At 67.7% G+C, this 54782-nt stretch carries 60 protein-coding genes (1 of these 60 running past the window's edge); 28 read left to right on the top strand and 32 right to left on the bottom strand.

All coding sequences use genetic code 11. The features are described from left to right. Nucleotides 1–133: 133 nt before the first annotated feature. A complete protein-coding gene (locus ACTIEW_RS04405; protein ID WP_439476703.1) occupies nucleotides 134–397 on the bottom strand; it encodes a hypothetical protein in 264 nt (87 codons plus the stop codon). Nucleotides 398–525: 128 nt separating this feature from the next. On the opposite strand from ACTIEW_RS04405, the gene ACTIEW_RS04410 reads away from it, so the two are divergent. Then, nucleotides 526–1014: a hypothetical protein gene (locus ACTIEW_RS04410; protein ID WP_439476704.1), complete on the top strand. Its 489-nt coding sequence runs from the start codon at nucleotides 526–528 to the stop codon at nucleotides 1012–1014. Here the strand turns inward: ACTIEW_RS04410 and ychF are convergent. The 8 genes from ychF to ACTIEW_RS04450 all read right to left on the bottom strand — a co-directional run bounded on the left by ychF (nucleotide 1011) and on the right by ACTIEW_RS04450 (nucleotide 7014). Continuing rightward, nucleotides 1011–2105, bottom strand: coding sequence for a redox-regulated ATPase YchF (gene ychF, locus ACTIEW_RS04415; protein ID WP_439476705.1), 1095 nt, complete (start codon nucleotides 2103–2105; stop codon nucleotides 1011–1013). The genes ACTIEW_RS04410 and ychF overlap by 4 nt on opposite strands. 67 nt (nucleotides 2106–2172) lie before the next feature. Beyond that, complete coding sequence (locus ACTIEW_RS04420) at nucleotides 2173–2655, bottom strand: copper chaperone PCu(A)C (RefSeq protein WP_439476706.1); 483 nt, start codon at nucleotides 2653–2655, stop codon at nucleotides 2173–2175. A 73-nt stretch (nucleotides 2656–2728) separates the two neighbouring features. Next, complete coding sequence (pth, locus tag ACTIEW_RS04425) at nucleotides 2729–3370, bottom strand: aminoacyl-tRNA hydrolase (RefSeq protein ID WP_439476707.1); 642 nt, start codon at nucleotides 3368–3370, stop codon at nucleotides 2729–2731. Nucleotides 3371–3375: 5 nt separating this feature from the next. Beyond that, nucleotides 3376–3699, bottom strand: a complete 324-nt coding sequence (locus ACTIEW_RS04430) for a type II toxin-antitoxin system PemK/MazF family toxin (RefSeq protein WP_439476708.1) — start codon at nucleotides 3697–3699, stop codon at nucleotides 3376–3378. After that, a complete protein-coding gene (locus tag ACTIEW_RS04435; RefSeq protein WP_439476709.1) occupies nucleotides 3696–3956 on the bottom strand; it encodes an antitoxin MazE-like protein in 261 nt (86 codons plus the stop codon). Before ACTIEW_RS04435 ends, ACTIEW_RS04430 begins: the two co-directional genes overlap by 4 nt. 81 nt (nucleotides 3957–4037) lie before the next feature. Next, nucleotides 4038–4733, bottom strand: a complete 696-nt coding sequence (locus ACTIEW_RS04440) for a 50S ribosomal protein L25/general stress protein Ctc (RefSeq protein ID WP_439476710.1) — start codon at nucleotides 4731–4733, stop codon at nucleotides 4038–4040. A gap of 154 nt (nucleotides 4734–4887) precedes the next feature. Next, nucleotides 4888–5994: a hypothetical protein gene (locus ACTIEW_RS04445; RefSeq protein ID WP_439476711.1), complete on the bottom strand. Its 1107-nt coding sequence runs from the start codon at nucleotides 5992–5994 to the stop codon at nucleotides 4888–4890. A gap of 84 nt (nucleotides 5995–6078) precedes the next feature. Further along, on the bottom strand, nucleotides 6079–7014 hold the full coding sequence (locus tag ACTIEW_RS04450; RefSeq protein WP_439476712.1) for a ribose-phosphate pyrophosphokinase: 936 nt from the start codon (nucleotides 7012–7014) through the stop codon (nucleotides 6079–6081). Nucleotides 7015–7234: 220 nt separating this feature from the next. Between ACTIEW_RS04450 and ACTIEW_RS04455 the strand changes: the two genes are divergently transcribed. From ACTIEW_RS04455 to recN, 4 genes are read left to right on the top strand one after another with little or no spacing between them, the layout of a single operon-like run. After that, a complete protein-coding gene (locus ACTIEW_RS04455; protein WP_439476713.1) occupies nucleotides 7235–8080 on the top strand; it encodes an outer membrane protein assembly factor BamD in 846 nt (281 codons plus the stop codon). Between the two features lie 38 nt (nucleotides 8081–8118). Beyond that, nucleotides 8119–8403: a BrnT family toxin gene (locus ACTIEW_RS04460; protein WP_439476714.1), complete on the top strand. Its 285-nt coding sequence runs from the start codon at nucleotides 8119–8121 to the stop codon at nucleotides 8401–8403. Next, nucleotides 8366–8662, top strand: coding sequence for a BrnA antitoxin family protein (locus ACTIEW_RS04465; RefSeq protein WP_439476715.1), 297 nt, complete (start codon nucleotides 8366–8368; stop codon nucleotides 8660–8662). Before ACTIEW_RS04460 ends, ACTIEW_RS04465 begins: the two co-directional genes overlap by 38 nt. A gap of 55 nt (nucleotides 8663–8717) precedes the next feature. Continuing rightward, nucleotides 8718–10418 (top strand): DNA repair protein RecN, encoded by a 1701-nt coding sequence (gene recN / locus ACTIEW_RS04470; RefSeq protein WP_439476716.1) that lies wholly within the window; start codon nucleotides 8718–8720, stop codon nucleotides 10416–10418. An 83-nt stretch (nucleotides 10419–10501) separates the two neighbouring features. Here the strand turns inward: recN and ACTIEW_RS04475 are convergent, their stop codons facing one another. The 5 genes from ACTIEW_RS04475 to ACTIEW_RS04495 all read right to left on the bottom strand — a co-directional run bounded on the left by ACTIEW_RS04475 (nucleotide 10502) and on the right by ACTIEW_RS04495 (nucleotide 14074). Beyond that, nucleotides 10502–11305: an inositol monophosphatase family protein gene (locus ACTIEW_RS04475; protein WP_439476717.1), complete on the bottom strand. Its 804-nt coding sequence runs from the start codon at nucleotides 11303–11305 to the stop codon at nucleotides 10502–10504. Nucleotides 11306–11410: 105 nt separating this feature from the next. After that, on the bottom strand, nucleotides 11411–11977 hold the full coding sequence (gene efp, locus ACTIEW_RS04480) for an elongation factor P (protein WP_439476718.1): 567 nt from the start codon (nucleotides 11975–11977) through the stop codon (nucleotides 11411–11413). Nucleotides 11978–12081: 104 nt separating this feature from the next. Further along, nucleotides 12082–12624 (bottom strand): tryptophan-rich sensory protein, encoded by a 543-nt coding sequence (locus tag ACTIEW_RS04485; protein WP_439476719.1) that lies wholly within the window; start codon nucleotides 12622–12624, stop codon nucleotides 12082–12084. A gap of 45 nt (nucleotides 12625–12669) precedes the next feature. Then, nucleotides 12670–13605: a hypothetical protein gene (locus ACTIEW_RS04490; protein WP_439476720.1), complete on the bottom strand. Its 936-nt coding sequence runs from the start codon at nucleotides 13603–13605 to the stop codon at nucleotides 12670–12672. Between the two features lie 100 nt (nucleotides 13606–13705). Continuing rightward, nucleotides 13706–14074 (bottom strand): hypothetical protein, encoded by a 369-nt coding sequence (locus tag ACTIEW_RS04495; protein ID WP_439476721.1) that lies wholly within the window; start codon nucleotides 14072–14074, stop codon nucleotides 13706–13708. A 114-nt stretch (nucleotides 14075–14188) separates the two neighbouring features. Between ACTIEW_RS04495 and ACTIEW_RS04500 the strand changes: the two genes are divergently transcribed. Both ACTIEW_RS04500 and ACTIEW_RS04505 read left to right on the top strand, forming a co-directional pair. Beyond that, on the top strand, nucleotides 14189–14860 hold the full coding sequence (locus ACTIEW_RS04500; RefSeq protein WP_439476722.1) for a hypothetical protein: 672 nt from the start codon (nucleotides 14189–14191) through the stop codon (nucleotides 14858–14860). Between the two features lie 57 nt (nucleotides 14861–14917). After that, nucleotides 14918–15796, top strand: coding sequence for a CPBP family glutamic-type intramembrane protease (locus ACTIEW_RS04505; protein ID WP_439476723.1), 879 nt, complete (start codon nucleotides 14918–14920; stop codon nucleotides 15794–15796). Nucleotides 15797–15883: 87 nt separating this feature from the next. Here ACTIEW_RS04505 and bfr read toward each other — a convergent pair whose 3' ends face one another. Together bfr and ACTIEW_RS04515 are read right to left on the bottom strand one after the other, a co-directional pair. Continuing rightward, a complete protein-coding gene (gene bfr / locus ACTIEW_RS04510; protein ID WP_439476724.1) occupies nucleotides 15884–16384 on the bottom strand; it encodes a bacterioferritin in 501 nt (166 codons plus the stop codon). A gap of 158 nt (nucleotides 16385–16542) precedes the next feature. Further along, nucleotides 16543–16728, bottom strand: a complete 186-nt coding sequence (locus tag ACTIEW_RS04515; RefSeq protein WP_439476725.1) for a (2Fe-2S)-binding protein — start codon at nucleotides 16726–16728, stop codon at nucleotides 16543–16545. 117 nt (nucleotides 16729–16845) lie between these two features. Here ACTIEW_RS04515 and thiE point away from each other — a divergent pair, with 117 nt between their 5' ends. Both thiE and ACTIEW_RS04525 read left to right on the top strand, forming a co-directional pair. Beyond that, nucleotides 16846–17505: a thiamine phosphate synthase gene (gene thiE / locus ACTIEW_RS04520; protein WP_439476726.1), complete on the top strand. Its 660-nt coding sequence runs from the start codon at nucleotides 16846–16848 to the stop codon at nucleotides 17503–17505. A gap of 73 nt (nucleotides 17506–17578) precedes the next feature. Beyond that, nucleotides 17579–19252, top strand: a complete 1674-nt coding sequence (locus tag ACTIEW_RS04525; RefSeq protein ID WP_439476727.1) for an ATP-binding protein — start codon at nucleotides 17579–17581, stop codon at nucleotides 19250–19252. Nucleotides 19253–19451: 199 nt separating this feature from the next. On the opposite strand, the gene ACTIEW_RS04530 is transcribed toward ACTIEW_RS04525, so the two are convergent. Then, the gene (locus ACTIEW_RS04530; protein ID WP_439476728.1) at nucleotides 19452–19751 is read right to left on the bottom strand and encodes a hypothetical protein; all 300 of its coding nucleotides are present in this window, start codon (nucleotides 19749–19751) and stop codon (nucleotides 19452–19454) included. 16 nt (nucleotides 19752–19767) lie between these two features. Here ACTIEW_RS04530 and ACTIEW_RS04535 point away from each other — a divergent pair, with 16 nt between their 5' ends. Continuing rightward, nucleotides 19768–20259, top strand: a complete 492-nt coding sequence (locus tag ACTIEW_RS04535; RefSeq protein WP_439476729.1) for a hypothetical protein — start codon at nucleotides 19768–19770, stop codon at nucleotides 20257–20259. A 4-nt stretch (nucleotides 20260–20263) separates the two neighbouring features. On the opposite strand, the gene ACTIEW_RS04540 is transcribed toward ACTIEW_RS04535, so the two are convergent. The 4 genes from ACTIEW_RS04540 to ACTIEW_RS04555 all read right to left on the bottom strand — a co-directional run bounded on the left by ACTIEW_RS04540 (nucleotide 20264) and on the right by ACTIEW_RS04555 (nucleotide 23695). Further along, complete coding sequence (locus ACTIEW_RS04540) at nucleotides 20264–20698, bottom strand: YkgJ family cysteine cluster protein (protein ID WP_439476730.1); 435 nt, start codon at nucleotides 20696–20698, stop codon at nucleotides 20264–20266. Between the two features lie 478 nt (nucleotides 20699–21176). Then, nucleotides 21177–22358 (bottom strand): thiolase family protein, encoded by a 1182-nt coding sequence (locus ACTIEW_RS04545; RefSeq protein WP_439476731.1) that lies wholly within the window; start codon nucleotides 22356–22358, stop codon nucleotides 21177–21179. Between the two features lie 77 nt (nucleotides 22359–22435). Next, on the bottom strand, nucleotides 22436–23188 hold the full coding sequence (locus tag ACTIEW_RS04550) for a glutathione S-transferase family protein (RefSeq protein ID WP_439476732.1): 753 nt from the start codon (nucleotides 23186–23188) through the stop codon (nucleotides 22436–22438). Nucleotides 23189–23191: 3 nt separating this feature from the next. Next, the gene (locus tag ACTIEW_RS04555) at nucleotides 23192–23695 is read right to left on the bottom strand and encodes a winged helix-turn-helix transcriptional regulator (RefSeq protein ID WP_439476733.1); all 504 of its coding nucleotides are present in this window, start codon (nucleotides 23693–23695) and stop codon (nucleotides 23192–23194) included. Nucleotides 23696–23863: 168 nt separating this feature from the next. On the opposite strand from ACTIEW_RS04555, the gene ACTIEW_RS04560 reads away from it, so the two are divergent. Continuing rightward, nucleotides 23864–24703 carry an acyl-CoA thioesterase gene (locus ACTIEW_RS04560; RefSeq protein ID WP_439476734.1) on the top strand — a complete coding sequence of 280 codons (840 nt, stop codon included), beginning with the start codon at nucleotides 23864–23866 and terminating at the stop codon, nucleotides 24701–24703. Nucleotides 24704–24933: 230 nt separating this feature from the next. Here ACTIEW_RS04560 and ACTIEW_RS04565 read toward each other — a convergent pair whose 3' ends face one another. From ACTIEW_RS04565 to ACTIEW_RS04590, 6 genes are all read right to left on the bottom strand, one after another. Then, nucleotides 24934–25506, bottom strand: coding sequence for a hemerythrin domain-containing protein (locus ACTIEW_RS04565; RefSeq protein WP_439476735.1), 573 nt, complete (start codon nucleotides 25504–25506; stop codon nucleotides 24934–24936). Next, nucleotides 25499–26713: a tRNA 2-thiouridine(34) synthase MnmA gene (gene mnmA, locus ACTIEW_RS04570; protein WP_439476736.1), complete on the bottom strand. Its 1215-nt coding sequence runs from the start codon at nucleotides 26711–26713 to the stop codon at nucleotides 25499–25501. Before mnmA ends, ACTIEW_RS04565 begins: the two co-directional genes overlap by 8 nt. Nucleotides 26714–26819: 106 nt before the next feature. Then, complete coding sequence (sciP, locus tag ACTIEW_RS04575; protein WP_284222292.1) at nucleotides 26820–27107, bottom strand: CtrA inhibitor SciP; 288 nt, start codon at nucleotides 27105–27107, stop codon at nucleotides 26820–26822. Between the two features lie 163 nt (nucleotides 27108–27270). After that, on the bottom strand, nucleotides 27271–28725 hold the full coding sequence (flgE, locus tag ACTIEW_RS04580; RefSeq protein ID WP_439476737.1) for a flagellar hook protein FlgE: 1455 nt from the start codon (nucleotides 28723–28725) through the stop codon (nucleotides 27271–27273). A gap of 14 nt (nucleotides 28726–28739) precedes the next feature. Next, nucleotides 28740–29501, bottom strand: coding sequence for a flagellar hook assembly protein FlgD (locus tag ACTIEW_RS04585; protein WP_439476738.1), 762 nt, complete (start codon nucleotides 29499–29501; stop codon nucleotides 28740–28742). A gap of 4 nt (nucleotides 29502–29505) precedes the next feature. After that, complete coding sequence (locus ACTIEW_RS04590; protein WP_439476739.1) at nucleotides 29506–30840, bottom strand: flagellar hook-length control protein FliK; 1335 nt, start codon at nucleotides 30838–30840, stop codon at nucleotides 29506–29508. Nucleotides 30841–31247: 407 nt separating this feature from the next. Here ACTIEW_RS04590 and flgK point away from each other — a divergent pair, with 407 nt between their 5' ends. The 6 genes from flgK (at nucleotide 31248) to ACTIEW_RS04620 (ending at nucleotide 37917) form a co-directional block, all read left to right on the top strand. Further along, nucleotides 31248–33362, top strand: coding sequence for a flagellar hook-associated protein FlgK (gene flgK, locus ACTIEW_RS04595; protein WP_439476740.1), 2115 nt, complete (start codon nucleotides 31248–31250; stop codon nucleotides 33360–33362). Continuing rightward, nucleotides 33362–34291: a flagellin gene (locus tag ACTIEW_RS04600; protein ID WP_439476741.1), complete on the top strand. Its 930-nt coding sequence runs from the start codon at nucleotides 33362–33364 to the stop codon at nucleotides 34289–34291. Before flgK ends, ACTIEW_RS04600 begins: the two co-directional genes overlap by 1 nt. Before the next feature lie 148 nt (nucleotides 34292–34439). Further along, a complete protein-coding gene (locus ACTIEW_RS04605; RefSeq protein ID WP_439476742.1) occupies nucleotides 34440–35555 on the top strand; it encodes an MlaE family ABC transporter permease in 1116 nt (371 codons plus the stop codon). Beyond that, nucleotides 35552–36352: an ABC transporter ATP-binding protein gene (locus tag ACTIEW_RS04610; RefSeq protein ID WP_439476743.1), complete on the top strand. Its 801-nt coding sequence runs from the start codon at nucleotides 35552–35554 to the stop codon at nucleotides 36350–36352. The genes ACTIEW_RS04605 and ACTIEW_RS04610 overlap by 4 nt, the downstream gene beginning before the upstream one ends. A 12-nt stretch (nucleotides 36353–36364) precedes the next feature. After that, nucleotides 36365–37303, top strand: coding sequence for an MlaD family protein (locus ACTIEW_RS04615; RefSeq protein WP_439476744.1), 939 nt, complete (start codon nucleotides 36365–36367; stop codon nucleotides 37301–37303). After that, nucleotides 37300–37917: an ABC-type transport auxiliary lipoprotein family protein gene (locus ACTIEW_RS04620; protein ID WP_439476745.1), complete on the top strand. Its 618-nt coding sequence runs from the start codon at nucleotides 37300–37302 to the stop codon at nucleotides 37915–37917. Before ACTIEW_RS04615 ends, ACTIEW_RS04620 begins: the two co-directional genes overlap by 4 nt. Before the next feature lies 1 nt (nucleotide 37918). Here the strand turns inward: ACTIEW_RS04620 and ACTIEW_RS04625 are convergent, their stop codons facing one another. Continuing rightward, a complete protein-coding gene (locus ACTIEW_RS04625) occupies nucleotides 37919–38764 on the bottom strand; it encodes a hypothetical protein (RefSeq protein WP_439476746.1) in 846 nt (281 codons plus the stop codon). 188 nt (nucleotides 38765–38952) lie between these two features. On the opposite strand from ACTIEW_RS04625, the gene ACTIEW_RS04630 reads away from it, so the two are divergent. Continuing rightward, a complete protein-coding gene (locus ACTIEW_RS04630) occupies nucleotides 38953–40119 on the top strand; it encodes an FAD-dependent oxidoreductase (protein ID WP_439476747.1) in 1167 nt (388 codons plus the stop codon). Nucleotides 40120–40125: 6 nt separating this feature from the next. Here ACTIEW_RS04630 and ACTIEW_RS04635 read toward each other — a convergent pair whose 3' ends face one another. From ACTIEW_RS04635 to ACTIEW_RS04650, 4 genes are all read right to left on the bottom strand, one after another. Beyond that, on the bottom strand, nucleotides 40126–40776 hold the full coding sequence (locus ACTIEW_RS04635) for a 3-oxoacid CoA-transferase subunit B (protein WP_439476748.1): 651 nt from the start codon (nucleotides 40774–40776) through the stop codon (nucleotides 40126–40128). Continuing rightward, the gene (locus ACTIEW_RS04640) at nucleotides 40776–41480 is read right to left on the bottom strand and encodes a CoA transferase subunit A (protein ID WP_439476749.1); all 705 of its coding nucleotides are present in this window, start codon (nucleotides 41478–41480) and stop codon (nucleotides 40776–40778) included. Before ACTIEW_RS04640 ends, ACTIEW_RS04635 begins: the two co-directional genes overlap by 1 nt. A gap of 211 nt (nucleotides 41481–41691) precedes the next feature. Beyond that, on the bottom strand, nucleotides 41692–42489 hold the full coding sequence (locus tag ACTIEW_RS04645; RefSeq protein ID WP_439476750.1) for a DUF1365 domain-containing protein: 798 nt from the start codon (nucleotides 42487–42489) through the stop codon (nucleotides 41692–41694). Beyond that, complete coding sequence (locus tag ACTIEW_RS04650) at nucleotides 42486–43859, bottom strand: NAD(P)/FAD-dependent oxidoreductase (protein WP_439476751.1); 1374 nt, start codon at nucleotides 43857–43859, stop codon at nucleotides 42486–42488. Before ACTIEW_RS04650 ends, ACTIEW_RS04645 begins: the two co-directional genes overlap by 4 nt. A 116-nt stretch (nucleotides 43860–43975) precedes the next feature. On the opposite strand from ACTIEW_RS04650, the gene ACTIEW_RS04655 reads away from it, so the two are divergent. From ACTIEW_RS04655 to ACTIEW_RS04700, 10 genes are all read left to right on the top strand, one after another. Then, nucleotides 43976–45007 carry an SAM-dependent methyltransferase gene (locus ACTIEW_RS04655; protein ID WP_439476752.1) on the top strand — a complete coding sequence of 344 codons (1032 nt, stop codon included), beginning with the start codon at nucleotides 43976–43978 and terminating at the stop codon, nucleotides 45005–45007. A 12-nt stretch (nucleotides 45008–45019) separates the two neighbouring features. Next, nucleotides 45020–45433, top strand: a complete 414-nt coding sequence (locus ACTIEW_RS04660; RefSeq protein WP_439476753.1) for a DUF2177 family protein — start codon at nucleotides 45020–45022, stop codon at nucleotides 45431–45433. Nucleotides 45434–45539: 106 nt separating this feature from the next. Further along, complete coding sequence (locus ACTIEW_RS04665; protein WP_439476754.1) at nucleotides 45540–46460, top strand: SGNH/GDSL hydrolase family protein; 921 nt, start codon at nucleotides 45540–45542, stop codon at nucleotides 46458–46460. A gap of 2 nt (nucleotides 46461–46462) precedes the next feature. Continuing rightward, nucleotides 46463–47707 carry a GDSL-type esterase/lipase family protein gene (locus tag ACTIEW_RS04670; protein WP_439476755.1) on the top strand — a complete coding sequence of 415 codons (1245 nt, stop codon included), beginning with the start codon at nucleotides 46463–46465 and terminating at the stop codon, nucleotides 47705–47707. Continuing rightward, nucleotides 47708–49108: an MBOAT family O-acyltransferase gene (locus ACTIEW_RS04675; protein ID WP_439476756.1), complete on the top strand. Its 1401-nt coding sequence runs from the start codon at nucleotides 47708–47710 to the stop codon at nucleotides 49106–49108. Between the two features lie 15 nt (nucleotides 49109–49123). Then, the gene (locus ACTIEW_RS04680) at nucleotides 49124–49642 is read left to right on the top strand and encodes a hypothetical protein (RefSeq protein ID WP_439476757.1); all 519 of its coding nucleotides are present in this window, start codon (nucleotides 49124–49126) and stop codon (nucleotides 49640–49642) included. Nucleotides 49643–49697: 55 nt separating this feature from the next. Then, nucleotides 49698–51014 (top strand): tyrosinase family protein, encoded by a 1317-nt coding sequence (locus ACTIEW_RS04685; protein WP_439476758.1) that lies wholly within the window; start codon nucleotides 49698–49700, stop codon nucleotides 51012–51014. Beyond that, nucleotides 51011–51832, top strand: coding sequence for a M57 family metalloprotease (locus ACTIEW_RS04690; protein ID WP_439476759.1), 822 nt, complete (start codon nucleotides 51011–51013; stop codon nucleotides 51830–51832). The genes ACTIEW_RS04685 and ACTIEW_RS04690 overlap by 4 nt, the downstream gene beginning before the upstream one ends. A 62-nt stretch (nucleotides 51833–51894) precedes the next feature. Next, nucleotides 51895–54360, top strand: coding sequence for a S9 family peptidase (locus tag ACTIEW_RS04695; RefSeq protein ID WP_439476760.1), 2466 nt, complete (start codon nucleotides 51895–51897; stop codon nucleotides 54358–54360). Between the two features lie 193 nt (nucleotides 54361–54553). Further along, nucleotides 54554–54782 carry the start of a circularly permuted type 2 ATP-grasp protein gene (locus tag ACTIEW_RS04700; protein ID WP_439476761.1) on the top strand. Its footprint extends 1184 nt past the window's final position, so 229 of the gene's 1413 nt are visible here — the first part of the coding sequence; its start codon is at nucleotides 54554–54556; its stop codon lies off the right edge, out of view.

Below are 54782 nucleotides of genomic sequence, written 5' to 3' on the forward strand. Positions count from 1 at the left end.
GCCAACTACCTCGTCAACTCCGGATACGGTTCCGTGTGAACGAGTCCCGCTCTAGGTCGCCGACGTCTGAAACGACGAAGGCGCGCATCCCTTGCGGGGTGCGCGCCTTTTCGTTGGCCGGAATCCGCGCTGTTCAGGCGACGCCGGGCTGCAGGGCCCAGCGCATCGAGCCTTCGCCAAACGGCTTGAAGAACAGGTCGCGGTATTTCTCGAACACCTCGACGATGCGGTTGGCCAAATCCTGGGCGACAGTCTCGCCGCGCTGTCGCTTCATGGCGCAGACGCACTGGACGACATCGCGCTGGTGGGCCGAGCCCCCCATGCTCTTCAGCACCGCGGCGATATCCTGCGCCAACGGATCGATCTGCGCTCCCCACGGCATGGTGTTCTGAGCCATCCGGGACACCCCCTGTTCTCGACACAAGCGAACCGGTCGCAAAATCTCGCGGCAGATGCAAGCTTGACCGCGAATTCGTGATCGAGGGGAAAGATGGAGCCGCTTCGGCTGAACGGCGTTCCCGTTGCATGACCATAAATCGCGTTGCCGTCCTGTCCGTAGTTCTGGCGCTCGCCGCGTGCGGACAATCCGGGACCAATCCGCCGACCGATCCCGCCGCCCCGATCAATACGCCCGAGGCCGAGGCCCCGCCGCCGACCCCGCCGCCGGGCGTCGGCTCCATCATGCCGGGATCGGGCCCGCAGACCTTTGTTGGCCGCTGGGCCGCCAGCGCCGCCTGGTGCGCAAACCTGCAAGGCGCCGAGCGGCCGATCGAGATCACCACCACCCGGTTCGAGGGCTATGAGAACAGTTGCGGCATCCTGTCGATCTCCCAGGTCGCCGAGGGCTATCAGGCGTCTCTGGCCTGCGCGTCGGAAGGGCAGACCTCGAACGAACGGATCAAGATGGCGGTGCATGGCGAGGGCATGCGCCTGACCTGGCTGAACCGGAACAATGCCGTGATCACCCTGGTGCGGTGCCCGGCGCCCGCCGGAGCGCCAGCGGCTGCGCCCTAGTTGAACAAGAAATTCATGACGTCGCCGTCCTTGACGACATAGGGCTTGCCCTCGGCGCGCAGCTTGCCAGCCGCGCGGGCGCCGGCCTCGCCCTTCAACGCCACGAAGTCGTCGAAGGCGATGGTCTCGGCGCGGATGAAGCCCTTTTCAAAATCGGTGTGGATCACGCCCGCCGCCTGCGGCGCCGTGGCCCCGATCGGGATCGTCCAGGCGCGAGCCTCCTTCGGCCCGACCGTGAAATAGGACTGCAGGCCCAGCAAGGCGTAGGCCTCGCGTATCAGCCGGTTCAGGCCGGGTTCCGCCAGGCCGAGGCTCTCAAGGAACTCCGCCTGTTCGTCGGCGTCCAGAACGGCCAGTTCAGAATCGATCTTGGCCGAGATGACCACAGCCTTGGCGTTGTCCTGCGCGGCCCGTTCGGCCACCTGATCGGACAGGTCATTGCCCTTGTCGGCCGAGTTCTCGTCGACGTTGGAGACATAGAGCGCCGGCAGGGAGGTCAGCAGCTGGAGCATGTGCCAGGCCTTCTGGTCTTCCTTGTCGACCGGGACCACGCGCGCGGGCTTGCCGGCGCGCAGGGGCGTCAGGGCCATGTTGATCAGGCGCAGGGTGGTTTGGGCCTCCTTGTCGCCGCCCTTGGCCTTCTTCTCAACGGCGCCGACCCGTTTCTCGAGGCTTTCGAGGTCGGCCAGCATCAGTTCGGTCTCGATGATCTCGAGGTCACTGATCGGGTCGATGCGATTCTCGACATGGGTGATGTCGTCATCGATGAAGCAGCGGGCGACGAAGGCCACGGCGTCGCAATCGCGGATGTTGGCCAGAAACTGGTTGCCCAGGCCCTCGCCCTTCGACGCGCCGCGCACCAGGCCGGCGATGTCGACGAAGGTGATCCGCGAGGGGATGATCTCCTTCGACCCGGCGATGGCGGCCAGCACCTCGAGCCGCGGCTCGGGCACGGCCACGTCGCCGGTGTTGGGCTCGATGGTGCAGAACGGATAGTTGGCGGCTTGGGCCGCCGCCGTCTTGGTCAGGGCGTTGAACAGGGTGGACTTGCCGACATTGGGCAGGCCGACGATCGCGACTTTCAGGGCCATGGTCTTGGGGGAGTTCCTCGTGAGCGCGAGCCTTTAGCCGGTCGCGGCCGGTTTGTCAGGTCGGGCTTCAGTGGGCGGCAGGGGCGGCCGCGTGATCGTATTCGGACGCGGCGGGCTGGCCGACGGTCGCGGTCACCTCGACCGGGGCCGAAGTGGCGAAGGTCAGGGTCAGGGCGACGGTGTCGCCTGCGACCAGGGGCTCGTTGACCCCCAGCAGCATCAGGTGATTGCCGCCGGGCGCGAGCGCCACGGTCTCGCCCGCCGGGAGGGCGAGGCCCTCCCTCAGCTCGTTCATCATCATCATGCCGCTTTCGATCCGGCTCTCATGGATCTGCACCATGTTGGCGTCGGGGCTGCTGGCCGAGACCAGCCGATCGGCGGTGGCGGTGGTCAGGGTCAGGTAGCAGCCGGTCATCTGGCGCCCGACCGGCGTCGGTCGGCACACGGCGCCGGCGACCTGCACCGTGGCCGCCTCGCCGGAGCCAGATCCGCCGGGGCTGCAGGCGGCCAGCGTCAGCAGGGCGGCGGCGAGGATCGGGGCGCGGGTCATCGAGTCAGGCCTTTCAGGCGGCGGACAATATCGCCCCCGGCCTAACGGCGGGGAGGCGACAAGGGAAGAGCGGCTATTCGCCCCGGTCAGCGTCGCGGGCGGCGTTCTGGGCCGCCTGGCGGGGGCTGAATTTCGGAGCGGGAGCCAGTCGCATCACTTCAGCCTGATAACGGTCGTCATCGCCGGCGAGGGCGAAGGGCAGGGCGTCGGCGACGGCGTTGAGCATCGGCTCCAGCCAGGTCCGGTCGGCCTTGTGGAAATCGCTCAGCACATGGCCGTGCACCAGCTGCGGCTCGCCGGGGTGGCCGACTCCCATGCGGGCGCGGCGGAAGTCGGGGCCCAGTTGGCTGATCAGGCTGCGGACGCCGTTCTGGCCGGCGGCCCCGCCGCCGGTCTTCATGCGGAACCGCCCGGGGGCCAGGTCGATCTCGTCATGGAAGACGATGACCTCGGACGGCTGGACCTTGTAGAAGCGGGCCGCCTCGGCCACGGCCCGGCCGCTCTCGTTCATGAAGGTCTGGGGCTTCATCAGCAGGACGCGGACGGCGCCGTTTGCGGTCTGGACCTCGCCTTCGCGGATCACTGACTGGAATTTGGCCCGCTCGGGCCCGAACGACCAGCGGCTGGCGATTTCGTCGGCGGCCATGAAGCCGATGTTGTGGCGGTTGCCCTGATACTTGGCGCCCGGATTGCCCAGGCCAGCGATGATGATCATCGGGTTCAGTCGCCCAGGCCGAGAACAAAGTTCAAGAGCAAATTAAGCTCCGCCTGCTCCTCGGCGCCCAGCCGACCAAGCACCGGCCCGCATTTTGATCTTGGAATGGGATAGATTTTCTCGACCTGAATCAGCGACGGCTTGCGTAATCCGTTTGTGGAGGTCGGCTGAATGGATGCCCTGGAAGGTGCGACCTGCACAACATCGCTGGTCAGCAGGCAGACCAGCACCGTAGCGGAAGGCACCTCGTCGGACTGAATCACGATTGCCGGCCGAGGTTTCCCGTGGTCGCCGGAAACGGCGACGGTGATCAGATCCCCCCGGGTCAATAGGCTTCAGCCTCGTCCTCGTCGGCCAGATCTTCGACCATCATCGCCTCGACGAAGGCGATTGTTTCCCGTTCGCTCTCGCTGGCATTGATGCGCCCCCAGTCAGCGGCCATCCGTTCCCGGAACCCGGGTGCGTCCGCATCCAATGTCCAGATTCGCACTTCCTTCAGACCCGCGGCCTTCTTGCGGGCGCGGTAGGCCTTGTACTTGTCGGGCCTGGCGGCATGCACGTTCATGGTGAGAAGGTAGCGCGCCACCACTGGTTCCGCAATCCGACCAGCAAAAACCCCGCCGCGGCGAACCGGGCGGGGTGATTGTTTTCGACATGATCGAGGCGATCAGCCCTCGGCGGTGTCTTCCGCGGCGGTTTCGCCCTCTTCGCCGGAGGCCGCCTGTTCAGTCGCTTCGACTTCAGCGGTCTCGGCGGCCACTTCGGCGTCATGCGCCTCGTCGGCGGCGGCCGAGATGGCGGCCGAAGACGTCTTGATCGAGGCGATCACGAAGTCACGGTCAGTGATGGTCGGTTCGACGTCCTTCGTGCCCTTCAGGTCCGACCAGCGGATGGTGTCGCCCATCTTGTGGCCGGCCAGATCGACGATCAGGTCATCCGGGATGTGATCCGCGCGGACCTTCACCTCGACCGAGTGACGGACGACTTCCAGCGAGCCGCCTTGACGGAAGGCTTCGCACTGGTCCTGGTTGATGAAGTGGACCGCGATTTCGATCTTGATGGTCTGCTTTTCATCGACCCGCATCAGGTCGAAGTGCAGCGGACGGTCCGACACGGGGTCGAACTGAACATCGCGTGCGATGACCGGCTGGCTCTCGTCGCCGTACTTCAGCGTCACCAGGTGGCCCAGCAGCTTGCCGGTGTAGAGCGACTTGCGGAAGTCGCGCTCGTTCACCGAGATGGCCACGGGGGCCTTGTCGCCGCCGTAAAGCACGCCCGGGACCATGCCCGCACGACGCGCGGCGCGAGCGCCGCCGGTGCCAACGCCATCACGGACGTCCACGTTCAGAATGATCTCGGCCATCGCCTCGCCTCAACAACACAAACGCCGCGCTGACCAGTCAGCCCTCGCGGCGGGGTCTCCGGACCCTGAATTCAAGAGCGCGGGTCATTACACGCCAACCGGCGCGGACGCAACCGCTCCGGACGTCATTGCGACGCCGGAATGGAAACAGGCGTCAGCGCCCGCTGTTCAGGGCCGAGGTCGCAGAGATGGACGCCGCCGCCGCCGCTTCGGCGACCGGCGTCTGCACCGGGGCGGAATCAGGCGCTCCGCCGGCCACGGCCGTCGCGGTCGCCTCGATCGGAGCGGGGGTGATGTTCTGGGCCGTGCAGGTGGCCAGATCGCGCGCCACATGGCGTCCGACGCAGAACATGTCCTCATAGCTGGGTCGCGAGGCGGCCAGGCACTGGAACAGCATCAGCTTGGACATGTTGAGGCAGAATTCGCTGTTCTGCTCGACCGTCAGGGCTTCGGTATTGGCCCGGGCGTCCTCGCCGCCGGCCCCAAGCGCGGCCAGGGCGGCCAGGGCCAGCGCGCGCGCGATCGCCGGCGTATAGGGCGGCCCCGAGCGGGAGGCGTTCAGCGACAGGCCTGTGCCCGAGTTGGCGGCCGCGAACAGACGGGCCGATTCCTCGGCCGAGGGCAGCATCTGCACCGCCGACAGGGCCTTGGCGCCCTCAAGCCGCGTCACGCGGTCGGCGATATGGGCGGTCGCCCAGCGGCGGCGCGGGTCGTTGCGCGCCTGGATGGTGTAGGCGTCCTCTTCGACGGCATCGGCGATGACGAGCATGGCCGCCGAATCGCGGCCGATCGTGTCGATGATCAGGCCCGCAGCGGCGTCGGCGCCGGGCAGGGTGGCCGCATAGGCTGGATCGGCGACGATGCGGGCGATGATTTCCCGGCGGGTCGCCGGGTCGACGGCGTAGGTGCGTACGCCCTGCACGAACTCCGGTGACTGCAGCGCCAGGATCGAGCCGTAGGCGATCATGCCGCGCGACAGCTGGGCCGGTTCATAGGATGCGCCCCGGCGGATGGCGGCCTGGATCGCTTCGGCGCTGGTGAAGCCGGCCTGAATGGTCCCGGCCTCGCGCATGAAGGCGACATAGATGGCGGCGGCCTGGGCCACGCCTTCGTTCAGACTGACCGCGGGCAGCGGCGCGGGGGCCGGCGGCGGGGGCGGTGCGGGAGCGGGTTCCGGCTCCGGGGTCGCACAACTGGCCAGAACGGCGGCGACGGCGGCGGCCGCCAACGAAAGGCCGCGACGCGGAAGAGCCTGAAACATACGAAATCCCCACAAGGACGCCCGGCGCGTCGAGGCGCCGAAGTTCGAAGAGCTTATAACGCGCGGAGAACCGTTTTCCGACCGTTAATCGAACAGTTTGGATACGGATTCCTCGTTGGCGATCCGCCGGATAGCCTCTCCGATCAACGGAGCAACGGAAACAGTTCGGATTTTTCCGCAGTTCAAAACTTCGTGGGGCTGCTCGATGGAGTCCGTGATCACCAGTTCCTTCAGCGGCCCGTCGGTGATCCGCTGAACGGCCGGACCCGACAGCACGCCATGGCTGATATAGGCTGAAACCTCCGTCGCGCCCTTGTCGATCAGGGCCTGGGCGGCATTGACCAGGGTGCCGCCGGAATCGACGATGTCGTCGAACAGGATGCAGCGCCGGCCCTGGACGTCGCCGATGATGTTCATCACCTCGCTCTCGCCGGCCTTGGGCCGCCGCTTGTCGACAATGGCCAGGTCGGCGTCCAGCCGCTTGGCCAGAGACCGCGCCCGCACCACCCCGCCGACGTCGGGCGAGACGATCATCAGGTCGTCGCCGCGGCGATAATGATCCCTGATGTCCTGTGCCAGCACTGGCGTGGCCAGCAGGTTGTCGGTCGGAATGTCGAAGAAACCCTGGATCTGGCCGGCATGCAGATCCATCGTCAGAACCCGGTGCGCCCCCGCCCGGGTGATCATATTGGCCACCAGCTTGGCCGAGATGGGCGTGCGTCCACCCGTCTTCCGGTCCTGCCGGGCATAGCCGAAATAGGGCATGACCGCCGTGATCCGCCGCGCCGACGCCCGCACGAGAGCGTCGGTCATGATCAGCAGCTCCATCAGATTGTCGTTGGCCGGATAGCTGGTCGACTGGATGACGAAGACGTCCTCGCCGCGGACGTTCTCCTCGATCACGGCGAAGACCTCATTGTCCGCGAACCGTTTCACCTGGGCCTTGGTCAGGGGCATGTCGAGGTGGGCCGCGATGGCCTGGGACAGGGTCCGGTTGGAGTTGCCAGAGAGCAGCTTCATGTCCGGTCATCCTTTCGCCGTCATCGCCCGGCTGAGAATGCGTCCGCGGCGTTGGCGCGCTTCATACCAGCGGACGGCCCGGCCACAAGGCGCGGCGCGCCTTTTTGGCGCTCTTCTTCGCGGATTGGCGTGGGCAGGTTCGCTGGTGTAGAGATCGCGTCTCGTTTTTCGGGGGCGCCGACGGGTCCGCGCCCGCCGGCATTTCAAGTTGAGGTCGTCCTTGCCTGCTTCCAAATTCCGCGCCGGCCTGATCCTGGCCACCGTGGCTGTTTCGGCCCTGACGATCTCGGCCTGCGGCGCCCGCACCGAGCGTCCTCGTCTGGCCTATGAGGAGCGGCCGGTCGAGGCGCTCTACAACACCGGCTACCAGCGCCTGCAGCGCAATCGCTGGGCCGATGCGATCGACTATTTCCAGGAGGTCGAGCGCCAGCACCCGTATTCGGAATGGTCGCGCCGCGCGATCCTGATGCAGATCTACGCCTACTATCAGAACAACAACTACGCTGAGGCCATCGCGGCTTCGGACCGGTTTATCCAGCTGTTCCCGGGCAATCCGAGCGCGCCCTACGCCTTCTACATGAAGGCCCTGTGCAATTTCGAGCAGATCACCGACGTGGGCCGCGACCAGGGCTACGCCCAGGCGGCGCTGGACGGGCTCAAGGATGTGCAGCGCCGCTACCCCGGCACGTCCTACGCCATCGACGCCACGGTCAAGATCGACATGGTCAACGACCAGCTGGCCGGCAAGGAAATGGCCATCGGCCGTTACTACCAGCGCGCGGGCCAGCCGCTGGCGGCGATCAACCGCTACAAGGCGGTCATCGACAACGAAGCCTACCAGCGCACCTCGCACACGCCCGAGGCGCTGTACCGGCTGGTCGAGGTCAATCTGACGCTCGGCCTGAAGGAAGAGGCGACCCGCAACGGCGCCGTGCTGGGCTTCAACTATCCGGGCAGCCCCTGGTACGCCGAGGCCTACGCCCTGCTGTCGGAAGACGGCCGGCAACCCGAGGTGGCCCCGACCGGCCAGCGCGAAAGCTGGCTGCGCCGGATCATTCCGGGCTGAACGAGGTATTGACCCGCGACATTTATGTAGCTACATAAATGATCGTCTTCGACCCGGCCAAGGATACAGCGAACATCACCAAGCATGGCGTGTCTCTGGACCGCGCTGCCGACTTGCGGATGGACGAAGCGCTGATCGAAGTCGACGAGCGTTTCGACTACCGCGAGCCGCGCTGGATTGCTTACGGCGAACTGGATGGGCGTCTGCACGTTCTGGCGTTCACGATCCGGGACGGAACGACGCGGGTCATCAGTTTGCGTAGGGCCAATAGGCGAGAACAGCGGCATGTCAAAGACCAAGGGGGTTTCAGAAGCGCGGGCTGAGTATGTCGTCGATGACGATGATGTGCCCGAACTGACGCCCGAGCGGGCGGCGCGTCTCAAACCCGCCCGGGAGATTCTGCCGGAATCGGTGCTGGCGCAGTTCAAACGCTCGCCGGGGCGGCCGAAACTGGACTCGCCGAAGAAGCAGGTCACGCTCCGTCTGGATGCCGATGTGCTGGAATACTGGCGGGCGCAGGGCCGGGGATGGCAGTCAAGGCTCAATGACGCCTTGCGGCGCGAATCTGGGCTGACTCGCTGACTGCCCTGATCCGAGTCCGCGCTAGACTGTTCGCAATGCCGAATCGCGCCCCCACATGCTGACCGCCCTTTCGATCCGGGACATCGTGCTGGTTGACGCCCTCGACCTCGAGGTCGAGGGCGGCCTGACCGTGCTGACCGGCGAGACCGGGGCCGGCAAGTCGATCATTCTCGACGCCCTCGGGCTGGCGCTGGGCGCGCGCGCCGACGCCGGTCTGGTGCGGGCCGGGGCCAAGCAGGCCTCGGCCACCGCCGTCTTCACCGCCCCCGACGATCCGGCCCTGATCGCCATGATCAGCGAGCGTGGCTTCGACGTCGCGCCGGGCGAGGAGCTGATACTGCGCCGGACTCTGGCCGCCGACGGCCGCAGCCGCGCCTTCGTCAACGACCAGCCGGCCGGGGTGACGGCGCTGCGCGAGATCGGCCAGGCCCTGGTCGAGGTGCATGGCCAGCACGAGACGGTAGGCCTGCTGGACTGGAAGACCCACCGCGCCCTGCTGGATACCTACGGCGGGCTGCAGCCCCAGCTGCACGGCGTCGCTGTCGCCGCCGACCGGCTGAAGGCCGCCGAACGCACCGTCGCTGATCTGAAGGCCGCCGCCGCGGACGCCGCCGCCCATGCCGAGGAACTGACCCACAATCTGGCCGAGCTCGACGCGCTCGACCCCCGCGCCAATGAGGAAACCGAACTGGCCGGCGAGCGGGCCATCCTCGGCGCGGCTGAAAAGGCCATCGGCGATCTGGCCGACGCGAAGGCGTCGCTGGGCGGAGACAAACTTTCCCAGAAGTTGAGCTCGGCCCTGCGCGCCGTCGAGCATGCGCGGCAGAGGGCCGGACAGGCGGGGACGGACCCCGAGCATCCGCTGCTGCAAAAGCTGTCCGCCGCCGCCGAGGCCATCGACCGCACCATGGTCGAGGCCGAGGAGGCCATCGCCTGCGTCGACGCCGCCGCCAATGCCTTCGACTTTGAACCCGGCCGTCTCGACAAGGCCGAGGAGCGGCTGTTCGCCCTGCGCGCCGCCGCCCGCAAGTTGAACACATCGGTCGAGAGCCTGCCCGTCCTGCGCGTCCGCTTCCGCGACCAGCTGCGGCTGATCGAGGACGGAGCCGAGGCCATCACCGCCGCCGAACGCGCCGCCTCGGCCGCGCGCGAGGCCTATGACGTCGCCGCCATGCTGCTGACCTCGGCGCGCGAGGGCGCGGCTGACCGGCTGGCTGCGGCGGTCATGGGCGAACTGGGCCCGCTGAAATTGGACCGCGCCCGCTTCCGGGTCGGCTTCGAGCCGGTCGCCGACGGACGGCGCGGGCCGCTGGGCGTCGAGACCACCCGTTTCGAGATCGCCACCAACGCCGGAACCGCCTTCGGCCCGCTGGACGCCATCGCCTCGGGCGGCGAACTGGCCCGTTTCGCCCTCGCCATGAAGGCGGCGCTGGCGGGCCGGGAAGACCAGCGCCAGCCGGTGATGATCTTCGACGAAGTCGATCAGGGCGTCGGCGGAGCTGTAGCCTCGGCCGTCGGCCTGCGCCTGCAAAGCCTGTCACACGGCGCCCAGGTGCTGGTCGTGACCCACAGCCCCCAGGTCGCCGCCCGCGCCCACGCCCACTGGAAGGTGCGCAAGGCCGACGCCGGCGGCCAGACCACCACCACCGTCGATGCGCTGGACGGCGACGCCCGCCGCGAGGAGATCGCGCGGATGCTGTCGGGGGCGGTGGTCACCGACGAGGCGAGGGCGGCGGCGAAGTCGCTGATCGGATAAGCGCGTCCTCAAGCGCGACACACCATGGACCGCTATCCTGAACTGACATGGTTGCTTCTCCCTCAAGGGGAGAAGGAACCCTTTTACCCCCGCAGCACCTTCTGCAGCTGCGGATGCAGCTCCGAGTTCGTGGCCAGGATCTGCGCGCCCGTCTCCGGACGGCCCTCGCCGTCGATGGTGGTGACCACGCCGCCGGCCTCGGTGACGAACAATATCCCCGCCGCCACGTCCCACGGCTGTAGATTGCGCTCATAATAGGCGTCGTACCGCCCCGCCGCGACCCAGGCGAAGTCCAGCGCCGCCGAGCCGAGGCGGCGGATGCCGGCGACGCGCTGGCCGATGGCGTGGATGTCCTTGATGGCCTGGGCGTGGCCGGTCTTGCCGATGAAGGGCAGGCCGGTGGCGATCAGGCTTTCCGACAGGTCGCGGCGGCCGGCGACGCGGATGCGCTGGTCGTTCAGATAACAGCCCTTGCCCTTTTCGGCCCAGAACAGCTCGTTCATGACGGGGTTGTAGGTCACGCCCGCCACGATCTCGGAAGTGCCATCGGGCGCGGTGCGCTGCAGGCCCACGGTGATGGCGAAATGGGGCATGGCGTGCATGAAGTTGGTGGTGCCGTCGATGGGGTCGACGATCCACATGTGGGACTTGTCGGTCCCCTCCATCATGCCGCGCTCCTCGCCCAGGAAGCCGTAGCCGGGGCGGGCCTTCATCAGCAGTTCGTAGAGCGAGTCCTCGGCCTTGATGTCGGCGGCGGTGACGAAGTCGCCGGGTCCCTTGCGGGAGACCTGCAACTGGGCGACCTCTCCGAAGTCGCGCAGCATCGGCCGTGCGGTCTTGCGGACCGCGTCGATCATCACGGAAACGAGGGCGGAGGCGAGGGCCATGGCGGTGGGTTCTGGGTTCTAGGGACTAGGGGCTAGGGAAGAAGTCGGGCGGGGCGGTGCGTGTGGCCCTAGAACCTAGTCCCTAGAACCTAAACCCTCTCGGGCCTATTCAGCGCGGCGGACGTACTCACCCGTCGTGGTGTCGACGATGATCCGCTCGCCCACGCCCATATAGGGCGGGATCATGATGCGGACGCCGTTGTTGGCGATGGCGGGCTTGTAGGACGAAGAGGCGGTCTGGCCCTTCACCGTGGGCTCGGTCTCGACGACTTCCAGGGTGACCTGGTCGGGCAGGGTCAGGCCGATCGGCCGTTCCTCGTGCATTTCGATGACGACCTTCATGCCGTCCTGCAGATAGGCGACGCGGTCCTCGCCGACCCAGTCCTTCTGCAGTTCGGTCTGCTCGTAGGTGTCGTCATCCATGAACACCAGGGCGTCGCCCTGCTCGTACAGGTACGAGAAATTCTTCTGCTCCAGCGTGACGCGCTCGACCTTGTCCTCAGACCGGAAGCGTTCGCTCAGCTTGTTGCCGGTCTCGAGGTTCTTGGCCTCGATGTTGGCGAAGGCGCCGCCCTTGCCCGGCTTGACGTGACTGGCCTTGGTCACGACCCACAGGCCCTTGTTGTGCTCAAGGACCATGCCGGGCTTGATGGTGTTGCCGTTGATTTTCATGGTGTCCCGGAAAGGATTGAGGCGCACCGCATCGGACGCCGACGCGCGCGAGAACGGGCGCAGTCCCTAGAGGAAGCCGCGTCATCCGGCAAGGCGCGGGTCTTTCAGTGCACCGTCGGCCGGTGTTCGGCCTTGCGCTGGATGAAGTTGGCCAAGCGTACGCGACCGCCCGTCGGCGAGGCCAGCTTGCCGGCCTCGGGATCGAGCTTCCGCGCCTCATGGGCGAAGGCGGCGGCCAGACCGGCCGAGGACATGGCCGCCGCGATCTGGAGGCCTCGGCTGGCGGGGCGCATGGCGATCCAGACGGCGTTCAGCGCCTGTGCCGCGGCCCACAGGCCCATGGCGGTGGTGCGCTCGGGCCGGGCAGGGGCGTTCCAGACCCGCACCGCCGAAAGGGTGGTGACCGAAAACACCGCCGGCAGGATCAGGCTCAGCGGCCCGCGCGGCCGCTCGGTGATCGGCGCGGCGTCGGCCAGGGTTCGGGGACGCGGGCGGATGGTTCGGCTGGCGAAGAGGGTCGCGGCGAGGGCGAAGCCGACCGTCACGGCGACGCCCAGCGCCACATGGGCCGCGCCGCGTCCCTCCGCATTGAGGAAGCTCGCCGCCGCGTCCTGTGCGTCATCCAGTGCGTGTTCGATCGTGGTCATCCCGGCTTCCTCTCGTGTTGGGACCGGAATGAGCGGGCCGGGCCGTCAGTTCCCGGTGGCGGTCGCGACCGTGCGTACGGCAGGACCAGAAGGCGGATCGGCCAGCCGTTCAAGATTCCACAGGGCTTGATCCAGCCGGCTGAGGTCGGGTTTTGCTCCGGCGTTCAGCTGGACGTGCACCTGCTCCAGCTCGATCAGCGCGGTGACGGCGGCCCGATACCTCAGCTGCGTCCTTCGAATCTCCGCCCGTTCGGATGCTTCGATCATCGCTTCCACGGCCATGCGAGCCGACGCCGAACGGGCGACGATCAAATCAGCATCGCGCGCGAGCGGGACGCCGAGCCGATCCGCGACCGGTCGCAGCGCTCCGGCGCCGGAGACGAGGCCCGCTTGCAGCAGAGACCGGTGGGCATCGATGCGCTCGCGGACAAGCACCTCCGTCAGCGCATCGTACTTCCGCGTTTCCAGCATCATGGCTTCGCGCAGGTTTGTCGTTGCTTCAGCCAGCGCGGCGCTCGCATTGAGCATTCGCGATCGACGCTGCCCTGCGACGGTGACAGATGCCACCGCGCCCGCCGCGCGCTCCAGAGGCCGTGCGAACACCGCGCTCCCGCTTCCGAATTGGAGACTGGCCAGTGAGTTGCCGTAGGACACAGTCCCTGTGATGGCTTCGCGGATTGCGCGGTCAGACGGCGCCTCGGACTGTCCCGTCACCTCAGCGCGGAAAGCCGCATAGGCCCTGTTCAACCCGGCGATGGCTTCGGCGCGCAACACGACGGCGTCCGCGAGCTCTCTTCGCTGGGCCTGTTCTATGGTGGAAGGCTCGGCGATGGCGCACTGTGTGGAGCCGTTGCATGCTCGCCAGGTGGCGACGAACGCCGCCGTGGCGTCGCCTTCCTCGAGTCGACGCGTGAAACCGTCCGCGTCGTAGGCCAACACCCGGGTGGCCCGCACTCCGGCGTCGGCGACGAGGCGTTCCACGGGCTCACCGGAGGTTGCGCAGGCTCCGAGCAACAGGAGCGCGCCGAGCAAACAGGCCCTTGCCCCTCGGCGCCTTTCAGTCGGTCCGGACCAGGGTTCCTCAATCACCGCAAGACGCCAGGCACCGCGTGCGCCGTTCGTCGACACGGGTGTAACAGACAGCGCGCGACCTTGGCGCTTCAACACGCACATGCCGCTCGCACACCGCGTCGAGCGTCGTCCCTCCGGCGACGCAGGATTGCTGGCATTGGCGTGGCGACGCTTGGGGGGCGGCCTCTTCCTCATCAAGGAGGGCCTCAATGTCGGTGTGGCTGTCGTCAGGCGACGCAGACGTCAGATCTTCGGCCGGAATGTCGTGCAGCAACAGTCTGAGCGTCTGTTCGCCATCCTCCACCTGGGAGACGGCCGCCGCAGCGATCAGAAGGCTTGTCAAGAGAATCACAACCGTGCGCATGACCACAGGCTGCACTGGTGTCTCGAGTGATGCAACCTTCCCTTGTCGGGACAAAAGAATCGGGCACATGTTTGGATTGTGTCGATTCACGACACGTTCGACTCAAGGTCGAAAACAGGAGGACTGGAAATGAAACGTCTAGCGATGTTGACGGCGGCGGCCTTCGCCCTGACTGTCGGCCTGGCGGCCCAGACAGGCGAGGCACATGCCTCGATGCAGCAGTGCACGGGGGACCACGAGCTTACCATTGGTGAGGACGGCAATCAGTCTTGCGGGACCGAACTCTTGGTCGTGTCCGGGCTGAACGGAAACGGTGAGGCAGTGACGGGTACGATGGAGATCGAGGACGGCGCCGAGTTGCTGCCGGAAGGCACGGTTATCGAAGTGGAAATTGACTTCGACTCTGTGGTGGCTTCGCTTGATCCAGCCGATGCCAGGGCGGTCTATCTCGCCGCCGTAAACGAGGGCGGCTTGGACCCCGCCGCTGCATCCAGTGCGACCGACTCTGCCAACATTGCCGATGTCGCAGCGGTCTTGACCGAAGCAGAGATGAGTGTTGCGGCAAACTACCTGTCCGCATCGTTCCAGAACCGCGGCACGGGGCGCTCTGATCCCGCAGGACCCAACACCACCCGGGGTCAGGCCACCGAACAAGGATTCCTTCGCGGTATCGCAAACTGGTTTCGGAACCCTTCGATCCCTGGTGTCAATTTCCGGCATCACGGGAGGACGCGGGAATACTACCCGAACGGGCAACTGAAGAAAGAGACCGGTGCGGTAACGGAACTCGAAGTGGGCTAAGCCAAGTACCAACCGAAAGGCTCAAGCCTTTCGGTTGGTTTCGATCGGAGAGCAATCATGTCATACCGTCTGCTATCCCTGTCTGCCGGCATTGCGCTGCTGGCAATCACGATTTGGGCGGTGGTCTCCGGGTCAGGTTCGGTACGGTCAGGCGAAGACGTCCTCGCGTTCGGCCTTCTCTGTCTGGCGATTGCCGGCCTGGGTGGGTTCATATTTCTCGTCCTCCGCTGGGCAACGTCCGGCTCAGCGATTTACTGGCGAACGGGAGACGCGCCGCGAGAAGTCGCTCGCATCTTCGCAATGATCATTTGTGCGCTCGTCGTGCATATGGCTGTCGGTGCATATTTCGATCGGCAGGGTCGCCTGGGTGAGACAGCCGCTGCTGTGTCTCTGGTGATCTGGACGCTTTTTCCTGCGATATTTCTGGGCGCCAGGATCGTCCGATGGCCATCGCGAGTGCTTCGCCCCTCGGCGTTCCGATTGCTCATTGTTGGAGCAATCGCGCTTGGCATTGCCGCCGCGCTGACCAGCCTCGGGTTCTTTAGCGCCGCCAGCGAGTCGCAAATCCAGCCGGTCAGCAAATGGCCTCTGGTGCTCGGGAGCGTGGTCCTGGGTGCAGCGGCTGAGGAAGTCGTCTGGCGCGTTCTACTGCTGACGGCTCTCTTGCAGGCGACACTGTCACGATTTCAGGCCGTGTTCCTGTCCGGGGTCGGGTTCGCGATGATGCACGCGCCCCTGGTGCTGATGCAGCCTGTGCTGCGTGCGGATTGGCCGATGCTGCACTTCGCAGTCAATGCGTATGCGCCAGAGTTTCTCATGACGACGGCAGTTGGTTGTTTCCTGGGCGTGGTCTGGCTCAGGACAGGCTCGATCACCCTCGTCGTGCTGACCCATGTCGTACTCAACCTCGGACATGCCTTGGTCTTCGGAGTATAGGCTTAGGCGATCAGGGTCGCCGGATGTTTAACCTCTACAGCCTCTCCAGACACCAGGCCGGCATCTGGCAACCGACCTCTACGCCCACTACTGCCCCGTCGCGCTCTTGTCCGGTGCGATCTCGGTCATCGCCGACTGCAGGTAGTTCTGCTCGCCCAGCTGTTCGATCAGCTTGTGCTGGGCCTCGAGGAAGTCGATGTGCTCCTCGGTGTCGTTGAGGATGCGCATCAGGATGTCGCGGCTGACATAGTCCCTGGCCGCCTCGCACTGGGCCACGCCGGCCAGCAGGGCCTCGCGCCCGCCCAGCTCCAGCTGCAGATCGGCGCCCAGGCATTCGACGGCGGTCTCGCCGATCTTCAGTTTGTGCAGGTCCTGCAGATTGGGCAGGCCGTCGAGGAACAGCACCCGCTTGATCAGCATGTCGGCGTGTTTCATCTCGCCGATCGACTCGTTGTAGATGATCTGACCGAGGTGCTTCAGGCCCCAGCTCTCGAACATCCGGGCGTGCAGGAAATACTGGTTCACCGCCGTCAGTTCGTTGATCAGCACTGCGTTGAGCGTGCGGATGATCGCGGGATCGCCCTTCATCGTCATTCTTCCGTCAGCGGCGCGGCGGTCGGCCCGACCCTCGTGAATCACCGGCTGTGAGGGCTTATTTTAGCACGCGAAGCGGCCCTGTGTTCATCTGCGAACGCTTCTCGCAACATTGAACATGCGAATGAATCTCCCCTGAGGGAAGGCAGGGCTTATTCGGCCGCCATGGCGAAGGCTTCGCGGCTGTCCTGGATCATCTCACGCATTTCGCAGACGCATTTGGCGCACTGGGCGGTGCACTGGTTGCGGGCGAAGACGTCCCGCGGTCGCGTCGCGCCCGCCTCGATGGCGGCGGCGACGTCACGTTTACGAAGACCGTTGCAGTTGCAGACGTACACGGAAGGGCGGACCCGACTGGTTGCGAATGGTTCGCTATAGCAGGTGAGGCGGGACGAATGCAAGTCGTTCGCAGTGCCCTTGTTGACGGCGCGATCCAACCGTCGCACTTCCCGCCCATGTCCAGGATCCCCCTCGTATCCGAACGCCCGCCCTGCCGGCTGTACCTGATCACGCCGCCGGCGATTCCTGATCTCGACACCTTTGCGCGCGATCTGGAGGCGGCGCTGGACGCGGGGGACGTGGCGGCCCTGCAGATCCGGCTCAAGGACGCCGATGACGCGGCCGTGCTGGCCGCCGTCGCCGCGCTGAAACCCGTCGCCCAGGCGCGGGGCGTGGCGGTCATCCTCAACGACCGGCCGGACCTGGCGGCCCGCTCGGGCTGCGACGGCGTGCATCTGGGGCAGAGCGACGCCTCCATCGCCGAGGCGCGCGACCGGATGGGCCGGGACGCGATGATCGGCGTCACCTGTCACGACAGCCGTGAACTGGCGATGGACGCGGCCGAGGCCGGCGCGGACTATGTCGCCTTCGGCGCCTTCTTCCCGACCCTGACCAAGGCGACGGTTCATCGACCCGAGCCGGAGATCCTGACCATTTGGCAGGAGACGGTCGAAATCCCCTGCGTCGCCATTGGCGGGATCACGGCGGCCACCGCCGGGGACCTGGCGCGGGCCGGGGCCGACTTTGTGGCCGTCAGCGCCGCCGTCTGGAGCCACCCGGATGGGCCCGCTGCGGCGGTTCGTGAGCTGGATCGGGCGCTGACCTCAATCGTCTGACCTTCAGGGGATATTAGGACGGGACGCGCTAGGAGAATCGCTGACATCCCGCCGTTCGGACCCGAAGATGACCATGAGCCGCGCGCTCGACCCGCTAGAGTCCGCCGTCAAAGCTGACACGCCGGCCAAGGTGAGCGCCACCGCAGCGCGCTCCGTGGGCATCGGCCAGCCTATGGCTCCCGTCTTCACCGCCATGGCCGTCCTGGTGCTGGTCGTCCTGTCCCTGACCTTTGCGCGTTCGGCCGGCATGGTGGCGGCGCTGTGGGGTGCGGCTGGAGTCGCGGTCGCTGTCTGGCTTCGCACCTCCCGGGGACCGCTCTATGACCTGTCGTTCGGCGGGTTGATCGCGGCCGGGATCGCGGCCGGCAACTTGCTGGCGGGTAATTCGACCGAGCTGACGGTGATGTTCACCGTCGCCAACATGCTTGATATCTACCTCGCTGTCCTGCTGGCGCGGCGGTTTGCACCGACCCTGAACCTCGCCTCCGTCGAGGGAGCCTGCCGGTTCCTGCTGGCGGCGGCGGCCATCGCCCCGATCCCCGCCGCGGCCTTCGTGGGCGGCATGTTGTATTGGATGACCGGCTCCGACTTCCTCGACACAGCCCAGACGTGGTGGTTCGGCCACGCGCTCAGTGTGGCTGTGCTGTCCAGCTTCGGCCTGGCCCTGACCAGGCGCGAGGTGGTGCGGTATCGCGCCCCGGCACGCGCCATCGAGGCGTTCGTTCTACTGGGGCTGCTGACGGTCCTGTGCTTGCTGGTTTTTTCGCGGCAGACCATGCCGATCGGCTTCGTGATCTTACCGTTGATGCTGTTGATCGCTGTTCGGCTGCGTATGCTGGGGGTGACTGCGGCCCTCATTATTGTCTCGATCATCGCGATCGGCGGAAGCATGCGGGGGTTTGGACCCTACGGCCTTGCGTTCGAAGGCAGCGACCGTGCCCTGATGGCCCAGTTGCTCGTCCTGTTCGGCTATCTGCCGATCATGCTGGTCGCCGCCCTGCTGGAGGAGCGCGACCGCTTCGCCGACCGCGCCCGACTGGGTCAGGTCCGCGCCGAAAGGGCGTCCGACGCCAAGTCGCGTCTGCTCGCCAACGTCGCCCATGAGATCAAGAGCCCCGTCGGCGGCGTGATCGGCATCGGGGAACTGTGGAAGGCCGGTCAGCTGGGGCCGGTTTCGGCCACCCAGGCCGAGATGGCGGACATGCTGGTCAAGACAGCCCGTCAGGTCGAGGCCCTGGCCCATGACCTGCTGGACGTGGCCCGCGCCGAGTCCGGCGCGGTCAAGGTCGAGCTTCGGCCGACGGATGTGCCCGGCGTGCTTGAGGACGTTCGCCGCACGACAGCCCTCCGGCCCGACGCCCAGGGGATCCGGCTCGACGTGATCAGCGAAGGCGACGGCCTCGTCGCCTTGGCCGATTCCCAGCGCCTGACCCAGGTCATCGCCAATCTGGCCTCCAATGCGGTCAAGTACGGCGGGGCCGGCGGCGTGGTCGTCTTCCGCGCCAGCAAGATCTACGACGGCGTGCGGATCGAGGTCATCGACCGCGGCGGCGGGCTGTCGGTCGAGAAGCAGACCCAGCTGTTCGAACCCTTCAACCGCCTGGGCCTCGAACGCTCGACGGTCGAGGGCCACGGCATCGGTCTGGCTCTGGCCAAGCGGCTGGTCGAGCTGCAGGGCGGCTCCATTGGCGTGACCTCGGCGCCGGGCGAGGGCTCCACCTTCTGGGTCGAACTGCCCGCCGCCTGATCCGGGTCTTGCCGTTCGCGGGTTGAGGGGGGATTGTCGCCCCCATGAAAGTCATCGTCACTGTCGCCGCCCTGCTGCTCGCCGGAGCCGCGCACGCCCGGACGCCTCCCGTCCAGACGCCGGCTCCCCAGACTGCGCCGATCCCGCCGGTCAGCGCCCTGACCCGCGACCTGAACAGCGGCCCGCCGGCCCCGGCGGTTTATCTGGCGCCGGCCCCGGCGCCTGCGCCTGTGACGATCGCCGAGCCCGAGTCCGCTCCGGTCACCACGACTGCTTCCCCCGTCCCAACGCCGCGCGCGACGCCAGCGCCACCCCCCGCGGCGACAACCACGCCGACGCCAAGTCCCGCGCCCAACTCGGCTTCCGCACCGGCGACCGCGCCGACCCCCCCGGCCTTGCCACCTTCCGCGCCCTCTACGCCTCCGCCCGGCGGGATGACGCCGCGGTTGACCCCGATCCCGACCACGCCCGCGCCCCAGCCCCGGATGGTTCCGATCACGCCCCCGGGTTCCGCCATGCCCACCCTGGTCGTGCCGCCATCCGCGCCCTTTACCCCGCCTGGGGCGTCCCCCACGCCCACGCCGACGGTTCCGCTGGAAGCGGTCGTGGCCGCACCGCCCCCGCCGCCACCCGCTCCGAGCGTCACCGTGCTGGACAGCGCCGCGCGCGCGGCCCTGCCGTTCACCGCCGAGCTGCCGCCGGGCTTCCAGATCATCACCGGCCGTCCGGGTCCGGACTTCCGCATCTATACGATCCGGCGCGGCGCCCAGTCGTTCGTCATGGTCTATGCCGGACCGGCGTCGCAGTTCCCGATCTACAGCGGCCAGATGGTCGAAGCGGGGGGGCGCGCCTCCATCCTCTCGACCGAGGACGGGATACGCCACGCCGTGGAGCACCTGTTCCAGCGGCCGACCTCGCCGAACGAAATCCACGTCTGGACCATGAGTCTGGACGGCGCCGATCGCGACCTGGCCGAACAGATCGCCCAGTCGGTAGACGTCCGCTAGGCGGTCAGACCCGGCGCACCGCCGTATCCGGATCGCCCAGCCGCACGCCGCGCGATCCGGCGAAGACCAGCACTTCCTGCCCTTGGGAGGCGGCCCAGCGGCGCAACGTCGACTGACAGGGTTCGCGTCGCCAGTCGTGGGGCCGGGCCGCGTCGCATTCGACCACCAGCCGCGCCCCGCCCTGTTCGCTGTGCAGCACAAAGCCGACCGTGGTCGGCTTCCAGCTTTCGTCCAGCGCCTCGGTCAGCAGCCACAGGCAGTTGAAGATGCGGCAGTCGCCGGGCCGCTCGTCATAGATGGCGCAGCCCGCCGACTTGCTGAAATGCCGGCACCATTTGCCCGCCGGCTTGTCCAGCGCGGTCACCCCCATCAGCTTGCAGCACAGGCCGCAGTCGCCGCAGCTCTTGGCGATGACAGGGGCCGCGCCGTCTTCACGCATGGGTGATGCTCCAAACGGATCGCTGTCCGTCTTCGGCCTTGCCATGAGGGCGTGGCCTGCGCAAACTCGCGAACGGTTCGCAATCACAGGAGTCGGCCATGATCGTGCTGACCACAGGCGCGGCGTCTCTGGCCCGCCTCATGCGGCGCGACGGCGCCTCACAGCACCTCGCGCCGCGACAGGTGCACGGTCATCAGCACCAGGGCGACCAGGCCGAGCCCGCAGCCCGGCCCAAGGGCGGTGTTCACCCGGCGGTCGCCCCGCCCAGTCCCTCCTTGTCCACGACCGCCCATTTGTACCCACCGCCCGGGATCAGCAGCAGGGACGCCCCGTTCGGCCGCGCCGGGCGCAGAACGATCTGCCCGGATACCGGTGTCAGGGCTGCGGCCGGCTAGGACGCTGCGGCCAGGGCGGCGAGGCCCAGGGCGGTTCGGCGGTTCAGCGTCATGGGCGGGCCCCTGCGGCAAGCCGGTTTGCCTCAGACCAGTTCGACCGCCACGGCTACGGCCTCGCCGCCGCCGATGCACAGACTGGCCATCCCCTTCTTGCCGCCGCGCGCCTGAAGCGCCGCCAGCAGGGTGGTCAGGACGCGGGCGCCCGAGGCGCCGATGGGATGACCCAGAGCCGTGGCTCCGCCATTGACGTTCAGCTTCGCCCGGTCGATGCCGAGGTCGCGCATGGCGATCATGGCCACGACGGCGAAGGCTTCGTTGATCTCCCACAGATCGACGTCCGCGACCGACCAGCCGGCCTTCTTCAGAGCCTTCTGCATGGCCGGGACCGGGGCGGTGGTGAACAGGCCCGGCTCATGGGCGTGGGCGGCGTGGCTGACGATGCGCGCCACGATGGGCAGGCCCATGGCCTTCGCCACGCTCTCGCGCGTCATCACAAGAGCCGCGGCGCCGTCCGAGATCGAGCTGGCGTTGGCGGCGGTGATGGTGCCGTCCTTCGAGAAGGCGGGCTTCAGGGTCGGGATCTTCTCCGGCATGGCCTTGCCGGGCTGTTCGTCCTCGGTGATCGTCGACACGCCCTTGCGCGAGGTCACTTCGACCGGGGTGATCTCGGCCTTGAAGGCGCCCGAGGCAATGGCCTCCAGCGCCCGGCGCAGGCTCTCCAGCGCATATTCATCCTGGGCCTCGCGGGTGAACTGATAGGTCCGGGCCGAATCCTCGGCGAACGAACCCATCAACTTCCCGGGGGTATAGGCGTCCTCCAGCCCGTCCATATACATGCTGTCGACGATCACATCGTGGCCGATCCGGGCGCCGCCGCGGTGTTTGGTCATCAGATAGGGGGCGCCGGACATCGACTCCATTCCGCCCGCCACGATCACGTCGGCGGTGCCGGCCATCAGGGCGTCCGAGGCCATCATCACGGCCTGCAGACCGGAGCCGCACATCTTGTTGACCGTCGTCGCCTCCACATGCTGGCCGAGGCCCGCGCCGATCGCCGCCTGACGCGCCGGGGCCTGACCGAGACCGGCGGGCAGAACGCAGCCCATATAGATCTGCTCGACCTTGTCAGCCGCGACGCCGGCGCGCTCGACCGCCGCCCGGACCGCGGTCGCGCCCAGCTCGGTCGCCTTGACGCCGGACAGGGCGCCCTGAAAGCCGCCCATCGGCGTACGGGCGAAGGAGACGATGACGACGGGATCGGACATGGAGGAAATCCTGGGAAGCGCCTTGGAAAATCGGACGGGTGAATGAGCCGGTTGCGCGCCTTGCGCAAGCCGGGAGGTCAGGCCGGAGTCATCGGCCCGCGGCGGTATCCTTCGCCGGCCCAGCTGCGCGAGGCGGCGGCGAGGCCGAACTCCGGCAAGCGGTCGCGATGGGCATGGAGGGGGGTGCGCATCAGCGTCCGGGCCAGTTTGTTCAGCGGACCCAGCGGCGTTTCCGCCTCCATCCGCTCCAGCCAGGCGGCCAGCCGCGGCCAGCGTGCCGGATCAACATTGACCTGTACCGCGCCGGCGTTGGCGAAGGCGGGGGCGAGGCTGAGATCGGCGATCGACAGCTCGCCGAACAGGAAGCCGTTCTCGGGCGTCTGGCTTTCCAGATAGTCGAGAATCTGGGGCAGTTCGACGTCGCGGGCCTTGTCCACGATTTCCGGGTCCGCCTCGGTTCCGAAGAAGCGGGGCTTGAGCGCGATCTGGAAGAACAGCCGCCATCCCAGCACGTCGAACAGGCGGGTGTCGGCGAATTCCTCGATCCAGCGCGCCCGGGCGCGTTGAACCGGATCGGCGGGCCACAGGCACGGTCCCGGCCACGTCTCCTCGATGTACTGGACGATGACGCTCGAGTCGCAGAGCGTCAGGTCGCCTTCGATCCAGACCGGCACGCGGCGCAGGGGGCTGAGGCGCTCGAAATCGTCATTGCCCATCATCGGCGAAATGGGATCGAGTGTGACCTCCACCCCCTTCAGGGCGCAGACGGCCAGCACCTTGCGGACATAGGGCGAGACCGGACTGCCGATCAGGGTGATGGGCGCCGCCATGGCTCAGGCGGCCTCTTCGTCGGTCCGCTCCCGGGGCATCATCTCCCCGACTGTCGGGCGGTTCTCGGCCGTCGTCAGCAGGATGTCGCGCGGCTTGACGATCTCATTGCAGTGACCGCAGGCGATGCGCGGGGCCAGGTCGTGGCCGCAGGTCTTGTGGATCATGGAGACGCCGGAATCCGCATCACCATAGACGTGTTTGGCGCCCCAGCCGTGCAGGGTGACCAGCACGCCGTACAGATCCTTGCCCTTGGTGGTCAGGACATACTCATTGCGCGGGGGCCGTTCGGAATAGGGATGGGGCTCCAGAACCCCGTGCTGGACCAGGCTCTTCAGTCGGGCCGCCAGCACATTGCGGGCGACGCCCAGCCGCTCCTGCCACTGTTCGAACCGGCTGACGCCGTTGAAGGCGTCGCGGATGACCAGCAGGGTCCACGGATCGCCGATGACCTCGAGGGTGGCGGCGATCGAACAGCTCTGTCGAGAATAGTCTGCGGTGCGTCCCATACGGACGAAAGTGACCCCACGTCAGCCTTTTGGCAAGAGGGTTGCCAATCTAAACGGACTAAGTCAGTCTTGTTTCGATACGGACACGCCGCGGCGTTTCTGATCCCTCGACTTCGGGCGGAGGATTCCGGTCTTCCGCCCGCCTTTCCGGCGCGATAGCAACATTACATGACCCAGCAGACCCTGGCCCAGGCCCTGGCCCTGACCGACAACGGGAGCGGTGGCCTGACCGCCCTGCTGACCGGCGGCTTTTCAAACGCCCCCCAGTCGGCGCCGCAGGAGCGCGGCGCGCCCTTCGGCGGCCTGATGGCGGCGCTGACCGCCGGGGCCATGCGGCAGAGACTGGGGATTGAAACCCCGCTGCAATCCCTGACTGTCCAGTACCTCGCGGCCGCCCGCTTCGAGGACGCAGTCTTCACCCCGACCATGAACCGCGGCGGGCGCAACGTCGCCTATGCCTCGGTTACCGGCGGGCAGGGTGGCAGGCTGGCCATTCAGGCGCTGGGGACCTACGGTCGCGATGTGGCCGGGCCGGTGCTTACGCCGCTGACGGCCTCACCGCCGCCGGTGACGGACCTCGATTCGACGCCGCTTGATTCCACGTTCGGCCCCTGGTTCACACGGCACATCGACCACCGCTTCGTCGCCGGTCCGAAACTGTTCGGCGAGAACGCGGGCGGGACGCCCGAGCTCGGCTGCTGGATGCGGACCATCGACGCCGCGCCGCTGGACGAGGCCCGGCTGCTGTTCCTGCTGGATGGCCTGTACCCGACCTATTTCACGGCCTTCCCGGCGCCGCCGATCATTTCCGCCAGCGTCGATCTGCGCGCCGACCTCCTCACCGAACTGACCCCTGATACCTCGCCGGACGGCTGGGCCTATTTCCACTTTACCAGCCGTGATGTCGGCGGCGGCTGGGCGGTCGAGGACGGCGTGGCCCATGCGCCGGATGGCCGCCCGCTGGCGCTGGTGCGGCAACGGCGCAAGCTGCTGCCGACCCGCGCCTGACCGCCTACGTCCGATTTTGACGTAGGCGCATGGTTGCATGCTCCAGACCCCGTCGGGTCCGGTCTTTGACAATCAGAATCGTCCCGCCATCACGATCCGGCCGCGTGGCCGAAGTGGACTCAGTGGACGCATCGGACGGTGTTTCTTGTTTTCGTCCGGGTAAAACGCGGAACGCGCAGAGCCGAAGTGGACTCATTGGACGGCGTTTTTCTACCCGACCCGTCCCGGGCTCAAACCCGGGCGTGCAGACCCCGCAACTGGATCAGCGGGATGACGATGTCCTCCTCGTCCTCCAGATGCCGCAGCAGGGGACGGGCGTTCTGGTCGATCAGGTCGGACAGCCGGTTGGCCCTGTCGGCGGCGTCGGGCGCGTTGGCCGCCATGGCCTGATGGAAGGCCAGACCACCCCGGAACAGGGCTTCCAGCGTCTCGTGGATGGCGTCATGGTCGCGGTCCAGCAGATCGATCCCGGCGTCGATCCGGGGCTCGATCGTCCGCATCATCGGAAAATACTGACCGCTCTCGATCCGATGGTGGCCGTCGAGATGCTGCAGGAACGACTGAAGCGCGGGGATCAGTTGGCGGTGCAGGGCGGCGGCGTCGCCGTTCGCCCGCCACTGCCCGACCAGGCCGTCCAGATGCGCCTGATGGCCCCGGAAGCTGGCGTGCATCTGCAGCCAGAAGGCGGCGGTCTCGTCGAGCGTCGCCGTCCAGCGGTCGCGCGGGAACTCGTCGAGCAGATAGCGGAGCCCGATCGGCAGGCCGGTACGCGAGGCGAGCGCGTCGCCGGACCCATCAGACAACGGCGGCGGTCGTCTTGATAAAGCCGCCGCCCAGCAACCGGTCCGGATCGGCCGGATCATAGAGCGCGCAGGCCTGACCCGGCGCCACGCCTTCCTCGCCCGAGGCGAAGGTGACGGCGACGGCGCCTTCAATCAACGACAGGCGGGCCGGGGAGGGAGGACGGGTCGAGCGGACGCGGGCCAGCACTGGCGCTCCGGCCACGGCCGCCGCCTCGATCGAAGCCTCGTCGCCCAGCCAGTTGGTCTCGTCCAGCGTCAGCGACGCAGTCAGCAGGGCTTCGCGCGGTCCGACGATGACGTGGCGCTTCACCGGATCCAGCCGTGTCACGAACAGGGGCTCGCCCACGGCGACGTTCAGGCCGCGGCGCTGGCCGATGGTGTAGTCGGTGATGCCCGCATGGCCGCCCAGCACCCGGCCGTCCATATGCACGATCTCACCCGCCTCGCGGCCCTGCGGCCGCAGCTTGTCGATCAGGGTGCGATAGTCGCCGTTGGGCACGAAACAGATGTCCTGGCTGTCCGGCTTGGCGGCGATCCTGAGCCCCAGCTCGGCGGCGACGCCGCGGACCTGGGGCTTCTCCAGATCGGCCAGCGGGAAGCGCAGATAGTCCAACTGCCGCGCCGTGGTGGCGAACAGGAAATAGGACTGGTCCCGCGAATGATCGATCGCCTTGCGCATCTGGGCGTGGTCGCCGACGACCGAGCGCCGCACATAGTGGCCCGTAGCCATGGCCTCGGCCCCGAGATCGCGGGCCACATCCAGCAGATCCCGGAACTTGACCGTCTGGTTGCAGCGGATGCACGGCACCGGCGTCTGGCCGGCCAGATAGGAGTCGGCGAACTGGTCGATGACGGCGTCGCGGAACCGGCTTTCGTAGTCGAGGACATAGTGGGGGATGCCCAGCATCTCGGCCGCCAGACGGGCGTCGTGGATGTCCTGACCGGCGCAGCAGGCGCCCTTCTTCTTCAGCGCCGCGCCGTGGTCATAGAGCTGCAGCGTCACGCCCACGACGTCATAGCCAGCCTTGTGCAGCAGGGCCGCGACGACGGTGGAGTCCACGCCGCCGGACATGGCCGCCACCACGCGCGATCCAACCGGCAGGCCGACCGCCGCGCGCGCGGCCTCGACCGCCGCGTCCATGTCGGGGCGGGCGATGGTCGGAACCGGGCAGAGGTCCTCAGCCAATATGGAGTTGTCAGGCGTCATGGCGCGCTATCTAGTGCGAAAGCGGTTCGTTTTCGAGGCTTGTCCGAAAACGACAACGGCCGCCCCCGTCGCCGGGAGCGGCCGCAATCTCGTCGGAGCAGTCGCCTTACGGGCGGCCGTAGTGCTGGATGCGCGTCGTGCGCAGGCCCTGCATGCCCCATTTGTCGATCGCCTTCTGCCAGGCGAGGAACTCCTCGGCCGTCAGACGATAGCGCGCGAGCGCATCTTCCAGGCTGATAAGCCCGCCGCGAACAGCGGCCACGACTTCCGCCTTGCGACGGATCACCCAGCGGTCTGTATTGGCCGGAGGGAGGTCGTGCAGCGTCAGGGGAGTGCCCGTCGGCCCGACCACGTATTGTTCGCCTCGATTATTCAGGCGTCGCTCTTGCAACATGGGCTTATGCCTCATTGACCACCACCACTAGGAGTGAACGATAGCGGTCGGCGGCTAAGGGCCGTTTAAGCGTCGTGGTGAAGGAAAGGCTAAAATGCCATCCGTCAACAGTCTCAATATTCAACAAAGGATTCATTGAGGTTTACGCCCTGTTACTCACGTATCAGCGTTTGATGCTGATCAGTTCGGCGAGCATTTCGTCCGCGGTGGTGATGATCTTGGACGATGCGGAATAGGCGCGCTGGGTGGTGATCAGCCCCGTGAACTCTGCAGACAGGTCCACGGTGGAGGCTTCCAGCTGGGACGCTCCGATCAGGCCCGCACCGCCCGTGCCCGCCGCCTTGAGGTTGTAGCCGCCGGAGCCCTGGCTGACGCGATAGGCGTTGCCCGAGGTCTGGGACAGGCTGTCCGGGCTCGGGAAGGTGGCCAGGGCGATCTGCGCGATCTGGCGCGTGACGCCGTTGTCGAAGATGGCGGTGACGAAGCCCGTGTCGTCGATCTTCACTTCCGACAGGTTGCCGAAGGCCGTACCGTTGGTCAGGACCGCCTGCACCACCGAGCCGCTGTCATACTGGGTCAGGCCGCCGGTCGCCGCCGTCAGGTCGAAGGCCAGATCCTGGCTGTCGATGCCAAGGCCGGGGGCCCAGGACACTTCCCCGGCGCCGGGCACACCCGAATCGGACGAGCTGAAACTCAAAGTGGCTATGCTGACGTCCGGGAACAGGGCGCTGGCGCCGAGGCCGGTCATGGCGACCGGGTCGAGGCGTCCGTCTTGGGTGAAGGCGACCAGACCGCTCTTGATCTGACCATTCGACAGTCCGGCGCCGGTAACGATATCCGATGCCGGAATCGCGCGAATCTCGGCGTACCACTGGTTGGGAACGGTGGTCTTGAGGAACGAGAGGGCGATGGTCCGTTGGCCCCCCTTGGAGTCCGAAACCGGGATGGTCAGTTCGAAGTCGGGCTTCACGCCCGCGCCGGTTTCGGGGTCCCACATGGCCATGGAGTTGGTCGCGGGGTCATAGGCGTTCGCGCCGGGCGGAACGGCCGCGGCGTCGGTGGCTTCGGCCGAGACCAGTTGGCTGGACTTGATGTTGGCGTTCAGCTGGATCCGGGTGGTGGCTTCCGCCGTGCCGCCGACCGAGCCGACGTTGATCGTCCGCAGCCGGTTCAGGTCGGACGGGTCAGTGGCGATATTGCCCTCGGAGTCGACCGGCCAGCCCTGCAGGTACAGTCCCGAGGTGTTCTTCAGATAGCCCAGGTTGTCGACGCTGAAGGCGCCGGCGCGCGTGAACAGGCGGCTGTCGGTGACCTGCAGATTCTCGGGCTTCTCGGTGACCACGAAAAAGCCCTGACCGGCGATGCCGAGGTCAGTGTTCGAGGTCGTGCGCTGTAGCTGGCCGTTCTGGCTGGTGAAGTGGCGGGCCGTGGTCAACACGCCGCCGGCGGAATAGCCCGCGCCCTGCGACTGGCTGTTGATGACCGTCGAGAACTCGCCCGCGGTGCGCTTGTAGCCGACGGTGTTCACATTCGCGATGTTCTGCGAGATCGCGGCAAGGGCGGCGGAGTTGGCGGTCAGGCCGGACACGCCGGCCAGAAGTGCGCTGTTGATACTCATGGCGCGGGGGCTCCTTACGAGAACAGTTTCAAGGGATTGAACGACGAGGCGATAGAGGCCAGCAGGCTCTGTTCGTCGTCGTTGGCCGGAGGGGGTGTGGTTTGGGCGGTCCGGGCCTCTTCCAGCGCGATCACGGTGGAGAGGGGCAGGATTGAGTTGCCGACCGTCAGATACGGTTCGCCGTTGTACATTTCGACGCCTGTGATCCGGCCGCGAGTCAGGATTTGGCTGTCGATGGCGCCGCCGGCGGTGTCCTTGGCGACGACCCTCAGCGAATAGACCTGACCGTCCTGGCCGTCGGCGCCGGTGGTCGTCTCGCCGTCCCAGGTGAAGTCGTGGACGCCCGTGGTGCGGTCGGGGGCGTCGCCGGACCAGACCACATTGCCCGAGCCGTCCAGCACCTGCAGCGTCGCCGAGGCAGCGTTCGACGCCAGCTCGTAGCTCCAGGTCGCTTCACCGTCGGTGTATTTGGTGGCCGACCAGGCCGCGGTGGCTTCCTTGCCGATATAGGTGGCCGCGCTGGCCAGGCCGCCGCCGCCTTGGGCGGCCAGCAGGCCCTTTAGGAGATCATTCGTAAGCAGCTGCTGCTCGACGCCGGCCATCTGGGTCAGCTGGGCGGTGAACTGGTTGGAATCGACCGGCGACAGAGGATCCTGGTTCTTCAACTGCGAGGTCAGAAGGGTCAGGAAGGTCTCGAAATTCGACGCCAGCATGGTCGAGCCGGCGCCGATCCGGTTGGTCGCGTTGTTGGTCGTGTTGGTGATGGAATCGACCATCGGGTCAGACCTTCATGTCCACGCCCGAAGGCGAGAGGGAGAGCGCCAGCCAGAGCGGCGGCTGGGCGACATCGATTTCGGTGTTGAGACGGGTGGCGGCGGCGAAGGCGCGGGACGAGCCGTTCCGTGCATCCTGACCGCGGTCGAATGCGCTGGAGCCGCTGTCCCGGTCGGCGAACTCGAACGCGTCCTCGGCCAGTTGGAAGCCGGCTTCCTCAAGCTGACGGCGGAGTTCGTCGGCGCGGCCTCTCAAATCAGTCGCGGCGGCCGGGTTGTCGAAGGCCAGACGGGCGTTCAGGCGGCCCTCGGAGTCGATGTCCAGTTTGACGTCCACGCGGCCGAGTTCGTCCGGCGTCAGCGCCATTTCGAACCGGGTGGAGCGGCCCTCGAGCCGGCGCAGGATCTGGGCGGCGATCTGGGCGGTCGCCTCGATCGTAGCGCGCGACAGCTGGGACACGCCGGTTTCACGCGCCCCGGCGGCGGCCTGGGTCTGGGCGGTCGCTGTTTCGACGGGAGGCGGCGGTTCGAACGGCGGCCCTTCGGTTTCGCCACCATTGGGGATGTCGCGTGCCATGGCGGCTGCGGCGAAGTCTGCGGGACCAGCCGCCGGGTTGGCGGCGACGGCCGGGGTGGCGGTCATGGCCGCGGGAGTCGGTCGGGCCGGATCGGGCCCTCGCGATCCGTCACTGGTCCTGGCTTCGAGCGGTCCCAGCAACCGGGAAGTGCGTTCGGCCGAAGGGCGGAGCGGCGGGGCGCCGGTCCGGGCGCGGGCCTCGACGGCCCCCCGCGCGGCGGCGGTTTCGGCGAGGGTCAGCTCGGTGTCTGAGGTCTCTCCCGTGAGGGGGCGGACCGCGGGCAGCGGAGGCAGGACCTCGGGCCTGGGGGGCTTGGCGGTCGGACCCTTGTCCGTAAGCAGCGGCGTCGTGGTTTGCTCGCGGGGCAGAACCTCGGGCTCGGTGGTCGTGAAGGTCGACGCCTTGTGTACAAGCAGCAGGGTCGTGGCTTGCGTCCCGTCCAGACCACTGGTCGCGCCAGCCGGCGCAGGGACGGCTCCGGTCGTGGAGGTCGCTTCCCCCGCTGCGGGTAGAACGAGCGGTGTTGGGGGCGGCGAGGGCGCCGCCAGGAAGCCCGCAACCGCCGAAGCCTCGACCTCTGCCTTAACCTGCGCCTCGTCCGAATTCGGCGGTTCGGCCGGGTTCTTCGTAACAGGAACCGCCGCATCCTCGCCGGATAGGACCGCCAGCAGGTTCCGGAATCCGGACGCACCCTCGCCCGACGGCCCTTTCGGGACGCTGGGAACGCTGGGCGCGACAACGGACGGCGGGGTGAGGGCGGACATTATCCCGAGGAGGCGGTTCGCCGGAGCGAGGGGGACGAGGGCGCCTGCTGCGCCGGACATTCGGAACCCGTGGCGCAAGTCGCGGGCCAACTGGTCGACCCTGTGCAAGATACGGAATAGTCATAGAAAAATGCCACGAATGCCTGACGTGCCGTCGTCACGGCTCAGTCGAAACTTGCCGCGTGAAGACGATTCTTGCCCGGCGCCCGCTGTGGACCGGAGCATCCGCATCGGCCCGGCGAACGAATGGCCCGGCGTTTGCGCCCCTTGCCGCTCATGACCCAGGCGCGAAACGCAAGAGCGCGTAATTTCAGTAGCTTGCACGGCCCGCCTTCGCGCGACGCCGGGCAAAAAACGCGCATCGGCTGGCAGGGCTTGCCGGGCGCCGCGACTTTGGAGGCCTTCGGATGTCCCTGAACGCCATCATGAACACCGCGAGCTCTGGTCTCCAGACCGCCCAGACCCAGCTACGCGTCGTTTCGGACAACGTCTCCAACGTCAACACGCCCGGCTATGTCCGCAAGATCGCTGACCAACGGACCCTGACCAGTCAAGGCCTGGGCGCCGGCGTCGAGGTGTCTCGCATTCGCCTTGCCACTGACCGGTTCCTGCAGGCGGCCAGTCTGAGTGCGGGGGCCGAGTCTGCGCGCATGGGCGTGCGCCATGAACTGTACGACCGCATCCAGTCGCTGTTCGGAGACCCGGGCGGCCACGCCGGCTTTTTCTCGCAGGTCGACGCCGTCTTCTCGGCCTTCGCGGCCAGCGCCGAGGATCCGACGTCTTCGCCCCGTCGTCAGGATGCCCTGTTCCGGACACAGGCGCTGTTCGACGAGGCCAACCGGGTCGCAGGCCAGATTCAGGCGGTTCGCGAAGACGCCGACAGCCGGATCCAGAGCGCCATTGAACGGGCCAACGGACTGCTTGAACAAATCGAGGGCCTGAACCTGGAGATCGCGCGCGCTACGGCGGTCGATGGCGACGCCTCTGGTGCTGAGACGGCTCAGTCGGCTCTGATCGGCCAGTTGGCGGAACTGATGGACATCCGGGTTTCTGCGCGGCCCGTTGGCGGCGTGTCGATCCGGACAGGCTCCGGCACTCTGCTCGCCGGTCAGGGAGCCGCGATCCTCGACTACAGCCGCGCCGGGACGATCACGGGCGAAACCGCCTTCAACGAAATCTGGGTCACTGAGCCCGGAGGACAGAAGCGTTCCCTGCTCGACAGCGTCGCGTCGGGCGAGATCAAGGGTCTGGTTGAGCTGCGGGATGTCGAGGCGCCCGCGGCGGCGGAACGGCTGGCTGAACTGGTCGCCCATGCGGCCGACGAATTGAACCGCGCCCACAACGCCAACTCCGCCGTGCCAGCGCCGACAAGCCTGACCGGTCGCAACGTTGGGCAGTCGTTCGAGGGCGCGATCGCCGGCTTCTCCGGACAGACCACCGTCGCTGTGACCAACGCGGCCGGCGTCATCCAGGTCCGGGCCGACATCGTCTTCTCGGGCGGGACCATGACGGTGAACGGCGCCGCGGCGACGCCGGCGAACTTCCTGACCGTTCTGAACGCCCAGCTCGGCGGAGCAGCGACGGCCAGTTTCACCGATGGGAGGCTGACGATTGCGGCGACCGGCGCCAACGGCGTGGCCGTCGCGGATGGCGCCGCCGACCCATCCGCCAAAGCAGGCCGGAGCTTCTCGCACTACTTTGGCCTCAACGACCTGGTTTCGTCGGACCGTCCGGCCTTCTACGACAACGGCCTGACCGCCGCCTCGCCGCACGGCTTTACCGCCGGGGAAACCCTGACGTTCCGGTTCACCGGCGAAACCGGCTCGCGGTTGCGTGACCTGCAGGTCGCCGTGCCGGCTGGCGGCACGGTGGGAGACCTGGTCGCCGCGTTGAATGATCCCGCAATTGGAATTGGCCGCTTCGGGACCTTCTCCCTTGCCGCCGACGGTTCGCTGTCCTTCGCCGGCTACGGTAATCCCGCGCCAGCGATGACGGTACTGGAGGACCGCACGACACAGGTACCGTCGGGTGTGTCGGTGACCGAGCTGTTCGGTATCGGCGGCGGCGTGCGCGCCTCGCGGGCCGACAGCTTCGCCTTGCGGGTGGATATTCGGCAAAGTCCTTCCCGGCTCGCCCTGGCGCAGTTGAACCTGTCGGCGCCGGTCGGAACGGCGGCCCTGAGCACCGGCGACGGTCGCGGGGCCCTCGCCCTCGCCGACGCGGGTGAACGCGCGGCGAATTTCCAGGCTGCGGGGGGATCATCCGGCGGATCGATCTCGGTCTCCCGTTACGCCGCGGAGCTGTCGGGCGACATCGGCGGCAAGGCGGCTGCGGCCAAAAACCGTATGGAGACGGCGAACGCCCTCTACACCGAAGCCGGGGCCCGCCAGACCGCGCACGAGGGCGTCAATCTGGATGAGGAGCTGGTGCTGATGACGACCTATCAGCAGGCCTTCAACGCTTCGGCTCGTCTGATTCAGGCGGCCAAGGACATGTACGATACTCTGATGGGGATGGTCTGATGACCCGCGTCGCCACCTTCGGAAACTATCAGTCTGCCCTGCTGGACCTGATGAAGGCCCAGACGCGGGCCACGGACGCACAGGAGCGGGTCTCGACCCAGAAAGTCGCCACCGATCTGACCGGCTTCGGTCGGCAGTCCGAGACGCTGACAGCGATGAAGGGCGCGCAAAGCCGGATCCAGGGCTTCATCGACACCGCCGCCGCTGTGAACGCGCGCCTGACAACCCAGGACGTGGCCCTGGGCCAGATCAACGACGCAATCGCCGGCGCACGCGAGGCGCTGGGCGGAGCCATCGCCACAGATTCCGGCGTATCGCTGATGCTGGATCTCGAAGGTTATTTCCAGGCTGCGCGCGGCGGACTGAACATGCGGCACCACGGCGGCTACCTGTTCGCCGGCGCTTCGACGTCAGTCACACCGGTCGCCGCCGCCAACCTGACTGAACTTGTGGCCGCTCCCAGCGTGGCTTCGCTGTTCAGCAATGACACGCTGAAGACCGCCAGCCGCGTCGCCGAAGGCACGACGCTGGAGACAGGCTTCCTCGCCGACGAACTGGGCACGGACGTTCTGAGCATTCTGCGAGACATCCAGATTTTTCACACGACGCCGGGGTCAGGCCCGCTGGATGGCAGGCTCACGGAACCGCAAAAGGCATTCCTGGCGACGCAACTGGCCCGGCTGGAACTGGCCGGAACGGCTGTGGTCGACAAGATGGCGAGGACCGGCTCCCTGGCCAAACAGGTCGAGAGCATTGCCGACGGTCACGAGGCGCAGAAGACGGCCTTGGACGAGTTGGTGGCGGGCCGTACCGACGCCGATATGGCGGCGGCGATCACCGACTTGCAGCTTTCGCAGATCGCCATCGAGGCCTCGGCCCAGGTGATCAGCCAGTTGCGACAGGCCTCGCTCCTCAACTATCTGAGCTGACGCGGAGAAGGGCCGCTCCGTATGACCTCGTCGCGCAACCCTTGGAAGCGTGGCTGAACGATTACGCCCGCGCCGCGTTCTGATGTCTGCCCCAGCTTTGCCGTTTGGCCGGCGTAGGCAAAACGGACAGGGCGATCTAGGTAGAGGCATGGCCGCAGCGGATTTCCAGATTAAGGACGGCGGGCCGGAGCTGACCCTGCGGCTGACCGGCGACTGGATCGCGACCGAATTGGGCCGGATTTCACGTCGTCTGGACGATGAACTGCACGAGCGGTGCATCGACGCGGTCGACCTGACCGATCTGGGACGGTTCGACACGGCGGGCGCCCTGGCGATCGTCCAGGCCGCCAACTGCGTCCTGCCCCCGTCGGCCTGGACCCAGCGCCCGGAGGCCGGGCGCATCTACGCCATGGTGGAAAAGCTGGAGCGTGAGAGCGCCGTCCCGCCGCGCCAATCCCCCGGCTGGCTGCGGGCCTTCGCCAAGGTAGGTCGCGGCGTTGGGGACATCGCCGAGGAAGCGACCCTGTCCATGGCCTTCCTCGGTCGGCTGATGGTGGCGGTCGGCGCGGCCCTGCGCCACCCTCGCGGGATCCGCTGGCCGGCCTGGTTCAGCCAGGCTGAACGTTCCGGACTCGACGCCATTCCGATCATCGCCGTCACCAATTTTTTCATCGGCGCGGTCCTGGCCTACCTCGGGGCCAATCTGCTGACCCAGTTCGGGGCCGGCGTCTTCACCGTCCAGCTGATCGCCGTGGCGGTGCTGCGGGAGTTCGCCGTGGTGATCACTTCCGTCCTGCTTGCGGGTCGCTCGTCATCTTCCTTTGCGGCCGAGATCGGTTCGATGCGGATGAACCAGGAGGTCGACGCCATGCAGGTGATGGGGGTGAACCCCTTTCAGGCGCTGGTGATCCCGAGGCTCGCCGCCATGCTGGTCATGCTGCCCCTGCTGACCTTCATCGGCATGGTCGCCGGCATGTTTGGAGGCATGCTCGTGACCTGGAGCGAACTGGACTACGGGCCCTCCTTCTTCCTCCAGAGGGTCAGCGAAGACCCGAAGATGGGCACCCATCTCATGGTGGGAATGATCAAGGCGCCCGTCTTTGCGGTCGTCGTCGCGGCCATCGGTTGCCGCCAGGGCATGGCCGTGGCGGGAGATGTCGAGAGCCTCGGGAGACGGGTTACGGCCGCCGTGGTCCAGGCCATCTTCGCCATCATCTTCCTCGACGCGGTCTTCGCCATGATCTTCCTGGAGCTGAACTGGTGACCGCCCCCGCCCCCGCCTCCGCCCCGGAGAAGGCTCCTGAGCTGCTGCTCGAGGTGCGCGGCCTGCTGAGTCAGTTCGGCGAGCGCGTGATCCACGAAAACCTCGATCTTGAGCTGGAGCGCGGCGAGGTGCTGGGCGTTGTCGGCGGCTCGGGATCCGGCAAGACCGTGCTGTTGAACTCGATCATCGGCCTCAAGGAGCCCGAGGGCGGAACGGTCAGCGTCCTCGGCTACGACCGCGCGACCATGACCGCGGCGCAGGAGGCCGACATAGAGCGGCGCACGGGAATCCTGTTCCAGCAGGGCGCCCTGTTCTCTGCGCTGAGCGTCATCGAGAATGTCGCCTCGCCCCTCGTCGAGCACACCAGCCTGCCCAAGGACGTGATCCGTGAGCTGGCCGAGATGAAGATCGCCATGGTCGGCCTCAAGCCCGAGTCGCATCATCTGAAGCCGGCCGAGCTGTCCGGCGGGATGCGCAAGCGCGTCGGCCTGGCCCGCGCCCTGGCCCTTGACCCTGAGTTGCTGTTCCTGGACGAGCCGACCGCCGGGCTGGACCCGATCGGCGCCGGCGCGTTTGACGAGCTGATCCGGCGGCTGTCCGACGATCTGGGGCTGACCGTCTTCATGATCACCCATGACCTCGACAGCCTGTACGCCATCACGGACAAGGTCGCGGTGGTCGCCGACAAACGCATCGTCGCGAAGGCCACGGTTCAGGAACTCGAGCGTTCCGATCATCCGTGGATACGAGAATATTTCCTTGGCCCGCGCGGTCGCGCTGCGGACAAGGCGGCTTAAGGAGAGCCGAGAATGGAAAGAGACGCCCACTACGCCGCCGTCGGCATCGCCACCATCGCCCTTCTGGCGGCGCTGGCGGTGTTCTCCATCTGGCTGGCCCGCCTGCAGTTCAACAATGACTACGACGTCTATGACATCGTCTTCTACGGCCCCGTGCGCGGCTTGTCCGAGGGCGGCGAAGTGCATTTCAACGGCATCCGCGTCGGTGAGGTCACCGACCTCAACCTGGACCCTGAAAAAGGCGATCAGGTCATCGCCCGCATCCGCGTCGACGCCACCACGCCGGTCCGCGTCACCTCGCGGGCCCAGTTGGAGCCGCAGGGCATCACCGGGCTGAACTATATCCAGATCACCGCCGGCAGTCCGCAGAGCGCCATCCTCAAGACCCAGTATCCCGCCAATGTGGTGCCGGTAATCCAGAGCCAGCCGTCGCCGATCGCGGAGCTGCTCAGCGGCTCCGGCACGGTGCTGGCCCAGACGGTGGATGCGCTCAACCGGATCAACCGCGTCCTGTCCGACGACAACGTCCGCTCCTTCTCCACCAGCCTGAAGAACGTCGAGGCCCTGACCACCGAACTGGAGGCTCGCAAGGGCATGCTGGAACAGCTGGAACAGGCGCTGACCAAGGCCAATTCGGCGGTGGCCGAGTTCGAGGCCCTGGCGGTCAGCACCCGCGGCATCATCGAGGGCGACGGGCGCGAGGCCGTGGCCAATATCAACGCGGCTGCGGAAGAGGCGAGGGCGGCCGTATCGTCGATCAACCGGTCCGCGACCAATGTCGAAGGGCCGCTGAACGAGTTCGCGACCACCGGCCTGCCCCAGCTGCAACAGTCGATTCAAGGCATTGAGGATGCGACCCGGTCGTTGGAAGGCTTGATCGATGAGGTCCGGTCCAGCCCGCGCGACTTCATCAGCCGTCCGCCGACCAAGGAAATGGAGGTCCAGCCGTGATCCGCTCTTCACTGATCCGCCCGATCATGGCCACCGTGGCTCTCATGGCGCTCTCGGCCTGCGCCCTGCTGTCGACGCCTGATCCGGTCCAGACCTATCGGTTCGGCGGGGTGGCTGCATCCTCCGAGGCGACCTCGATCGTCGCCAGTCCGACCCAGGTCACTCTGCGTCGGGTCGAGTTCCCGGAGGCCGTCGAGGGCGACAAGCTCTTGGGCGTCACGGGGACGGAGACCGCCTATATCGCCGGCGCCCGTTGGGTCTCGCCGGCGGCGGATCTCTATATGGAGAGCATCCAGAACGCCTTCGCGGCCCAGGCGACGCGCGTGCGTCTGATCGGTCCGCGCGAGCTGACGCCCGGCGAGCGTTCGCTCGATATCGACATCCGCTCGTTTGAAGCTCGCTATGACGCGCCCGGTATGGCGCCGACCATCGTGGTCACGGCCCGCGCCCGTCTACTGGCCTTGCCGGAACGGACTGTCGCGGCGGAGCGGGTCTTCAGCGTCGAACAGCCGGCGACGGCCAACCGGGTGTCCGCCATCGTCGAGGCCTTTGACCTGGCCACGCGGGACCTGAACACCCAGATCGTCGCCTGGACCGACGCCAGCGCGGGCTGAGTTAGAGCGGGCGCCGCAGCTCCGCCATCCGGCCCTCGACGTCGGCGCGGCGGCTGCGCGAAGCGGTCAGTTCGGCAAGCGCCCGGTCGAGGCGGGCCTTTAGGTCGTCGCGTACGCGGGCCATGCGCTCGCGGTCGGGGCGGACCGATTTCGGCCGTTTGCCGGACAGGCCCAGCGCCTCCTTCCAGTCATCGCGCCATGAGGCGACGCCGTCGGCGCATGCCTTGAGCGCCTCGCCGGCGCGGGCGTCGGCGTTCTGGGCGCTGCGGATCAGTGGCAGGGATTGCAGGGCGGCGGCGCGACAGGCGTCCAGAGTGGCCCTTCGAGCGATCAACGGATGCGGCGCATCGCCTTCGTTCGGGGCATGGCCCGCAAGACGGGCGGCGGCGGCGGCGAGGTGGGCGTCGAGGTCGGCGAGCGCGTCCCGGATTTCGGTCCAGGCCCTGTCGAGCGCCCCGGAGCGCTGAGCGGCGCCCTCGACACGCCCCGACAGTTCTTTCGCGGTCTCGGCCAGGCCGGCGGCGGCGCGGCTCCAGGTTTCGCGGAAGCGCTTCAGGCGGCCGCCGCGGCCGTCAAACAGGCCCGCGAGCCCCCGGCGGGGCTCCAGCGCGCCCGGGTCCAGACCGTCCAGCACCGAGCGGGCGTGGGTCAGCTGGGCCGAGGCTTCGGTCAGATCGCCGGTCCGGGCGGCGGCCAGCGCGCGTTCGATGCGTTCGACGGCGGCGGCCCGTGCGGGCTCGGCGAAGGCAGCGACCTGTGCGTCGTCCCACGCCGCATCGATTTCGGCGACGCGCGCGGCGTCAGGCGCAGGCCAATTGCCCTGCCAGCGATAGGCGCCGTCGGCCATCACTCTTACTCCACCCCTCCGGCTCTGCGACCGGTGGGAGAGTATGACTACGACTTGAGCCCTGCGGCAACGGGACAGGTTGTCCCGGTTGTCTGGTCGGCGAGGGCGCCGCCTCGCATTGTCCGGCCGGACGCCGAATGATACGCGGCTCGGGCCATCTTCCACGGGGAACCATATTGGACGTTCAGTTGCACCGTCGGATGGTCCTGGCCGGGCTGGGCTACGCCGGCCTCGCGGGATGCGCCTCGGCGCCCGCAATCATTGCGACGCCCACGCGACCCGTCTTCCAGCCCAGAGGCTTCGCACCGCTTCTGACCGATCCGGGCCGCCTCAGCCGCATCACCGTGTGCCTCAGGCCGTTCCGGGCCCAGGGGCCTCGCATCGAGGTCGAGATGGTCGGCGATAAGCGGGTGGTGCACAACTACGGCCACGGCGGATCGGGCTGGTCCCTGTCGTGGGGATCGGCGGCGGCGGCCCGCGATCTGGCCCTCGAGGGTGACCAGCGGCGGGTGGCCGTCATCGGCTGCGGCGCCCTGGGTCTCACCGCGGCGCTGCAGATCCTGAGGGTCGGAGCCCAGGTCACCATCTACGCCGCCGAACGCACCCCCTATACGCGCTCGGCCCGGGCCACCGGCGTCTGGTCGCCGGACTCGCGGATCGCGGCGGAATCCGCCGTATCGGCTGACTTTCCGGCGCGCTGGGAGGCGATGGCGAGACGCTCATGGGTCGATCACCACGCCTTTGTCGGGCTGGACGGCGACCCGGTGAAATTCATCGACCAGTATAATCTGCGCGAGGCGCCCGGATCGGGCGGCGCAGTCGGACCGGCGCCGACGCCGGGCCGGGTGGGGTTCGTCGACTACGGAGACCGGCTGCGCGGCCTGACGCCGCGATCGCGGGCGCTGACACTGGAGGAGCATCCGTTCCCGGTCGCGTCCGCCAGCGTGTTTCCCCAGATGACCTTCAATGTCGCGGAGTATGCGCGGCAGCTGACCGAGGCCTTCCTGATGGAGGGCGGGCGGATCGTGCAGCGGGCGTTTAACCACCCGTCCGAGCTGGCGGAGCTCGCCGAGCCGGTGGTGGTCAACTGCACGGGCTATGGCGCGCGGGCCCTGTTCGGGGATGAGAGCGTCATACCGGTCCGGGGCCAGATCGCCTGGCTGCCGCCGCAGCCGGAGCTGACCTACGCTCTCTGGTACCGGGGGATCGGCATGGTCCCGCGCGCCGACGGCATCGTCGTCCAGGCCAACGGTCGGAGCCCGATGGTCGGCTACGGGGTCGACGACGAAATGCCGGATCGCGCCGAGGCGGAGCAGGCTTTGGCGGCGCTCGCGGCCCTGTACGCGAGCGCCTGACGCCGGCTAGCTGACGCCGGCCGCCACGGTGTAGGTGGCCTCGGTCTTGGCCGCGACCTCTTCGAGGGTCACGCCCTCCGCCAGTTCGATCAGCTCCAGGCCCGTCCCGTCCGGCTTGACGTCGAAGACGCAGAGGTCGGTGATGATGCGGCTGACCACACCGGTGCCGGTCAGGGGAAGGGTGCAGGATTTCAGCACCTTGGACTGGCCGTGCTTGTTGGCGTGATCCATGACCACGACCACGCGCTTGACGCCCGCGACCAGGTCCATGGCCCCGCCCATGCCCTTCACCAGCTTGCCGGGGATCATCCAGTTGGCGATGTCGCCGTTCTCGGCCACTTCCATGGCGCCGAGAATGGACAGGTTGATGTGGCCGCCGCGGATCATGGCGAAACTGTCGGCCGAGCTGAAATAGCTGCTCTCGGGGATTTCGGTGATGGTCTGTTTGCCGGCGTTGATGAGGTCGGCGTCGACCTCGTCTTCATAGGGGAAGGGCCCCATGCCGAGCATGCCGTTCTCGGACTGGAGGGTGACCTCCATGCCGTGCGGGATGTAGTTGGCGACCAGGGTCGGAATGCCGATGCCGAGGTTGACGTAGAAGCCGTCCTGAAGCTCGCGGGCGGCGCGGGCGGCCAGTTGTTCGCGGGTGCGGGCCATCAGGCGGTCTCCCTCTGGCGGACAGTGCGCTGTTCGATGCGCTTCTCGGACCGGGTGAGGACGATCCGGTCAACGTAGACGCCGGGCGTGTGGATGTGGTCGGGGTCGAAGGTCCCGGTCGGGACGATGTGTTCGACCTCTACGACGGTGACCTTGCCGGCCGTGGCCATCATCGGGTTGAAGTTGCGGGCCGTCTTGCGGAACTGGAGATTGCCGCGGCCATCGGCCTTCCACGCCTTGACGATCGACAGGTCGGCGACGAGGCCGGTCTCCATGATGTAGCGGTCGCCGTTGAACTCGCGCTCTTCCTTGCCGTCGGCGACGAGGGTGCCGACGCCGGTCTTGACGAAGAAGGCGGGAATGCCCGCGCCGCCGGCGCGGATGCGTTCGGCCAGGGTGCCCTGGGGGTTGAACTCGAGCTGCAGCTCGCCGGCCAGATACTGGCGCTCGAACTCCTTGTTCTCGCCGACGTAGGACGAGATCATTTTCGCGATCTGGCGGGTGCCCAGCAGCTGGCCGAGGCCGAAACCGTCGACGCCGGCGTTGTTGGAGATGACGGTCAGGTCCTTGACGCCGCTGTCGCGCAGGGCGGCGATCAGGTGTTCGGGAATGCCGCACAGGCCGAAGCCGCCGGACATAACGGTCATGCCGTCGAAGGTCAGGCCCTCGAGGGCGGACGCCGCGTCGGGGAAGATCTTCCGCATCGCTTCCTCATATTTTCACCGCTTGATGAATATTCGCGGCGCTCGTCCGTCCGTACCGTGGCGATGCGAGACGGGCAAGGCGGGCCGTAAAAAACACCGTCCGAAGCGTTCACAGCGTTCACTCCGTCCACTCCGTTCACTCCGTTCACTGCGTCCGGAAAGTGCGGATCGCCCGGGACCCGCCATGCTCTGACCGTAGCGTAAGCCTACGTCAGAATCGGACGGAGCCCTCGGTCACCGGCTGTTCGGGCGGAGCGCCGCGGTGGCGGTAGCGGGCGCCCTTGAACATCATCCTCACCGCCTCCCAGTGGATGCCCCAGGTCACCTTCCAGGTCAGCAAGGGGTGGGTGATGAAGGCGCGGAGCAATTGTCTGTCGGTCAGAGGCCGGTGCTGGCCGGCGAAACTGGCGGTGAGGATGGGCGTGTCGCCCCGGCGGACCGCGACGACGACGGACACGGCCTCTCCCGGCGGGCGGACGGTGAAGTCGTAGGTCAGATCCCGGTCCATGAAGGGCGAGACGAACAGTTGCTTGTCCACAGTCTGCCGCACCGCGCCCGTCTGGTTCGCCGGAATGGCGACAAGGTAGCTGTGGCGCTCATGGAAGGTGTTGGTGACCTCATAGAGCAGGGCCGCCAGGGCGCCGTCTGGCGTGTGGCAGAAAAAGACGCTGATTGGATTGAAGCCGTAGCCGAGGATGCGCGGCATGGTCAGCAGGCGGATTGGACCGCCGGGGATGTCGATTCCGGCCGCGGATAGGTGGCCCTCGATCTGGGCGCGCAGCGGACGGCCCGAGCGGTCGCCGTGGTCGGCGGTTCGCAGGCTGACCAGCCCGAAGCGGCCGCGGCCGAGCAAGCGAAGTCGATCCTGAAACCCGTCCAGCTCGTCGAGATCGGCCAGCACCATCCAGAGGCGGTAGCGCAGGCGGTGGTTGAAGGTTCGCGACCGCTGATGGACGACCTCTCCGACATAGAGAGCCGACGAAGAGGCGATGGCTGCGGGCGCGGTCACGCCGCCTCGGTCAGCCGGTCCGGGTCGACGGATGAGGCTCGCACTTGAATCCGGCCGCTCTCGTCCGCCACGCTCCATGGCCGGCGCACGCCGCCCAGCTGTTCGGCGACGGCCAGTCCGGCCTGCAGGCCGTCCTCATGGAAGCCCGAGCCGAACCAGGCCCCGGCGAACCAGACATTGCGGCGGCCCTGCAGCGACCAGAGCTCGGACTGGGCGGCCACGGCGGCGGCGTCGAATACAGGATGCTCGTAGTCCCATTCGCCGATCACCAGCGCCGGGTCGGGGGCCTTGGCCGGGTTCAGGCTGACGAACAGGGGCGGGCCGGGCAGGGACTGGAGCTCGTTCATCCAGTAGGTCACGCCGCCTTCGCCCGCGCGGTCGGAATAGCCGAGGTGGGTCCAGGCGGCCCAGGCCTTGCGCCGCTTCGGCATCAGCGAGGTGTCGCGATGCAGGATGACCTGGTTGGGCCGATAGGCGATGGCGCCCAGCAGACGGCGGTCCTCCGCAGACGGCGCTTCCAGCAGGTTCAGGGCCTGATCGGAATGGGTCGCCAGCACCACGGCGTCGAACCGCTCCAACCGGCCGTCGTCGAACCGCAGCGCCGCTCCGTCCAGCCCGCGCAGCACGCCGACCACGCCTGCGCCGGTGACGATCCGGCCGCGAAAGGCCTCGGCCAGCCGCGACACATAGGATCGGCTGCCGCCATCCACCGTGCGCCAGGTCGGCCTCACATCCACCTTGAGAAGGTTGTGGTTCATGTAGAACCGGACGAAGGAGGCCGCGGGATACTCAGCCATCTGTCCCATGGTGCAGGACCAGATGGCGGCGGCCTGGGGCAGCAGATGGGCCTCGCGGAACAGGGCGCCGTAGCCGCCCCGCACTAGATAGGTTTCGAGCGTCTCGCCCGTCCGTTCCAGCTCCGTCAGATCGCGCGGGGCCTGTTTCTGGAACCGCAGCAGGTCGCCGATCATGCGCCAGAATTTGGGGCTGGCGTAGTTGCGCTTCTGGGCGAACAGGGCTCCGAGGCCCTGGCTGCAATATTCGAAGGCGCCGTCGTCGATCGAGACGGCGAAGGACATCATGGCCGGCTTGGTCGGCACGTTCAGATGCGCGAACAGGGCGGTCAGATTGGGATAGTTGGTCTCGTTATAGACGATGAAGCCGGTGTCGACAGCGACCGGCTCATGCGGCGCCGGCGCATCCACGGTATTGGAATGTCCGCCCAGCCGGTCGTCGGCCTCGAACAGGGTGACGTCATGTTTCTGCGACAGCAGCCAGGCGCACGACAGGCCCGATATGCCAGAGCCGACCACGGCGATGCGCCGGCCGGCGGACGAGGCAAGGGTCTCCGCGACGAGATGAGGGGGCATGCTGACTCCAACTGAGGTTGAGGTGAGCTACGGCGGAAACTGTGCGGCGGATGCCGTTCATCCGGATGCTACGCTCGGGCGTAGCTGTGGGATAGTCAGGCCTGCCAGGAGCGCCCATGTCTCTCGCAAACGCCGCCATACGCCGGCTGCAGGATGCCCCCTTCCCGGACTTCATCGCCCGCCCGGCGATCGACAGTCTGGTCAGCGAGGCGCGCAGGCGGCTGGACCGCGAGGCGCCGCATGACGAGGCCGTGTTCGCCCGCGACATGGCGGAGCGCGAGATCGCCGAACACACGGCGGCGGCCAACGCCCAACACTATGAGCTGCCGCCGGAGTTCTTCGAGATCTGCCTGGGCAGGCGGCTGAAATATTCCTGCTGCCTCTATTCCGCCGCTGAGACGACGCTGGATCAGGCCGAGGAGGCGGCGCTGGCGGACACCTGCGCCCATGCGGCCCTGACGGACGGCCAGCGGGTGCTGGAGCTGGGCTGCGGCTGGGGATCGCTGAGCCTGTGGATGGCGGAGCGCTATCCGAACTCGGCCATCACCGCCGTTTCAAACAGCCATGGCCAGCGCGGCCATATCGAGGCCCAGGCCGCGGCGCGGGGCCTGACCAATCTGACGGTTATCACTTGTGACATGAATGACTTCAAACCGGCCGAACGCGGCGGCTACGACCGCATCGTTTCGGTCGAGATGTTCGAGCATATGGCCAACTGGCGCGTCCTGCTGACGCGGGCCCATGGCTGGCTGAAGCCGGACGGGCGGATGTTCATTCACATCTTCACCCACCGCGACGCGCCCTACCGGTTCGACCACACCGACAGCGGCGACTTCATAGCCCAGCATTTCTTCACCGGCGGGGTCATGCCCAGCCGCGGCCTGATGCGGCAGTTCCCCGACCTGTTCCGGGTCGAGCGGGAGTGGACCTGGAACGGGATCAACTATCAGCGCACCGCCGACCACTGGCTGGCCAATATGGACGCCAACGGCGACCGGGTGATGGAGCTGATGCGCGAGACCTACGGCGCAGACGCGGCCCTGTGGCGGCGGCGCTGGCGGCGGTTCTACCTGGCCACGGCGGGCCTGTTCGGCAACGACGGCGGCAACACCTGGGCGGTCACTCACTATCTGCTGAAGCCGGCGTAAGGACCTGAAGACATGATCAAATATATCACCGCCTATCTCGGCGCAGGCCTGACCTTCGCGGCCATAGACGCAGTCTGGCTGACCACCATGTCCAGTCGGCTGTACAAGCCGGTGCTGGGTCCGATCCTCGCCGACAAGCCCGACATGAGGGCGGCCGTCGCCTTCTATCTGATCTCCATCTTCGGGACCGTCTTTCTCGCCATCATCCCCGCCCTGCGCGAGGGGGGCTGGCAGAGGGCGGCAATCAACGGGGCCGTGCTGGGGTTTGTGGCCTACGCGACTTATGACCTGACCAATCAGGCGACGTTGAACGTCTGGTCGGTGCGGCTGACCCTGATCGATCTGTGCTGGGGCACGGCCCTGACCACCGTCTCGGCGCTGGGCGGCTATTTCTCGGCCAGATGGGCTGAAGGCCGGTTCGGCTAAACCCCTCGCGATTAACCTTTTTCTTCCCGCGAGACGGGCGCGAGGTGGCCAGATCGCAGCGATAGGGTAAAAGGTACGACTGGACGAGGTTCAGTCGGGGGACGTTTTGCGCGCTGGCATCAACGCTTTGACGGCGATCTTCGTGGTCGGCGTCCTGGCCGGACTGGCGTTGACGCCGGACGGACGGGCGTGGCTGCGCAATCCGACCGTCATGCTGGGCGACAAGGCCGCGGCCTCCGCGCCGCCGGCGCCGGCGCCTGCTCCGGCGGCCGCCGCTCCGGCGGCCGCCCCTGGTCCCGCCATGGCCCGTGTGACGCCGCTGAACGCGCGGCTGGCCCAGGGGCCTTTGCGGGTCGGCGTCTTCGGGGACTCGATGGCCGACGGCCTGTACGCGGGCCTGTACCGGGACCTGCAGGACCAGCCGAACATCTCGGTGAGCAAATTCTCGCAGGTTTCGACCGGGCTGAGCCGCTACGACTATGTGAACATTCACGCCAAAACCCGGGCCCAGCTTGATGAACATCCGGTCGACGTGGCCGTCATGCTGTTCGGCACCAATGACGCCCAGGGCATCGACGACGGCGGCGTGGTGCATATGTTCGGCACAGACGGCTGGAAGGCCGCCTATGGTCGGCGGATCGACGATCTCGTCGCCCTGCTGCGCAGCCGCAATGTGGCGGTCTATTGGGTCGGCTTGCCGCGGATGAAACGCGGCAGCTTCGACGGCAAGATGATGCTGATCAACGGCGTGGTCGAGGCCCGGATGCGGGCGCTGGGCGTGCCCTGGATCGAGACGGAGGGCCTGACCTCCAACGTCGAGGGCGGCTATGAGGCCTATCTGCCGACCGCAGGCGGCCGCCGGGTGCTGATGCGCGCCGGCGACGGCATCCACATGTCGATGGCCGGCTATCTGCGCATGAGCGCCCCGGTCGCCGCCCGGCTGAAGCGCGACGCCGGGCTGGACCGCCCGCAGGCGGCGCCGGGGCTGGTTTCAGCGGCCGCGCCGCCCGCATCGCCTGCCGCCTGAGCATGAAGGGGTTCGCCGGGGCCCTCGTTGCGGCGTTTCTGGCGTCGGCGGCGTCAGCCCAGATTCCCTATGGACCGACCGATACGCCCGCACCCGGCGCGTCCGTCTGCCCCGGCGGTCTGTGCCAACCCGAGGCGCTGAGCGGCGTGTTCGAGGCCCTGTCGCGGACTGAAGGCGGCGGCGGCGCGTCAGTGCACATCCTCCAGATCGGCGACAGCCACACGGCGGGCGACCGCATCACCGGCAAGCTGAGGGCGGCGCTGCAGGCGCGGTTCGGCGACGGCGGTCGCGGCGTCCTGCCGCCCGGCGTCCCCTATGACGGCTACGCCCCGCTGCAGGTCGAGGTGACGGCGAGCGACTGGACGACGACGTTGGCGCCGCTGGCGGGCAATGCAGGCTACGTCCGGGCCGGGGTCGGCCTGACCGGGGTGCAGGCGATCACGGTCCAGCCGGGAAGCACATTGACCCTTCGACTGGACACGCTCTCGCCGGCCTTTGTCCGCATCGAAGTATGCGGAACAGGTCCGGGCCGGCTGCAGGTCGCCGCGGACGACGAGATCTGGACGGTGGCGTTCGATGACGGCGGCTGCCGATCCGTGCGGCCTGACCGGATTCACCGGCAGGTCGAGCTGCGGGCGCTGGACGACGTCCTGGCCCTTCATGCGGTGCGCCTGACCAGCGCCCCGGGGGGCGTGGAACTGTCCAATCTCGGCGTCGTCGGGGCGACGCTCAGGGATCTGGCGGCGCGCGACCAGCGGGTGGTGGCGCGGGAGCTGGCGGCGTGGCGGCCGGCGCTGATCGTGCTGGGCTTCGGGACCAATGAGGGGTTCGACGACGGGCTGGACGCGCGGGCCTATGAGGCGCTGCTGCGGGGACAGATCGTGCGCCTCCGGCGGCTGGCGCCGGCGGCCTCGCTGATGATCCTCGGGGCCCCCGACGCCCTGCGCAACGGCGTCGTGAACGGTTGCAGCGCCGACGGCCGGCGCAGCCCCCCGCCGTCGCTGGCGGTGGTGCGGGACGTGCAACGCCGGGTCGCCGCCGACGTGGGTGTGGCGTTCTGGGACTGGCACGGGCGGATGGGCGGCGACTGTTCAGCGGACCGGCTTGCAACGAGGGGCGAACCCTTCATGTTGCGTGACCGTGTGCATTTCAACTCCGCCGGATCCGACTGGATCGGCGGGGTGCTGCATGCCGATCTGATGACCGCCTATGAGGCCTGGTCGGCGCGGCGCGGGGGGGCGGAGTAGATGCTGTTCCCCACGCTGGCCTTCGGCGTCTTCTTCCTGTTCGTCTATTTCACCGCCTGGTCGCTGGATCGCGAGAACGGGCGGCGCAAACTGTTCCTGCTGCTGGCCAGCTGGTTCTTCTACGCCCAGTGGGATTGGCGTTTCGTCGCCCTGCTGATCGCCTCGGCGGTGCTCAATTGGGGCGTCGGCGCCCTGATCGCGCGACAACCGGGGGCGAAGAAGGCGTGGCTGGTCGGGCTGGGGGTCGCGGCCAACCTGCTGATCCTGGGCTTCTTCAAATACTACGGCTTCTTCATCGAACAGGCCGGCGACCTGCTGATGCGGTTCGGCTGGGAGCGGGACCTGCCGCTGCTGCAGATCGTGCTGCCGGTGGGGATTTCGTTCTTCACCTTCCAGGGCATCAGCTATGTCGTGGACGTGCATCGCGGGAAGACGCCGGCGGCCAGGAGCCTGCTCGACGTCATGCTGCTGCTGAGCTTCTTCCCGCATCTGGTGGCGGGACCGATCGTACGGGCCTCGGACCTGCTGCCGCAGTTCGACCGGACCCCGCGGCTGACGCGGGCGATGGCGACCCACGGCCTGCTCCTGATCGTGTGGGGCCTGTTCAAGAAGACGGTGATCGCTTCGGAACTGTCGGTGAACCTGGTCGACCCGGTGTTCTTCGATCCATCCGCCTACGGGGCCTTCGACATCGCGGCGGCGACCTATGGCTATGCGGTCCAGATCTATTGCGACTTTTCGGCCTATTCCGACATGGCGATCGGACTGGCGGCGCTGCTGGGCTATTCCTTCCCGCGCAATTTCGACCAGCCGTACCGGGCGTCGTCGATGCAGAGCTTCTGGCGGCGCTGGCACATCAGCCTGTCCAGCTGGTTGCGGGACTACCTCTATGTGCCGCTGGGGGGCGGTCGGAAGGGTCTGATCTCGTCCTGTATCAACGTCTTCATCACCATGGTGCTGGGCGGGCTGTGGCACGGGGCGGCCTGGACCTTCCTGGCCTGGGGCGCGCTGCACGGCGGGGTGCAGGTGGTCGAACGGCTGGGCCGCGCGGCCTTCGGCGACCGCAAGGTCGTGCCGACCGTGATCGGAGTGCTGGTCACCTTCCACATCGTCTGCCTGGGCTGGATCCTGTTCCGGGCCGAGAATTTCGACCTGGCCATGGCCATGCTGCAGGGGCTGGGGCGGATCGGGCCGGTCACGGCGCTGACGCCGCTGCTGCTGACCCTGATCGTCGGCGGTCTGGCCATGCACTGGCTGCCGCCGCGTGCTATCGAGGGCATGGCCGAGCGACTGAAGGCGGCGCCGTCGGTGACCCTGGGCCTGCTGATCGGGGCGGCCTTCCTGCTCATCGAGGCGGTGCGTCCGGACGGCGTGGCCCCCTTCATCTATTTCCAGTTCTGAGGCGTTGAAGCGACAATGACCGACGAGCGCGATCCTCCCGAAATCCCGCTGGAGCCGTTTCTGGTTCACCGGCCGGAATCGCCGTTCCCGCCGCTATACGAAAGCCTGCCGCCGGGGCCGGGCGATCCCCACAGCGACTGGAACCAGAACGCCGACGCCCACGACCTGCCGACACGCGAGAACCGGCTGGCGGCGCTGGGGCGGTTCGCCTTCCCGCCCGCCCCGCCGCTGGACGATGAGGGGGTGGCGGCGCGGGACCGGCGCTGGACCAGCCGGACGATCTTTGTGAGCGCGGCCTTCCTGCTGGTGTTCAACGCCGTCTCGCCCCTGAACTGGTCGCGACAGCAGCCGCCGTCCTGGCTGCAGGGCACGGTCCAGCAGATGTCCGGGGTCTGGGTGGGTCAGCTGGCGGTGTTCGGCGTGGACATGCCGCGACAGGGCGTCCGCGAGGCCTGGGTGGCCGCCCGTGACGCACGCTTCGTGGGTCAGGAGCCCGCGCCCGCAGCAGGCTCGACAGCGGCCGGAGAGTCGTGAATCCTGCGGCTGCGTCGGAGACTGCGACCACGACGGGTTGGGGAGCGGGGGCTTCGTGAAAATCGACAGACGCAAGGCGCTCGCCGGCGCGGCCATGCTCGGCCTGTATCCCGGCGCGGCCGTAGCCCAGACGGCGCGGCGCGTTCGACGGGGAGCATCCAGCCTCTCGGCGACCAGCGACGACGTGGTGGCGTTCGGCGAGGCCATGGCGCTGATGAAGCGCCGCGGCGACCAGCGGTCATGGTCGCGTCAGAACACCATTCACGCCCGCAACGGCCAACACAACAACGGCTTGTTCCTGCCCTGGCACCGGCTCCAGCTGGCGCATCTCGAGCGGATCATCGCCGAACTGACCGGGCATGCGGCTTTCGCCATGCCCTACTGGGACGCCCAGGAACACCAGACGCTGCCGTCATGGGTGACCGGAACAGACGCGCCGCTTTACGAACGGCAACGGGCCCGAGGCGTCGATGTGCTGGACTTCAGCGCCGCCCGGTGGGCGCGGTCGCCCCATGTGGCGCGATTGACCTCTGACGGTTTCGAGACCTTCGCCGGCAAGCTTCCCGACGGAGCCGGCATGGTCGAGGGTTACGGCCACAACTTCATCCACGAGCTGGTCGGCGGTTTGATGAAGCGACTGGCGGCGGCGGCCAATGATCCGATTTTCTGGCTTCACCACGCCAATGTCGACCGGGTCTGGGCGACCTGGCATGCGAGGCAGGCGGCGAACATCTATCCGGCCGACTGGACGGCGCGCAGGCTGGGCGGCTTTGTCGGCGCCCAAGGCGAAGACACGGGAGACTGGCGCGTCGGCGACGTGCTGGAGACCGGTTCGCTGGGCTACGTCTATGATCACCTGTACCCCTTCCCTGTGTTCAGCGCGCCAGACTCCGGACCTCCGGGGGCCACGCGTCGCGAGCCGTTGGGCGGGGTGGTCTATCAGATGCGCGCCGACGGCGAGGCGGGGCGCGACCGCATGAGCGTGACCCTTCCGGCCGAAGCCGTGACGCGGATGGCGGCGGCTGACGATAGCCTGATGATCGCTGGCGCCGGATCGGTGGCCTATACGGCGACGGAACAGCTGCTTGATCGCTCGATCGAGATCCGCATGACCTGTGGCGGCCGCGGCATCTCGCTCGGCTCCTCACCGACCTTCCTGCATCTGACCGAGGGTGAACATGCGGGCCACCTCGGAGACTACAGCCTGCCGTTCCGGTTCGGCGAGGAAGTGTTGAACCTCATCGATGACGGATCCCGTCCCGTGACGATCACCGTGGAGGCCGAGGATCTGGACCCTGGCGCCGGTCGTCCGCCGGCGCAGGGCGCGGCGCTGGATCTGTCGCTGACCCTGACCGAGAGCCGTTGGGCATGAACCGCTTCCGCATCATCCTCGTCCTGATCATGGCGGCCGTGGCCGCGCCGCTGGCCGGCTGTCAGATCTTTCAGGACCAGCCGCCCGCCTACGTTCCGCCGCCACCGCCACCGCCTCCGCCGCCTCCTCCACCACCGCCGCCGCCGCCTCCCCCTCCACCTCCGCCCGCACCACCGCCGGCCGAGGCGGACCTCTGGCCGGGCGGTCGCGTGCCGATGTGCTTTCAGGCGCCGACCGCTGAAGTCGCCTGGGCGCGCGAAAAGGTCATGGACGCGGCCGCAGCCTGGGAGGCCGTGGCCCGGGTCGATTTCGACATCACCGCTGACTGCGCAGAGTCCCCCACCACGGGCCCGAACCGCCGAATTCCGATCCGCATCGACCACGATCCGGAGCGGTTCGCCTCAGCCAGCCATCTGGGGGTCAACCTCGTGCGAGGCGGGACGATCAGCCTGAACGCCGACTATCTGGTCACCAATCGCATCTGCGGACGGCGGGGCTCCGTCGGGCAGGAGGGCTGCTTCTATGCCGACGCTCTCCACGAGCTGGGGCACGCCCTCGGCTTTTCCCACGATCACGTCAGCCCGCGTGCGCCTGATTGTGTCGCCCGGATGAGCACGCCCGAGGCCGAGGTCGCCGACGAGACCTATTACGACGCCGGCTCGATCATGAACTACTGCAACCCGGAGCGCTGGAAGGGAGAGCTGAGTCCTGCCGACATCTGCTCGATCCGCGCGGCCTATGGCGCGCCCGACGGGACGCGGCCCGCGCGAGCCGCCTGTTACGCGATGACGGGAGCGCCCATGGTCCGGCGGCCTTGACCCGGGTTCATCCCGCCCCCTAGCGTGCGGCGCCCATCGGGGCGGTCGTTTGGGGAATTGATATGCGTCATCGTCTGCTCGGCCGGGCCATGCCCGCCTTTGTCCTGCTGGCCGTACTGGCCGGGCCCGCCCTGGCGCAGGAAGGCCGGACCTATCAGCAGCCGCCGGCGCCCATTGCCGACATCCTCGACACCAAACCGACGCCCACGCCGAGCCTGTCGCCGGACCGGATGACCCTGGCCCTGTACGACCGCGCCAACCTGCCGCCGATCACCGAACTGGCGGAGCCCATGCTGCGGCTGGCCGGATACCGGATCAATCCGCGCAACAACGGTCAGGCCAACAGCCGGGTGACCTGGCTGACCGGCATCGGCTTCCAGCCGGTGGAGGGCGGACCCGCCCGGACGGTGAGCCTGCCGGCCAACGCGCGTTTCGTCTCTCCGGGCTGGTCGCCCGACGGCCGCTCGCTGGCCCTGCTGATGGACGCGCCGACCGGGCTGGAGCTGTGGACCGTCGACGTGGCCAGCGGCCGCGCGCGCAAGCTGACCGACGCCCGGGTCAACGCCGCGGGCGGCGGGGCTTTCGACTGGCTGCCGGACAGTTCGGGACTGGTGGTGCGGATGACGCCTGAGGGGCGCGGCCCGGCGCCCGATGTCAGCCGGCCGCCCGAGGGGCCGATCGTCGAGGAAAGCCTGGGCCGGACGGCCCCGGCGCGGACCTATCAGGACCTGCTGTCCAACGCCGGGGACGAGGCGCTGTTCGAGCACTATTTCACCTCGCAGCTGACACTGGTTCCGCTTGAAGGTCCGGCGCGGACGTTGGGGGCGCCGGCGGTCTATCTGGGCTCGGGCGTTTCGCCGGACGGGCGCTACATCCTCCAGACCACGGTGAAGCACCCCTACAGCTATGTCGTCCCGGCGGCCCTGTTCCCGGCCGAGGTGGCCATCAAGGACCTGCAGGGGCGGGTGGTGCACCGGGTCGCAGACCTGCCGCTGCGCGACAACATCCCGACTCCGTTCGACTCCGTCGCGCCGGGTCCGCGGTCGGCGCAATGGCGGGCCGATGCGCCCTCGACCCTGGTCTGGGTCGAGGCTCAGGACGGCGGCGATCCGCGCACACCCGCCGAGGTGCGGGATCGGGTCTTCACCCTCGCCGCGCCGTTCACCGGTCAGCCGACGCCCCTGATCGACCTCAAGGACCGCTACGGCGGCGTGATCTGGGGCGACGCCGATACGGCGCTGGTCCTCAGCCGCCAGTTCAACAGCCGGCGCGAGACCCGCTATCTGGTTGATCCGTCCAACCCCGGTCAGGGCCGCACCTTGCTGGAGCGGAACTATCAGGACCGCTACAACGACCCGGGCTTCCCGGTGACCGAGGCCAACGCCAGCGGTTTCCCGGTGATGCGGTTCACCGCCGACGGGGCGCGGGTGCTGATGACCGGGGCCGGAGCGACGCGGGCAGGGGAGTATCCCTTTCTCTCGACCATGGACCTGACCACCGGCGCGACCGAGCGCGTCTGGACCTCGGCGGACGGGGTCTATGAGAGCGTGGTGGGCATCCTTGACGAGGACGGCCGGCGGTTGCTGACGCGGCGCGAAACGCGGGCCGATCCCCCCAACATCCATGCCCGCAATCTCGACGAACCGGCCGCCGCCACACGGGCGATCACGCAGTTTCCCGACCCGGCCCCGCAACTGGCCGGGGTGACCAAACAGCTGATCAGCTACACCCGCGCCGACGGGGTGCAACTGTCCGGCACACTCTATCTGCCCGCAGGCTACGACAAGGACCGCGACGGGCCGCTTCCGCTGGTGATGTGGGCCTATCCGGCCGAATTCACCGACGCAGCCGTGGCGGGGCAGGTGGTCGATACGGCCAACCGCTTCACCCGGCCGGGCGGGATCAGTCACCTGTTCCTGCTGACCCAGGGCTATGCCGTGCTCGATGATCCCTCGATGCCGATCGTCGGCGTCAACGGGGCCGAACCCAATGACACCTATATCCAGCAGCTCACGGCCAGCGCCGAGGCGGCGGTCAATGCGGTCGTCGAAATGGGCGTGGCCGATCGCGACCGGATCGCCGTCGGCGGGCACAGCTACGGCGCCTTCATGACCGCCAACCTGCTGGCTCACACCGACCTGTTCCGCACCGGCATCGCCCGCTCAGGCGCCTACAACCGCACGCTGACCCCGTTCGGCTTCCAGGCCGAGCAGCGCACCTATTGGGAGGCCGGGGATACCTATACGGAGATGTCGCCCTTCACCTACGCCAACCGCGTCAATGAGCCGATCCTGCTGATCCACGGCGAGGCGGACGACAACTCCGGCACTTTCCCGGTCCAGTCCGAGCGGTTCTATGCGGCGCTGAAGGGCAATGGGGCCAATGTCCGCTACGTCGTCCTGCCGCTGGAAGCGCACGGCTATCGGGCGCGGGAGTCGGTCGGCCACACCCTGTGGGAAATGACCCGCTGGCTGGACCAGTATGTGAAGAACGCCGGACCGCGGGCGGCGACCGCCGGCACGCCCTGAGCCGGATGCTGGGACGTGGCCGTCGGGCGCGTCGGCTATGGCGACGTGCGCGAGCGGATGACCGTGCACCCCGGCAGGGTCTTCACCTACTCGGTCACGGACTGACGTCGGAACCGCTGCCGCGCTGCAACATTCCAGTTGCGCCAGCGCCGCTTGTCAGGCCACGCTGTGTGTTCATCGCAGCGGGAGCGGCATGGCCTTCGACGAAATGTCAGGTGACGGCGGCGGTGTCCGCGACAGCTATCGCGGGCTCGCGCGCTGGCTGGCGGACGCGCCCGAAGGACTGCTGCAGGCGCGTTCACGTCAGGCGGAGCTGTTCTTCCGCCGCATGGGCATCACCTTCGCCGTCTATGGCGACGCCGAGTCCAGCGAGCGGCTGATCCCGTTCGACGTCGTGCCCCGTATCATCGGCGCCGCCGAAT

Source organism: Brevundimonas sp. (assembly GCF_051860745.1).
Classification (GTDB): domain Bacteria; phylum Pseudomonadota; class Alphaproteobacteria; order Caulobacterales; family Caulobacteraceae; genus Brevundimonas.

Bases quoted from the DNA above. Each gene is read 5' to 3' on its own strand.
- efp (WP_439476718.1), bottom strand. From the start codon at position 11,977: ATGAAAATCAACGGCAACACCATCAAGCCCGGCATGGTCCTTGAGCAC.
- ACTIEW_RS04675 (WP_439476756.1), top strand. From the start codon at position 47,708: ATGCTGTTCCCCACGCTGGCCTTCGGCGTCTTCTTCCTGTTCGTCTAT.
- ACTIEW_RS04615 (WP_439476744.1), top strand. From the start codon at position 36,365: ATGGAAAGAGACGCCCACTACGCCGCCGTCGGCATCGCCACCATCGCC.
- ACTIEW_RS04550 (WP_439476732.1), bottom strand. From the start codon at position 23,188: ATGGCGGCGCCCATCACCCTGATCGGCAGTCCGGTCTCGCCCTATGTC.
- ACTIEW_RS04690 (WP_439476759.1), top strand. From the start codon at position 51,011: ATGAACCGCTTCCGCATCATCCTCGTCCTGATCATGGCGGCCGTGGCC.
- ACTIEW_RS04505 (WP_439476723.1), top strand. From the start codon at position 14,918: ATGTCATACCGTCTGCTATCCCTGTCTGCCGGCATTGCGCTGCTGGCA.
- flgE (WP_439476737.1), bottom strand. From the start codon at position 28,725: ATGAGTATCAACAGCGCACTTCTGGCCGGCGTGTCCGGCCTGACCGCC.
- flgK (WP_439476740.1), top strand. From the start codon at position 31,248: ATGTCCCTGAACGCCATCATGAACACCGCGAGCTCTGGTCTCCAGACC.
- ACTIEW_RS04625 (WP_439476746.1), bottom strand. From the start codon at position 38,764: ATGGCCGACGGCGCCTATCGCTGGCAGGGCAATTGGCCTGCGCCTGAC.
- ACTIEW_RS04600 (WP_439476741.1), top strand. From the start codon at position 33,362: ATGACCCGCGTCGCCACCTTCGGAAACTATCAGTCTGCCCTGCTGGAC.
- ACTIEW_RS04660 (WP_439476753.1), top strand. From the start codon at position 45,020: ATGATCAAATATATCACCGCCTATCTCGGCGCAGGCCTGACCTTCGCG.
- ACTIEW_RS04485 (WP_439476719.1), bottom strand. From the start codon at position 12,624: ATGACCACGATCGAACACGCACTGGATGACGCACAGGACGCGGCGGCG.
- ACTIEW_RS04605 (WP_439476742.1), top strand. From the start codon at position 34,440: ATGGCCGCAGCGGATTTCCAGATTAAGGACGGCGGGCCGGAGCTGACC.
- ACTIEW_RS04640 (WP_439476749.1), bottom strand. From the start codon at position 41,480: ATGCGGAAGATCTTCCCCGACGCGGCGTCCGCCCTCGAGGGCCTGACC.
- mnmA (WP_439476736.1), bottom strand. From the start codon at position 26,713: ATGACGCCTGACAACTCCATATTGGCTGAGGACCTCTGCCCGGTTCCG.
- ACTIEW_RS04420 (WP_439476706.1), bottom strand. From the start codon at position 2,655: ATGACCCGCGCCCCGATCCTCGCCGCCGCCCTGCTGACGCTGGCCGCC.
- ACTIEW_RS04555 (WP_439476733.1), bottom strand. From the start codon at position 23,695: ATGGGACGCACCGCAGACTATTCTCGACAGAGCTGTTCGATCGCCGCC.
- ACTIEW_RS04695 (WP_439476760.1), top strand. From the start codon at position 51,895: ATGCGTCATCGTCTGCTCGGCCGGGCCATGCCCGCCTTTGTCCTGCTG.
- ychF (WP_439476705.1), bottom strand. From the start codon at position 2,105: ATGGCCCTGAAAGTCGCGATCGTCGGCCTGCCCAATGTCGGCAAGTCC.
- ACTIEW_RS04475 (WP_439476717.1), bottom strand. From the start codon at position 11,305: ATGGCCCTCGCCTCCGCCCTCGTTTCCGTGATGATCGACGCGGTCCGC.
- pth (WP_439476707.1), bottom strand. From the start codon at position 3,370: ATGATCATCATCGCTGGCCTGGGCAATCCGGGCGCCAAGTATCAGGGC.
- ACTIEW_RS04525 (WP_439476727.1), top strand. From the start codon at position 17,579: ATGAGCCGCGCGCTCGACCCGCTAGAGTCCGCCGTCAAAGCTGACACG.
- ACTIEW_RS04450 (WP_439476712.1), bottom strand. From the start codon at position 7,014: ATGAAGCTGCTCTCTGGCAACTCCAACCGGACCCTGTCCCAGGCCATC.
- ACTIEW_RS04540 (WP_439476730.1), bottom strand. From the start codon at position 20,698: ATGCGTGAAGACGGCGCGGCCCCTGTCATCGCCAAGAGCTGCGGCGAC.
- ACTIEW_RS04585 (WP_439476738.1), bottom strand. From the start codon at position 29,501: ATGGTCGATTCCATCACCAACACGACCAACAACGCGACCAACCGGATC.
- ACTIEW_RS04560 (WP_439476734.1), top strand. From the start codon at position 23,864: ATGACCCAGCAGACCCTGGCCCAGGCCCTGGCCCTGACCGACAACGGG.
- ACTIEW_RS04590 (WP_439476739.1), bottom strand. From the start codon at position 30,840: ATGTCCGCCCTCACCCCGCCGTCCGTTGTCGCGCCCAGCGTTCCCAGC.
- ACTIEW_RS04465 (WP_439476715.1), top strand. From the start codon at position 8,366: ATGTCAAAGACCAAGGGGGTTTCAGAAGCGCGGGCTGAGTATGTCGTC.
- ACTIEW_RS04460 (WP_439476714.1), top strand. From the start codon at position 8,119: ATGATCGTCTTCGACCCGGCCAAGGATACAGCGAACATCACCAAGCAT.
- thiE (WP_439476726.1), top strand. From the start codon at position 16,846: ATGTCCAGGATCCCCCTCGTATCCGAACGCCCGCCCTGCCGGCTGTAC.
- ACTIEW_RS04655 (WP_439476752.1), top strand. From the start codon at position 43,976: ATGTCTCTCGCAAACGCCGCCATACGCCGGCTGCAGGATGCCCCCTTC.
- ACTIEW_RS04670 (WP_439476755.1), top strand. From the start codon at position 46,463: ATGAAGGGGTTCGCCGGGGCCCTCGTTGCGGCGTTTCTGGCGTCGGCG.
- ACTIEW_RS04680 (WP_439476757.1), top strand. From the start codon at position 49,124: ATGACCGACGAGCGCGATCCTCCCGAAATCCCGCTGGAGCCGTTTCTG.
- ACTIEW_RS04500 (WP_439476722.1), top strand. From the start codon at position 14,189: ATGAAACGTCTAGCGATGTTGACGGCGGCGGCCTTCGCCCTGACTGTC.
- sciP (WP_284222292.1), bottom strand. From the start codon at position 27,107: ATGTTGCAAGAGCGACGCCTGAATAATCGAGGCGAACAATACGTGGTC.
- ACTIEW_RS04545 (WP_439476731.1), bottom strand. From the start codon at position 22,358: ATGTCCGATCCCGTCGTCATCGTCTCCTTCGCCCGTACGCCGATGGGC.
- ACTIEW_RS04650 (WP_439476751.1), bottom strand. From the start codon at position 43,859: ATGCCCCCTCATCTCGTCGCGGAGACCCTTGCCTCGTCCGCCGGCCGG.
- ACTIEW_RS04535 (WP_439476729.1), top strand. From the start codon at position 19,768: ATGCCCACCCTGGTCGTGCCGCCATCCGCGCCCTTTACCCCGCCTGGG.
- recN (WP_439476716.1), top strand. From the start codon at position 8,718: ATGCTGACCGCCCTTTCGATCCGGGACATCGTGCTGGTTGACGCCCTC.
- ACTIEW_RS04635 (WP_439476748.1), bottom strand. From the start codon at position 40,776: ATGGCCCGCACCCGCGAACAACTGGCCGCCCGCGCCGCCCGCGAGCTT.
- bfr (WP_439476724.1), bottom strand. From the start codon at position 16,384: ATGAAGGGCGATCCCGCGATCATCCGCACGCTCAACGCAGTGCTGATC.
- ACTIEW_RS04410 (WP_439476704.1), top strand. From the start codon at position 526: ATGACCATAAATCGCGTTGCCGTCCTGTCCGTAGTTCTGGCGCTCGCC.
- ACTIEW_RS04405 (WP_439476703.1), bottom strand. From the start codon at position 397: ATGGCTCAGAACACCATGCCGTGGGGAGCGCAGATCGATCCGTTGGCG.
- ACTIEW_RS04440 (WP_439476710.1), bottom strand. From the start codon at position 4,733: ATGGCCGAGATCATTCTGAACGTGGACGTCCGTGATGGCGTTGGCACC.
- ACTIEW_RS04445 (WP_439476711.1), bottom strand. From the start codon at position 5,994: ATGTTTCAGGCTCTTCCGCGTCGCGGCCTTTCGTTGGCGGCCGCCGCC.